General features: G+C 73.4%; 49 protein-coding genes (2 of these 49 cut by a window edge). 18 read left to right on the top strand and 31 right to left on the bottom strand.

The features are described from left to right. The 4 genes from ACIP5K_RS32095 to ACIP5K_RS32080 all read right to left on the bottom strand — a co-directional run. On the bottom strand, positions 1-1160 hold the 5' portion of the coding sequence (locus ACIP5K_RS32095) for a phosphatidylglycerol lysyltransferase domain-containing protein (RefSeq protein WP_401415232.1). Its footprint begins 595 nt before the window's first position; 1160 of the gene's 1755 nt are visible here — the first part of the coding sequence; the start codon lies at positions 1158-1160; the stop codon falls past the left edge of the window. 380 nt (positions 1161-1540) lie between these two features. Further along, positions 1541-2314 (bottom strand): NAD(P)-binding domain-containing protein, encoded by a 774-nt coding sequence (locus ACIP5K_RS32090; protein WP_401415230.1) that lies wholly within the window; start codon positions 2312-2314, stop codon positions 1541-1543. A gap of 13 nt (positions 2315-2327) precedes the next feature. After that, a complete protein-coding gene (locus tag ACIP5K_RS32085) occupies positions 2328-3359 on the bottom strand; it encodes an NlpC/P60 family protein (protein ID WP_401415228.1) in 1032 nt (343 codons plus the stop codon). Positions 3360-3551: 192 nt separating this feature from the next. Then, entirely contained in the window at positions 3552-4289 is a 738-nt protein-coding gene (locus tag ACIP5K_RS32080; protein WP_401415226.1) for a class I SAM-dependent methyltransferase, read from the bottom strand. A gap of 388 nt (positions 4290-4677) precedes the next feature. Here ACIP5K_RS32080 and rho point away from each other — a divergent pair, with 388 nt between their 5' ends. The 5 genes from rho to ACIP5K_RS32055 all read left to right on the top strand — a co-directional run bounded on the left by rho (position 4678) and on the right by ACIP5K_RS32055 (position 9294). Beyond that, a complete protein-coding gene (gene rho, locus ACIP5K_RS32075; protein WP_401415224.1) occupies positions 4678-5841 on the top strand; it encodes a transcription termination factor Rho in 1164 nt (387 codons plus the stop codon). 34 nt (positions 5842-5875) lie between these two features. Next, a complete protein-coding gene (locus ACIP5K_RS32070) occupies positions 5876-6391 on the top strand; it encodes a GNAT family N-acetyltransferase (protein WP_401415222.1) in 516 nt (171 codons plus the stop codon). 76 nt (positions 6392-6467) lie between these two features. Continuing rightward, positions 6468-6983 (top strand): inorganic diphosphatase, encoded by a 516-nt coding sequence (locus ACIP5K_RS32065; protein ID WP_401415220.1) that lies wholly within the window; start codon positions 6468-6470, stop codon positions 6981-6983. A 120-nt stretch (positions 6984-7103) separates the two neighbouring features. After that, positions 7104-8375 carry a hypothetical protein gene (locus ACIP5K_RS32060; protein WP_401415218.1) on the top strand — a complete coding sequence of 424 codons (1272 nt, stop codon included), beginning with the start codon at positions 7104-7106 and terminating at the stop codon, positions 8373-8375. A 208-nt stretch (positions 8376-8583) separates the two neighbouring features. Then, positions 8584-9294, top strand: coding sequence for a dienelactone hydrolase family protein (locus ACIP5K_RS32055; RefSeq protein ID WP_401415216.1), 711 nt, complete (start codon positions 8584-8586; stop codon positions 9292-9294). A 101-nt stretch (positions 9295-9395) separates the two neighbouring features. On the opposite strand, the gene ACIP5K_RS32050 is transcribed toward ACIP5K_RS32055, so the two are convergent. Continuing rightward, positions 9396-11360, bottom strand: coding sequence for a M13 family metallopeptidase (locus ACIP5K_RS32050; RefSeq protein WP_401415214.1), 1965 nt, complete (start codon positions 11358-11360; stop codon positions 9396-9398). A gap of 114 nt (positions 11361-11474) precedes the next feature. Beyond that, a complete protein-coding gene (locus ACIP5K_RS32045) occupies positions 11475-13694 on the bottom strand; it encodes an NADP-dependent isocitrate dehydrogenase (RefSeq protein ID WP_401415213.1) in 2220 nt (739 codons plus the stop codon). Between the two features lie 239 nt (positions 13695-13933). Here ACIP5K_RS32045 and ACIP5K_RS32040 point away from each other — a divergent pair, with 239 nt between their 5' ends. Together ACIP5K_RS32040 and ACIP5K_RS32035 are read left to right on the top strand one after the other, a co-directional pair. Beyond that, positions 13934-14347, top strand: coding sequence for a rodlin (locus ACIP5K_RS32040; RefSeq protein WP_401415211.1), 414 nt, complete (start codon positions 13934-13936; stop codon positions 14345-14347). A 98-nt stretch (positions 14348-14445) separates the two neighbouring features. After that, entirely contained in the window at positions 14446-15135 is a 690-nt protein-coding gene (locus ACIP5K_RS32035) for a TetR/AcrR family transcriptional regulator (RefSeq protein ID WP_401415209.1), read from the top strand. A gap of 23 nt (positions 15136-15158) precedes the next feature. On the opposite strand, the gene ACIP5K_RS32030 is transcribed toward ACIP5K_RS32035, so the two are convergent. The 11 genes from ACIP5K_RS32030 to ACIP5K_RS31980 form a co-directional block, all read right to left on the bottom strand. Further along, complete coding sequence (locus ACIP5K_RS32030) at positions 15159-16766, bottom strand: FAD-dependent oxidoreductase (protein WP_401415207.1); 1608 nt, start codon at positions 16764-16766, stop codon at positions 15159-15161. 47 nt (positions 16767-16813) lie between these two features. Next, entirely contained in the window at positions 16814-17782 is a 969-nt protein-coding gene (locus ACIP5K_RS32025; protein ID WP_401415205.1) for a diiron oxygenase, read from the bottom strand. Between the two features lie 88 nt (positions 17783-17870). After that, positions 17871-19373: a flavin-containing monooxygenase gene (locus ACIP5K_RS32020; RefSeq protein WP_401415203.1), complete on the bottom strand. Its 1503-nt coding sequence runs from the start codon at positions 19371-19373 to the stop codon at positions 17871-17873. 259 nt (positions 19374-19632) lie between these two features. Next, entirely contained in the window at positions 19633-21705 is a 2073-nt protein-coding gene (locus ACIP5K_RS32015) for an iron ABC transporter permease (RefSeq protein WP_401415201.1), read from the bottom strand. A gap of 4 nt (positions 21706-21709) precedes the next feature. Next, the gene (locus ACIP5K_RS32010) at positions 21710-22693 is read right to left on the bottom strand and encodes an iron-siderophore ABC transporter substrate-binding protein (protein WP_401415199.1); all 984 of its coding nucleotides are present in this window, start codon (positions 22691-22693) and stop codon (positions 21710-21712) included. After that, entirely contained in the window at positions 22690-23553 is an 864-nt protein-coding gene (locus ACIP5K_RS32005; RefSeq protein WP_401415198.1) for an ABC transporter ATP-binding protein, read from the bottom strand. Before ACIP5K_RS32005 ends, ACIP5K_RS32010 begins: the two co-directional genes overlap by 4 nt. 151 nt (positions 23554-23704) lie before the next feature. Beyond that, positions 23705-26848: a discoidin domain-containing protein gene (locus ACIP5K_RS32000; protein WP_401415197.1), complete on the bottom strand. Its 3144-nt coding sequence runs from the start codon at positions 26846-26848 to the stop codon at positions 23705-23707. 377 nt (positions 26849-27225) lie between these two features. Further along, positions 27226-27732, bottom strand: coding sequence for a hypothetical protein (locus ACIP5K_RS31995; protein WP_401415195.1), 507 nt, complete (start codon positions 27730-27732; stop codon positions 27226-27228). A 253-nt stretch (positions 27733-27985) separates the two neighbouring features. Further along, entirely contained in the window at positions 27986-28714 is a 729-nt protein-coding gene (locus tag ACIP5K_RS31990; protein WP_401415194.1) for a cupin domain-containing protein, read from the bottom strand. Further along, positions 28708-29631: a PmoA family protein gene (locus ACIP5K_RS31985; protein WP_401415192.1), complete on the bottom strand. Its 924-nt coding sequence runs from the start codon at positions 29629-29631 to the stop codon at positions 28708-28710. The genes ACIP5K_RS31990 and ACIP5K_RS31985 overlap by 7 nt, the downstream gene beginning before the upstream one ends. Further along, entirely contained in the window at positions 29628-30785 is a 1158-nt protein-coding gene (locus ACIP5K_RS31980; protein ID WP_401415190.1) for a Gfo/Idh/MocA family protein, read from the bottom strand. Before ACIP5K_RS31980 ends, ACIP5K_RS31985 begins: the two co-directional genes overlap by 4 nt. Positions 30786-31055: 270 nt before the next feature. Here ACIP5K_RS31980 and ACIP5K_RS31975 point away from each other — a divergent pair, with 270 nt between their 5' ends. The 3 genes from ACIP5K_RS31975 (at position 31056) to ACIP5K_RS31965 (ending at position 34107) form a co-directional block, all read left to right on the top strand. Next, positions 31056-32111 carry a LacI family DNA-binding transcriptional regulator gene (locus ACIP5K_RS31975; RefSeq protein ID WP_401415188.1) on the top strand — a complete coding sequence of 352 codons (1056 nt, stop codon included), beginning with the start codon at positions 31056-31058 and terminating at the stop codon, positions 32109-32111. A gap of 89 nt (positions 32112-32200) precedes the next feature. After that, positions 32201-33211 (top strand): SPFH domain-containing protein, encoded by a 1011-nt coding sequence (locus ACIP5K_RS31970; protein WP_401415186.1) that lies wholly within the window; start codon positions 32201-32203, stop codon positions 33209-33211. Continuing rightward, a complete protein-coding gene (locus tag ACIP5K_RS31965; protein ID WP_401415184.1) occupies positions 33208-34107 on the top strand; it encodes a hypothetical protein in 900 nt (299 codons plus the stop codon). Before ACIP5K_RS31970 ends, ACIP5K_RS31965 begins: the two co-directional genes overlap by 4 nt. A gap of 223 nt (positions 34108-34330) precedes the next feature. Here the strand turns inward: ACIP5K_RS31965 and ACIP5K_RS31960 are convergent, their stop codons facing one another. Beyond that, on the bottom strand, positions 34331-35083 hold the full coding sequence (locus ACIP5K_RS31960; RefSeq protein WP_401415183.1) for a S1 family peptidase: 753 nt from the start codon (positions 35081-35083) through the stop codon (positions 34331-34333). 402 nt (positions 35084-35485) lie between these two features. Between ACIP5K_RS31960 and proP the strand changes: the two genes are divergently transcribed. Beyond that, the gene (gene proP / locus ACIP5K_RS31955; protein ID WP_401415335.1) at positions 35486-36952 is read left to right on the top strand and encodes a glycine betaine/L-proline transporter ProP; all 1467 of its coding nucleotides are present in this window, start codon (positions 35486-35488) and stop codon (positions 36950-36952) included. 79 nt (positions 36953-37031) lie between these two features. On the opposite strand, the gene ACIP5K_RS31950 is transcribed toward proP, so the two are convergent. Together ACIP5K_RS31950 and ACIP5K_RS31945 are read right to left on the bottom strand one after the other, a co-directional pair. Further along, positions 37032-37637 (bottom strand): GPP34 family phosphoprotein, encoded by a 606-nt coding sequence (locus tag ACIP5K_RS31950; RefSeq protein ID WP_401415181.1) that lies wholly within the window; start codon positions 37635-37637, stop codon positions 37032-37034. A gap of 91 nt (positions 37638-37728) precedes the next feature. Continuing rightward, entirely contained in the window at positions 37729-37848 is a 120-nt protein-coding gene (locus ACIP5K_RS31945) for a hypothetical protein (RefSeq protein WP_401415179.1), read from the bottom strand. Between the two features lie 177 nt (positions 37849-38025). On the opposite strand from ACIP5K_RS31945, the gene ACIP5K_RS31940 reads away from it, so the two are divergent. Beyond that, positions 38026-38931: a S41 family peptidase gene (locus ACIP5K_RS31940; RefSeq protein WP_401415177.1), complete on the top strand. Its 906-nt coding sequence runs from the start codon at positions 38026-38028 to the stop codon at positions 38929-38931. Positions 38932-39004: 73 nt separating this feature from the next. On the opposite strand, the gene ACIP5K_RS31935 is transcribed toward ACIP5K_RS31940, so the two are convergent. Next, positions 39005-39499: a GNAT family N-acetyltransferase gene (locus ACIP5K_RS31935; RefSeq protein WP_401415175.1), complete on the bottom strand. Its 495-nt coding sequence runs from the start codon at positions 39497-39499 to the stop codon at positions 39005-39007. Positions 39500-39683: 184 nt separating this feature from the next. Here ACIP5K_RS31935 and ACIP5K_RS31930 point away from each other — a divergent pair, with 184 nt between their 5' ends. Then, the gene (locus ACIP5K_RS31930) at positions 39684-41039 is read left to right on the top strand and encodes a GAF domain-containing SpoIIE family protein phosphatase (RefSeq protein WP_401415173.1); all 1356 of its coding nucleotides are present in this window, start codon (positions 39684-39686) and stop codon (positions 41037-41039) included. Positions 41040-41302: 263 nt separating this feature from the next. Next, the gene (locus tag ACIP5K_RS31925) at positions 41303-43684 is read left to right on the top strand and encodes a phosphoketolase (RefSeq protein WP_401415171.1); all 2382 of its coding nucleotides are present in this window, start codon (positions 41303-41305) and stop codon (positions 43682-43684) included. A gap of 39 nt (positions 43685-43723) precedes the next feature. Here the strand turns inward: ACIP5K_RS31925 and ACIP5K_RS31920 are convergent, their stop codons facing one another. The 5 genes from ACIP5K_RS31920 to ACIP5K_RS31900 form a co-directional block, all read right to left on the bottom strand. Continuing rightward, positions 43724-44263 (bottom strand): hypothetical protein, encoded by a 540-nt coding sequence (locus ACIP5K_RS31920; RefSeq protein ID WP_401415169.1) that lies wholly within the window; start codon positions 44261-44263, stop codon positions 43724-43726. A 103-nt stretch (positions 44264-44366) separates the two neighbouring features. After that, positions 44367-44669, bottom strand: a complete 303-nt coding sequence (locus ACIP5K_RS31915; RefSeq protein ID WP_401415167.1) for a hypothetical protein — start codon at positions 44667-44669, stop codon at positions 44367-44369. Positions 44670-44728: 59 nt separating this feature from the next. After that, on the bottom strand, positions 44729-45460 hold the full coding sequence (locus ACIP5K_RS31910; RefSeq protein ID WP_401415166.1) for a hypothetical protein: 732 nt from the start codon (positions 45458-45460) through the stop codon (positions 44729-44731). Continuing rightward, on the bottom strand, positions 45457-46089 hold the full coding sequence (locus tag ACIP5K_RS31905; protein WP_401415164.1) for a SigE family RNA polymerase sigma factor: 633 nt from the start codon (positions 46087-46089) through the stop codon (positions 45457-45459). Before ACIP5K_RS31905 ends, ACIP5K_RS31910 begins: the two co-directional genes overlap by 4 nt. A gap of 187 nt (positions 46090-46276) precedes the next feature. Beyond that, on the bottom strand, positions 46277-47428 hold the full coding sequence (locus ACIP5K_RS31900; protein WP_401415163.1) for a winged helix DNA-binding domain-containing protein: 1152 nt from the start codon (positions 47426-47428) through the stop codon (positions 46277-46279). A gap of 395 nt (positions 47429-47823) precedes the next feature. Between ACIP5K_RS31900 and ACIP5K_RS31895 the strand changes: the two genes are divergently transcribed. Continuing rightward, positions 47824-49218, top strand: coding sequence for an MFS transporter (locus tag ACIP5K_RS31895; RefSeq protein WP_401415161.1), 1395 nt, complete (start codon positions 47824-47826; stop codon positions 49216-49218). A gap of 50 nt (positions 49219-49268) precedes the next feature. Here the strand turns inward: ACIP5K_RS31895 and ACIP5K_RS31890 are convergent, their stop codons facing one another. From ACIP5K_RS31890 to lnt, 4 genes are all read right to left on the bottom strand, one after another. After that, complete coding sequence (locus tag ACIP5K_RS31890) at positions 49269-51230, bottom strand: helix-turn-helix domain-containing protein (RefSeq protein ID WP_401415159.1); 1962 nt, start codon at positions 51228-51230, stop codon at positions 49269-49271. A 149-nt stretch (positions 51231-51379) separates the two neighbouring features. Next, positions 51380-52204 (bottom strand): 3-hydroxybutyrate dehydrogenase, encoded by an 825-nt coding sequence (locus ACIP5K_RS31885; protein WP_401415157.1) that lies wholly within the window; start codon positions 52202-52204, stop codon positions 51380-51382. Between the two features lie 59 nt (positions 52205-52263). Beyond that, positions 52264-52743: an NUDIX hydrolase gene (locus tag ACIP5K_RS31880; protein ID WP_401415155.1), complete on the bottom strand. Its 480-nt coding sequence runs from the start codon at positions 52741-52743 to the stop codon at positions 52264-52266. A 10-nt stretch (positions 52744-52753) separates the two neighbouring features. Then, the gene (gene lnt / locus ACIP5K_RS31875) at positions 52754-54448 is read right to left on the bottom strand and encodes an apolipoprotein N-acyltransferase (RefSeq protein ID WP_401415153.1); all 1695 of its coding nucleotides are present in this window, start codon (positions 54446-54448) and stop codon (positions 52754-52756) included. A 144-nt stretch (positions 54449-54592) separates the two neighbouring features. Between lnt and ACIP5K_RS31870 the strand changes: the two genes are divergently transcribed. The 3 genes from ACIP5K_RS31870 to ACIP5K_RS31860 all read left to right on the top strand — a co-directional run bounded on the left by ACIP5K_RS31870 (position 54593) and on the right by ACIP5K_RS31860 (position 57560). Then, positions 54593-55099, top strand: coding sequence for a MaoC/PaaZ C-terminal domain-containing protein (locus ACIP5K_RS31870; protein WP_401415151.1), 507 nt, complete (start codon positions 54593-54595; stop codon positions 55097-55099). Positions 55100-55995: 896 nt separating this feature from the next. Then, a complete protein-coding gene (locus tag ACIP5K_RS31865; RefSeq protein ID WP_401415149.1) occupies positions 55996-56844 on the top strand; it encodes a hypothetical protein in 849 nt (282 codons plus the stop codon). 392 nt (positions 56845-57236) lie between these two features. After that, the gene (locus ACIP5K_RS31860; RefSeq protein WP_401415147.1) at positions 57237-57560 is read left to right on the top strand and encodes a hypothetical protein; all 324 of its coding nucleotides are present in this window, start codon (positions 57237-57239) and stop codon (positions 57558-57560) included. On the opposite strand, the gene ACIP5K_RS31855 is transcribed toward ACIP5K_RS31860, so the two are convergent. Then, on the bottom strand, positions 57557-57671 hold the 3' end of the coding sequence (locus tag ACIP5K_RS31855) for a helix-turn-helix domain-containing protein (protein WP_401415145.1). 728 nt of this gene lie beyond the right edge of the window; only the last 115 of its 843 coding nucleotides appear in the window; the start codon falls outside the window, past its right edge; its stop codon occupies positions 57557-57559. The genes ACIP5K_RS31860 and ACIP5K_RS31855 overlap by 4 nt on opposite strands.

Below are 57671 nucleotides of genomic sequence, written 5' to 3'. Positions count from 1 at the left end.
CCGAGCGCCATGGAGAACCCGCGCTCGGTGGCGCTCCCCCGCCAGGCCGCGGCGGCCTCGCGCAGGTGCTGCCGCTCGGCGGGGTCGAGGTCCCGCACGTGGCGGGTGCGGCAGGAGTATCCGGCGCGTTCGATGCGGTGCACCATCTGGCGCACGTTGCGCAGGGGGCGTCCGGCGAGGCTGAAGGCGGCGCAGTCGACGACGGCCTCGTCGCCGAGTTCCAGGGCCCGCAGGCCCCCCTCACGGACCCACACCTGCCCGCCGAGTTCGCTGCATCCCATGACCGCGGGGGTCCAGGCGTGCCGGGCGCACTGGTCGAGGAACTCCCTGATGGCGCCGGGCCAGGCCTCGGGGTCGCCGATCGGGTCCCCGCCGGCCAGGGCGACGCCGGAGACGACGCGGTAGCCGATGGCGGCCTTGCCCGTCGGGGAGAACAGGACGGACTTGTCGCCGCGCAGCGCGAAGTAGCCGAGCGAGTCGCGCCGCCCCTCCCGGTCGAGGAGGGCACGCAGGCGCGCCGAGCCGTCGGCGGGCGGCAGCCGGACCGGGCGCAGGGCGAGGTAGGCGGTGGTGGCGCCGGTGACCAGGCCGAGCGCGAGCAGCGACAGGTGCACGGCGTCGCCGACGCGGTCGGAGGCGTACGTGAGGGGGCCGCCCGTTCCGACGAGCCCGTACGCGACCTGCTGGACGCGGTCGGTGAACGAGATGCCGTGCCCCTCCTCGTCGCCGGCGCGCACCCCGACGATCAGCAGGCCGATGCCGAAGCTGAGAGCGAGCAGCACGAGCAGATTGCTCAGGGCGCGGATGCGGCCGCGCGGATCGCTGCGGGCCCGGAACTCCCCGCGGAACACGACGAGTCCGGCGCACAGCAGTGCGGAGACGGCGGCGGCGACGAGCGCGTGATGGCGCAGTCCCTGGACGACGGCGCTCGCCGCGAGCAGGACCACGGCGGCCTCCCAGGCACGCCGTTTGCGGCGGCGCAACCCGCGGGCGAGCAGTACGAGGAGCAGTCCGGCGGCGAGCGCGGCGGCGCGGGCGATGGAGTCGGCGAGCCCCGGTACATAGGGCGCGATGCGCTCGATGCGGGTGACGCGGACGTGCGGGAAGACGGCCGTCGCGATGTCGAGGAGCCCGATGAACAGGCACGTGTGACCGGCCACGGCGGCAGGGCGAGGTTTCACAGGCGCCGAGCGTAGGGACGCCGGGCACCGGTGGAGTAAGAGCCGGTGAGGAGGAGGGTAAGAAGCCGCGCCGTGCCCGACCCGCCCGCCCCGCGCGGTCTCTTCACGGGAGGGGGCCGCGGGTCCGGCGGTGCGCCGCCCCGGACGGGAGGAGATGCGGAGGGGCCGGACGAGCCGGGCGTTGCTGTACGTGGCTGTCCTGGGAGCACTGGGCCGCGTGGTTCTGACGGTGTGGGTGTGGCCGCGTGTCGCGCGCCGGGGCCCGCTGCCGGTGCCGGGCCGGCTGGGCGCGCTCGCGGCGACCCGGTCGCAGGACACGGCCCCGGCTCCGCACCCGCCGCGCGGGACGGCGCGGGCCGCTAGCCCAGATCGGCGAGCAGGTCGTCGAGGGCGCGGCTCAGGGCGTCGCTGTTGGCGTCGTCGAACCAGGTGGTGCGGATGCGCTCGTTGTTGCCCCGCGGCGTCTCGTGGTCGGCGGCAAGCCGGCGCAGGCTGCGGCTCTCGTCGCCCAGGGCGCGGCCGAGACCCTGGAACAGTCCGCGCACGTAGCGTTCGGCGTCGGCGGCGGGGATGTCGTGGCCGGCCGCCCAGTCGGAGAGCACGGTGAGGTAGGCGAGATGGGTGGTCAGCGTCCCCGTCAGCGCGGAGAACACGTCGAAGGCGGCCTCGTCCGCGACCGGCAGCACGCCGCCCAGGTGGTCGAAGAGGGCGTCCGCCGCCGGGTGCGAGGGGTACGTCACGGTCACCGAGCGGCGTTCGCGGACGGTGGGCAGCGGGATCGCCCTGATCACCGGGGCGTCGGTGGCGAGGAGCGCGCGCAGGTCGTCGGTGCGCACCCCCGCCATGGCGTTGACCACGACCTTGTCGTCGGGGACGCGCAGCCCGGCGAGGGCCGCTTCCCGGTCCGCGCGCCGCACGGCGACGATCACGAGCCCGGCGCGGTCCACGACGTCCTGGTTGTCGGCGCAGACCTCGACCCGGGCGTACCGCTCGGCGAGGGCGGCGGCGGTGCGGGCGCCGCGCGGGGAGAGGAACACCTCGGGAGCCGTCCCGCTGCCGCCGCACAGCCCCTCCACGAGGGCCTGCCCCAGCTCCCCGACCCCGATGACGCCGATCCGGCGCGTCCCGTCCACGGTGGCCGTCCGCTCAGCCCGCGACGCGGACGCCGAACTGGAAGCTGCCGATGGTGCTCATCGATTCGTAGCGGACCACGGCCCCCGGGTACGGGGCGTGGATCACCTGGCCGCCGCCCGCGTAGAGGCCGACGTGCTCGGTGTTGTTGAAGAAGACCAGGTCGCCGGGCTTGAGGGCGCTCATGCCGACCCGGACTCCGTCGTTGACCTGGGTATAGGTGACACGGGAGATCTGCACGCCGGCCTGCGCGTACGCCCACTGGGTCAGGCCCGAGCAGTCGTACGAGTTGGGGCCGGTGCCGCCGCGGACGTACGGCTTGCCGAGCTGGCCGGCGGCGGCGCTCAGGGCGGCGGCGCCGAACTTGGAGGCGGCGGCCTCATGGCCGAGGTCGACGCGGCTCGCGGCCGAGCGGCTGGCGCGCGTCTCCGCGTCGGCCATCTCCTTGCGTTCGGCGGCGGTCAGGGAGTTCAGCAGCTTCTGCGCCTCGCCGAGCTTGCCCTGGATCTCCCGCTTCTTCCGGCCCAGTTCGGTGCGGGTGTCGGCGAGGTCCTTCAGTTTCTCGGCGGCCTCCGCGCGCTCCTGGGCGAGCGTGCGCTGCTTCGCCTGGACCTTCTTCAGCGACTCCAGCTGCTGCGCGGACAGCGAGTCGAGGGTGGAGGCCCTGTCGAGGTAGTCGTCCGGGTCCGCGGAGAGGAAGAGCTGGACGGAGGGGTCGATGCCGCCGGAGCGGTACTGCTCGCCGGCCATCGCGCCGAGCGCGGTGCGCAGCTCGTTCAGCTCGTCCTGCTCGCGGGCGACCCTGTCCTGGAGCCGGTCGATCTGCCGCTCCAGCCTCCGCTGGTCCTCCTTGGCGCCGTCGTACTGGTTGGTGGCCCGCTCCGCCTCTTCGTAGAGCGTGTCGACCTTGGCCTTGACCTCGTGCTTCGTGGGCTTGGGGGCGGCGTCGGCCGCCTGCGAGGTGAGGGCCACGGCAGCGGCGGCGGTCGCGGTGAGCACGGTCACGCGGGTGCGGCTCGGCTGCTTGGATCGACGGTGGGACGCCACGGAAGGCGGTCTCCTTCTTCCTCAGGCCACCCACGGAAGAGCCCATGGACGGTGCCCTCCCACCGTCGCGCACCTGATGTGCGGGATCGCCCGAGTGGAAGGTCGAAGCCCTGACACTAGTGACCTTCCTGTGACCATTTCAAAGCCTGTTGTGAAAAAACTCGTCCCACACCTGCATTCTTTGCACACAATTCACGTGCGGTGATGTTCTTTTGACGGTGCGTCGCGGGTGGCGACGACGAGCCCGCACCGCGGGCTGCCGTCGGGGCGCTCCCCCAGTTCGGGCAGGTCGCGCAGTTCCACTCCGAACCCGACGCGCTCCAACTCCCGGCGCACGTCCCCGTACCGGAACACCCGGTAGTACATGACGAACGGCGGCCGCCACACGGCGTTGCGCACCCGCATCGCCGCGTCGAAGCCGAGCATGGCCCAGTAGCCGCGCGAGCCCGGCCGCGCGGGCGCGGGGATCGGGAACACGAACTGCCCTCCCGGGCGCAGCACCTGGTGCACCTGGGCGAACAAGTCGGCGTGCTGGCGCGGGAGGAAGTGCCCGAACGCCCCGAAGCTGACCACCAGGTCGAAGACGGGCCCGAACGGCAGGGCGAGGGCGTCCGCGCGCACGTACGACGCCGTGGGCCCGCCGCGCCGCGCGACGTCCAGCATCCCGGCGCTGAAGTCGACCCCGACGGCCCGCCCGGTGCACACCTCGCGCAGGACACCGAGGCCCGCTCCGGTGCCGCAGCACAGATCGAGCCCGGTGCCGTAGGGGCCCGTCCCGCGCAGGACGCGCGTGACCGGGTCGAGGACGGCGTCGGGGGTCCGGAACGGGGTGTGGTCGAACTTCGGCGCGAGCAGGTCGTAGCCGTGCTCGACCGACGACATCGCCTGCACGGCCAGCTCGCGGAGGGTGGGGCCCTGAGGGGTGAACATGGCCGCTCAGCTTAGGTGGGCGGCCCCGGGAAATCCGGGCTTGCCACGCACCGGGGGTGGCGTGCTACTCTCCGAGCGGTACTTGTGTACGTCTCCTCTTCGTCACATCTTTCCCCATCGGGTTTCCCCATCGGGATCATCGAGGCGCCGGTACCGTTCCTCTCTTTTCCAGCGCACGAGCGCTCAGCATCGTCCTGTGTCGACGCACGGTCGCTTCGCGCGCATTTTCCTGGTCAACGGGTTCTGACGGGTGACGTCCCGCCCCGTTCCAGGTCTTCCCCGGCCCCGGCCGGGCGTGACATGTCCGCCCGCCCCTGGTTCCGCCGGATCCCCCACCCGCTTTCTCTGCCGCGTACGACCTCAGTCCGCGAAAGGACCCTGATCGACCATGACCACCACCACACTCCGCGCGCCGCGACAGCCCGGCGCCCCCACGTCCACCGACGTTCCCGTCAGCGCGGTCGGTGTCCTCGACATCGCCGGGAACGGGGGCGGCCACCTGCGCTCCCCCGGCCTGATCCCCACGCCGGACGACGTCCAGGTACCCGCCCAGCTGATCCGCCGGCACGGCCTGCGCACGGGCGACTTCGTCACCGGGGTGTGCGGCAGGCCGCGCGCCCTCGCCCGGGTCGAGACCGTCGAGGGCCTCGGCGTCGAGACGGCGCGCAGCCGTCCGCGGTTCGCCGACCTGACCCCGCTCCACCCGAACCGCCGGCTGCGGTTCGACAGCCCCGCGGGCGGCCTCGCCGGACGGGTCGTCGACCTGGTCGCGCCCGTCGGCAAGGGCCAGCGCGGCCTGATCGTCGCACCGCCCAAGACCGGCAAGACCGTCCTGCTGCAACAGCTCGCCGCGGCGATCGCCGACCGCCACCCCGAGGCCCACCTGATGGTCGTGCTCCTCGACGAGCGGCCCGAGGAGGTCACCGACATGCGCCGTTCGGTGCGCGGCGAGGTCTTCGCCTCGACGTTCGACCGGCCCGCCACGACCCACGTCGCGCTCGCCGAACTCGCCGTGGAACGCGCCAAGCGCCTCGTCGAACGCGGCGTCGACGTGATCATCCTGCTCGACTCCCTCACCCGGCTGTGCCGGGCCCACAACAACGCCACGGCGTCGTCCAAGGGCGGCCGCACACTGTCGGGCGGGGTCGACGCGGCCGCGCTGCACGGCCCCAAGCGGCTGTTCGGGGCGGCCCGCAACACCGAGGAGGCCGGTTCGCTGACCATCCTCGCCACGGCGCTGGTCGACACCGGCTCCCGCGCCGACGACTACTACTTCGAGGAGCTGAAGGGCACCGGCAACATGGAGCTGCGGCTGGACCGCACCCTCGCCGACGCCCGCGTCTTCCCCGCCGTCGACATCACCCCGTCCGGCACCCGCCGCGAGGAGCTGCTGCTCCCCGCCGCCGAGCTGGCGGCCGTCAGCGGACTGCGCCGGGCCCTCCAGGGCCGCGACGGGCGCTCCGGCTACGAGGCCCTGCTGGACAGGCTCCGCAAGACGCCCGACAACGCCGCGTTCCTGCGCCAGGTCCACGGGACCGTCCCCACCGCGTGACCGGCCCTCCCCCATCCTCCGTACCCTTCGTCCTATGACTGCGAGCAGAACGCGCCCGGGACGCTGCCCGTCCGTGACGGTCCGCCGGGCCACCGCGCGGGACGCCAAGCGCCTCACCCGGCTCGTGCGCGGCTCCAGCGCCTACGAGGGGCAGTACGCGGACATGGTCGCGGGCTACCGCGTCAGCGCCGCCTACATCGACACCCACCGGGTCTTCGCCGCGGTGGACGACAGCGGCACCGCCCAGGACCCCGGAGCGCGCGGCCCGGTCCTCGGCTTCTACGCACTGCTGATCGACCCGGCCGAGCTGGACCTGATGTTCGTCGCCGACGCGGCGCAGGGCCGCGGCATCGGCCGGCTGCTGGTCGCCCACATGCGCGACGAGGCCCGCGCCGCCGGGCTCGACCGCGTACGGGTGGTCTCCCATCCGCCCGCCGAGGGCTTCTACCGCAGCATGGGGGCCCGCCGCACCGGGACCGCCGCGGCCGCGCCGCCCGCCGTCGGCTGGGACCGACCGGAACTCGAGTTCGCCCTTCCCTGCGGCGCCTGAGGGGTTCCGCCCCGGGCGCCCACGGCGCACACTCGGGGGCACCCGAAGCGGGCGACCATGGGGCAAGGAGGCCACATTGGGCGGCACCGAGGCACGCGCCGAGGCGTTCGACGTGATCGTGGAGATCCCGCAGGGCTCCCGCAACAAGTACGAGATGGACCACGACCTGGGCCGCATCCGCCTGGACCGGATGCTGTTCACCTCGACCCAGTACCCGGCGGACTACGGCTACGTCGAGGGCACCCTCGGCGGGGACGGCGACCCGCTGGACGCGCTGGTGCTGACCGCCGACGCGACGTTCCCCGGCTGCGTCGTCGAGTGCCGGGCGATCGGCATGTTCGTGATGAGCGACGAGAAGGGCCCGGACGAGAAGCTCCTCTGCGTCCCCGCCCACGACCCGCGCCACGCCTCCGTCCAGGACATCGAGGACATCCCGGAGTTCGACCGGCTGGAGATCACCCACTTCTTCGAGGTCTACAAGGACCTGGAACCCGGCAAGTCGGTCGACGGCTCCCACTGGGAGGGCCGCGACCGGGCCTACGAGGAGATCGCCCGGGCCCGCGCGGCCCTGCGCGACCGCGACGCCGTGTGACGGAGGGCACGTCCCGGGCGTCGGGACGCGCGACGCGGCAACTGGCGCGCAAATCAGCCCAATCGGAGCGATAAAGTGGCCCGTCAACCCACACGCGCCCGATCACCCAGGAGCATCTACGTGACCGTAGCCATCGACGCGTCCGAAGCAGCGGCCCCGACCGGCGGCGACGCCGTACCGCCGCAGGCCGCGGAGTCCACGCCCGCGGTCGACGCGCAGGGGAGCACGACGGACGGCGAGGCGGGCAACTTCTGGCAGCCCCCGGCGGACACCCCCGCCGACGCGCCGCAGGAGACCGCACACCCCGCCCCCGCGGAGGACGCCGAGGACACCGACGACGCCGAGGACACGGCGGACACCGAGGACACCGAGGACACGGCGGACGCCGACGCCGAGGTCCCGGAGCCGATCGCCCGCGACGCGCACGAGTTCGGCGTGTACGCGCGCACCGGCGGCTGGGCGTTCGCCCTGAAGGTGGCGCGCAGCGTGCGCCCCGGCGGACAGCCGGCCGGGGAGACGTCCAAGGTCTCGGCGCGCCGGTTCGCCGGGCTCGCCGGCTGCTCGGCCGACCGGGTCATGCGCTTCTACAAGGCGTGGGACCGCGCGGCGGACGACGGCATCGTGCCGCAGTTCGAGTCGCTGGCGCCGGGCGCGGACATCGAGCTGCCCGAGGCCGACGTCTGGCTGTCGTACTACGTCTCCCGCTCCAGCGGCACCTCCGTGCGCGGCCAGGCGATCACCGAGGCCGCCGAGGCGGAGGGCATCCGGCCGACGAAGGCCCTGGAGGTCGCGGAGAACCCGACGGCGCTGCGGGCCGCGATCCTCGCCGACCCGGGCACCGCCGAGGCCGCCCGCAAGGCCCTGATGGACCGGCTCGGCGAGGACCCGGTGCTGCGCACGGGGATGGCCCGGGACATCGTGCGCACCGACGACCTGAAGAAGGCGGTCGCCGAGGAGAGCAAGACCGGCGGCCAGCTCGAATACGTACGGAAGATCGTCGAGGAGGGGCAGGTCAAGACGCCCGCGGGGCAGAAGATCGAGGCTCCGCGCTCGCTGCGCGAGGAGGCCGAGCGCCACCTGTCCCTCATCGACGAGCTCGACGAGGACGAGGAGACCGGCGAGTGGGCCCAGGAGGCCTACGACAGTGTGCGCACGCTGGTCGCCGAGACCGTCGAGAAGGATCCGGAGCTGCGGGTCCAGGAGCGGCGCGCGAAGTTCTACAGCAGCCTGCAGAAGGCGACGAAGGCGTTCGAGGAGCTGACCTTCGACGACGTCGACGGCGAGGAGATGGACACCATCGTCGAGGACGACATGCTTCAGCGCCTGGAGGAGTTGCAGGAGGCGATCTCGACCTGCATCTCGGCCCTCCAGAAGGCCAAGGGCGCCAGCTGACCTCCTCGCCCCGCGCCCGCCGGTGCCCGGCGCTCCCCCACGGGAGGGCCGGGCACCGGCGCGTTTCGGGGGTGCGTCCTCGGCCACCCGGCGGAACGTTGTCGTCTCGTTCACGCAATCTCGGCGGCCCTCGCCCGGACCGGGCCGCCGCTCCCCCGCGGGCGGGGTGGCATCGTGGCATCGAGAACCGGACAACACAGGAGAATCCATGTCGGAAACCCCCCGCCCCACCGGAGAGCCGGCCCGCCAGAACGTGACGCTCGACAGCGCCGGCAACCCGGCGCACGGCTATCTGGCCCTGCCGCCCGCGGGCCGCGGCCCCGGTGTCATCGTCATCCAGGAGTGGTGGGGCCTGACCGGCCACATCGCCGACGTCACCGACCGGCTCGCCGCCGAGGGCTTCGTGGCGCTCGCGCCCGACCTGTACGGCGGCAGCGTCGCGCACGACTCCGGGGAGGCGTTCCGGATGATGCAGGAGCTGCCGGTGGAGCGCGGCGTCGACCTGCTGTCGGGAGCGGTGGACCACCTGCTCGGACGGCCCGAGGTCACCTCGGCCACGGTCGGCGCGGTCGGCTTCTGCATGGGCGGCGGCTTCGTGCTGTACCTGGCCGCGAAGGACCCGCGGGTCGGCGCGGCCGTCCCGTTCTACGGGGTCGTCCAGGGCGAGATCCCCGACTTCTCCGGGCTGCGGGCCGAGGTCCTCGGCCACTACGGCGAACGCGACGAGACCGTCCCCGTGGCGACCCTGGACGGCCTGCGCCGCACGATCCGCGAGCAGTCCGGCATCGAGGCGGACTTCCGCCTCTACCCGGCGGACCACGCCTTCTTCAACGACGGCCGCCCGGAGGTCTACGACGCGGCGTCGGCGGCGCAGGCGTGGGCGGCGACGACGGACTTCCTGCGCTCGACCGTCGTGTAGCGCCCGCCCGCACCGGGTCCCTCCCGGCGTGGGGGGGGGGGGGGGGGGGGGGGGGGGGGCCCCCCCCCCCCCCCCCCCCCCCCCCCCCCCGCCGGCTCAGGTCACCAGATCCGCACCCGGTCGGCCGGGTCCAGCCACAGACCGTCCCCGGCCTCCGTCTCGAACGCCTGGTGGAACTCGTCGAGGTTGCGCACGATGTTCGCCCGGAACTCCGGCGGCGAGTGCGGGTCGATGGTCAGATACTGCTGCTCCTGCTCCTTGCGCCGCTTGGTGCGCCAGCAGAACGCCCAGTTGAGGAACAGCCGCTGCGAGCCGCTGACGCCCTCCTCGTCGACCGGTACGTCCCCGCCCTCCAGGGAGATCAGGTAGGCGGTGTGGCCGATGGTCAGGCCGCCGAGGTCGCCGATGTTCTCGCCGACGGTCAGCGCTCCGTTGACCCGCTCACCGGGCAGGTTGCGCGGCTCGAACGCGTCGTACTGGGTGATGAGCGCCTTGGACTTGGTCTCGAAGGCCGCCTTGTCGTCGGCGGTCCACCAGTCGTTGAGGTTGCCCCGGCCGTCGTACTGCGCGCCCTGGTCGTCGAAGCCGTGGCCGATCTCGTGGCCGATGACCGCGCCGATCCCGCCGTAGTTCTCGGCCGGGTCCGCGTCCGGGGAGAAGAACGGCTTCTGAAGGATGCCGGCCGGGAAGCAGATCTCGTTGGTGCCCGGGTTGTAGTACGCGTTCACCGTCTGCGGCAGCATGAACCACTCGTCGCGGTCGACCGGCGCGCCGATCTTCGCCAGCTGCCGGTCGTGCTCGAAGGCGTCGGCGGCGTAGGCGTTGGCGACCAGGTCGCCCTCGACGACTGCCAGCGCGGAGTAGTCGCGGAAGGAGTCCGGGTAGCCGATCTTCGGCCGGAAGGTGGCGAGCTTCTCGTAGGCCCGCTCCTTGGTCTCGTCGGTCATCCAGTCGAGCGCGCCGATGGACTGCCGGTAGGCCTCCAGGAGGTTGGCGACCAGGTCGTCCATGAGGGCCTTGGACGCCGGCGGGAAGTGCCGGGCGACGTACTCCTTGCCGACGGCCTCGCCCATGGCGCCCTCGACGAACTGCACGGCGCGCTTCCAGCGGGCCCGCAGCTCCGGGGTGCCGTTGAGCGTGCGCCCGTAGAACTCGAAGTTGTTGTTCACGAACGCCGACGACAGGTAGGGGGCGCTGGTGCGCAGCACCCGCGCGAGCAGCCAGTCGCGCCACTGCTCGACGGGCGTCTCGGACAGGACGGCCGACAGGTGCGCGAGGTAGGACGGCTGGCGCACGCAGGACTGGGCCAGCGTGGCGTCGCCGCCGCCGAGCGCGTCCACGTAGGCGCGCCAGTCGAACGCCGGGGCCAGGGCGGTCAGCTCGTCGAACGTCGTCAGGTTGTACGTCTTCTGCACGTCCCGCGTCGCGGCGCGCTCCCAGTGGCCCTCGGCGAGCCGGGTCTCCAGGGCGAGGACCGTGCGCGCTGCGGCGGCCGGGTCGGCGTGCTCGCCCAGCCGGAACAGCTCGGTGAGGTACGCCGCGTACTTCTCCCGCGTCCCGGCGAACTTCTCCTCGCGGTAGTACGACTCGTCGGGCAGGCCGAGGCCGCCCTGGAGGATGTTGTACAGGTAGCGGTCGGAGTCGCGGTCGTCGGAGTCGATGTACGAGCCGAACAGGCCGGAGCCGCCGGAGCGCTCGAAACGGCCGATGAAGGCGGCCAGCTGCGACACGTCGGTGAGCGCGGCGGCCTCGTCGAGGAGCGGCCGGATCGGGTCGAGGCCGCGGGCCTCCACGGCCTCCTCGTCCATGAACGACGCGTACAGCTCGGCGATCTTGCGGGCCTCGTCCGGGTCGAGGCTGGTGGGGCCGCCCGCGGCGATCTCCTGGATGATCTCCTTGACCTGCTGCTCGGCGACGTCCACGAGCTGCACGAAGGGGCCCCAGCTGGAGCGGTCGTCGGGGATCGGCTCGGTCGCGAGCCAGTGGCCGTTGACATGGCCGAAGAGGTCGTCCTGCGGTCGGATCGCCGGGTCCATGCCCGCGCGTGCGTCATCCAGAGTGCTCATCGACGCAGCCTACCCAGGTCAGCGCGGGTGAACAGCACCTGTCGGGCGGCTTTGGCGCAGCGTGGACAGCGCGCTGCCCCGCCCGGCGCGGGGCCGGGCGGGGCAGGGCGGCGATCAGGCGAGGGTGGCGAGCGCCTGGTTCAGGGTCTGCGACGGGCGCATGACCTTGTCGGCCTTGGCCGGGTCGGGCTGGAAGTAGCCGCCGATGTCGGCCGGCGAGCCCTGGACGGCGATCAGCTCGTCGACGATCTTCTGCTCGTTCGCGGCCAGCGTCTCGGCGAGCGGCGCGAAGGCCTTGGCGAGCTCGGCGTCGTCGGTCTGCCGGGCCAGCTCCTGGGCCCAGTACAGGGCGACGTAGAAGTGGCTGCCGCGGTTGTCGATGCCGCCGAGGCGACGGGTCGGCGACTTGTCCTCGTTGAGGAAGGTGCCGGTGGCGCGGTCGAGGGTCTCACCGAGGACCTTGGCCCGGGCGTTGTCCGTGGTGGTGGCGAGGTGCTCGAAGGAGACCGCCAGGGCCAGGAACTCACCGAGCGAGTCCCAGCGCAGGTAGTTCTCCTTGACCAGCTGCTGGACGTGCTTCGGGGCGGAGCCGCCGGCGCCCGTCTCGAAGAGGCCGCCGCCGTTCATCAGCGGGACGACCGACAGCATCTTGGCGCTGGTGCCCAGCTCCAGGATGGGGAAGAGGTCGGTCAGGTAGTCGCGCAGCACGTTGCCCGTCACCGAGATGGTGTTCAGGCCCTCGCGGATGCGCTCGACCGACAGCTTGGTGGCGTCCTCCGGGTTGAGGATCCGGATGTCCAGGCCCTCGGTGTCGAACTCGGGCAGGTACGCCTCGACCTTCTTGATCAGCTGGGCGTCGTGGGCGCGGCCCTCGTCCAGCCAGAAGACGGCCGGGTCGCCGGTGGCGCGGGCGCGCGTGGCGGCGAGCTTGACCCAGTCCTTGATCGGGGCGTCCTTGGTCTGGCAGGCGCGGAAGATGTCGCCCTCGGAGACCGCCTGCTCCAGGACGACGTCGCCGTTCTGGTCGACCACGCGGACGGTGCCGGTGGTGGGGATCTCGAAGGTCTTGTCGTGGGAGCCGTACTCCTCGGCCTTCTGCGCCATGAGGCCGACGTTCGGGACGGAGCCCATGGTCGACGGGTCGTAGGCGCCGTGGGCGCGGCAGTCGTCGATGACGGCCTGGTACACGCCGGCGTAGGAGGAGTCCGGGATGACGGCGAGGGTGTCGGCCTCGTTGCCGTCCTTGTCCCACATGTGGCCCGAGGTGCGGATCATGGCGGGCATCGAGGCGTCGATGATGACGTCCGACGGCACGTGCAGGTTGGTGATGCCGCGGTCGGAGTCGACCATGGCCAGCTCGGGACCGGCGGCCAGCTCGGCCTCGAAGGACGCCTTGATGTCGGCGCCGTTCGCGAGCGACTCCAGGCCCTTGTAGATGCCGCCGAGGCCGTCGTTCGGGGACAGGCCGGCGGCGGCCAGGTCGGCGCCGAAGCGGGCGAAGGTCTCCGGGAAGAAGGCACGCACGACGTGGCCGAAGATGATCGGGTCGGAGACCTTCATCATGGTGGCCTTGAGGTGCGCGGAGAAGAGGACGCCCTCCTCCTTGGCGCGGGCGACCTGGGCGGTCAGGAACTCGCGCAGGGCGGCGACGCGCAGCACGGAGGCGTCGACGACCTCGCCGGCGAGGACCGGAACGGACTCGCGCAGCACGGTGGTGGTGCCGTTGTCACCGACCAGCTCGATGCGCAGGGCGCCGTCGGCGGCGATGGTGGTGGACTTCTCCGTCGAGCGGAAGTCGTTCTCCCCCATGGTGGCCACGTTGGTCTTGGACTCGCCGGTCCAGGCGCCCATGCGGTGCGGGTGGGCCTTGGCGTAGTTCTTCACCGAGGCGGGGGCGCGGCGGTCGGAGTTGCCCTCGCGCAGGACCGGGTTCACGGCGGAACCCTTGATCTTGTCGTAGCGGGCGCGGACCTCGCGCTCCTCGTCGGTCTTCGGCTCGTCCGGGTAGGCGGGCAGCGCGTAGCCCTGCTCCTGGAGCTCGGCGACGGCGGCCTTGAGCTGCGGGATGGACGCCGAGATGTTCGGCAGCTTGATGATGTTGGCCTGCGGCGTCTTCGCCAGCTCGCCCAGCTCGGCGAGGGCGTCGGCGATGCGCTGCTCCTCGGTCAGGTGCTCCGGGAACGAGGCGATGATGCGGCCGGCCAGGGAGATGTCACGGGTCTCGACGCGGACACCGGCGGTGGACGCGTAGGCCTCGATGACCGGCAGGAAGGAATACGTCGCGAGGGCCGGGGCCTCGTCTGTGTGCGTGTAAATGATGGTCGAGTCAGTCACCGGGTGCTCCGCTCCACGTCTTCCATGTCATCGGCAGTTTTTCTCACTCTGCTCAATATTGCTCGACATCAAGATATCTCGTGGCCGGGTCATGTTCGAAAGGGGTCCGGTCGAGGGTCGCCCGGCGTCAGCGCGATCGTCGCGATGCGTCGATGGAGTGGATCGGCGCAACCTCCGGGCCCGGGTCCGCGTTCTTCACGCGCAGTGATCCATCGGTGACAACCAAGGAAAAAGACACCATGCTGAAGAAGGTCATGGCCTCGGCCGCCCTCGCCACCTCCGTCGCCGGCCTCGCCGCCGCCACCGCCGGACAGGCCGTCGCGCTCGGGGACGACCAGGGCACCACCTCGGCCAGCGGCAACGCCTCGCAGTCGGCGGTCGGCAACTCCGTCACGGAGGGCTCGCAGAGCCCGCAGGTCGGCGCGGTCCAGGGTTCGCTGAACAAGCTCTGTGTCGGCCTGCCCGTCAAGGCCAACGCCGGTTCGCTCGTCGGCGTGCTCGTGCCCGTCGCCGCGCAGGACATCCCGGTCCTGTCCGCCCCGCAGAACCAGCAGTGCGCCGACGGTTCCACGCAGGCCAAGGGCGACGAGCCGGCGTCGCACATCCTGGACGACGTCCCGGTCCTCTCGGGCAACGGCGCCCACAACGGCTGACCGGCCACACCACGCGGACAGCAGCGGACAGCAGCGGACGGCCGCGGACCTCCTCCGGTCCGCGGCCGTCCGCACACCTGTCCCGATATCCTGACCGGATGGCGGACAGAACCGGCGGCGAGCCGCAGATCGACGGGCGCTCCACCCGGTGGGACGAGCACAAGGCGCAGCGCCAGGTCGAGTTGGTGGACGCGGCGGTCGCCCTCATCGAGGAGGAGGGCGCCCGTTTCCGGGTGCAGCGGCTGGCGGAGCGCGTCGGGCTGCCGAGGTCGGTGCTCTACCGGCACTTCAAGGACCGGGCGACGCTGGACGAGCTGATCCGCCGACGGGTGGTGGAGTCCTTCATGCGGCGGATGGAGCCGACCCTCACCTTCGACGGGACGATCGAGGAGTCCGTGGAGCGGGTGGTGGGCGCCCATCTGGACTGGGTGGCGCAGCATCCGCGCCTGTACGCCTACATGGGCGTCGGGGACCACGCGATGGGCGACGGGTCGCTGGTGGCGGACACGAAGACGGCCATCGCGCTGATGCTGAGCGAGCGGTTCGGGGACGTGCTGAAGGGCCTCGGGGTGCCGCGGGCGCCGATCCGGTCGGTCGCCGTGGGCATCGTCGGGTTCGTGGACACCGCGGTCAACCAGTGGGTGCGCGACACCGAACCGGAGGTCTCCGAGGAGGAGTTGCGGGCGATGCTGTGCCGTTCGGTCTGGGCGGTGCTGGACGCGACGCTGCGCGACCTCGGTGTGGAGGTGTCGCCGCGGCACCGGGTGGCCGACCTGGAGGGGCCGTGAGCGGCGGTCCGGCGCCCCGGTCCTCAGGCCGGTAGCGCGGGAGCGGTGCGGGCGGCCCCGTGCAGGGACGCGGTGTCGGTGAACTTGACCCGGGGACGGCCCTGCGCCTCGCCCGCCGCCCGTTCCGCGCGGTCGATCGCGTGCCACGCGTCCAGGCCCAGCGCCGTCCGGACGGCGCCCGTGCCCTGCTCCGGCGGTGTGAGGCGGCCCGCGGCGGCGTCGCCCAGCAGGGTCTCGACCGTCTCCTGGGCGCAGGTCTTGTTGGTGCCGATGAAGCCGGTCGGCCCGCGCTTGATCCATCCCGCGACATAGACGCCGGGCCCGACCCGGCCGCCCTCGTGGGGCACGGTCGCGGTGTCCTCGTCGAAGGGCAGGCCGGGGACGGGCCGGGCGCGGTAGCCGACGGCGCGCAGCACGAGGCCGGTCTCCAGGGTCCGCGTCTCCCCGGTGGGGCGGGCGCGGACGGTGCCGTCCGCGTCGGTGTGCAGGGCCGTGGCGGCGACCCGCAGGGCGCGCACGGAGGTCTCGCCGGTGAGCCGGACCGGGCTGGTCAGGAAGCGCAGCACGATGCGGCGGCGGCCCTCGACCGGGGTGCGGGCGGCGAGCCGGGCCAGCAGCCGGGTCCTGTCGTCGGTGTCGGGCGGGAGGTCGTCGGGCCAGCCCTCGACGCGCACGTCCACGTCCTCAAGGGCGGCCAGCGCGACGAGTTCGGGGACGGTGAACGCCGCCTGGGCGGGGCCGCGCCGGCCCAGCAGCACGACCTCGCGGACCTCGCTGGTGCGGAGCGCGGCGAGGGCGCGGTCGGAGATGTCGGTCCGGGCGAGGGTGTCGGGGTCGGCGGTGAGGATCCGGGCGACGTCGAGGGCGACGTTGCCGTTGCCGACGACGACGGCGCGTTCGGTGGCCAGGTCGTAGTGGTCGTCGGCGTGGTCGGGGTGGCCGTTGTACCAGGCGACGAAGTCCGTCGCCGAGACGCTGCCCGGCAGGTCCTCGCCGTCGATGCCGAGGCGCCGGTCGGTCGCGGCACCGACCGCGTAGATCACCGCGTGGTGGGTGCGCAGGAGTTCCTCGTGCGTCACGGTGGTGCCGACCTCGACGCCGAGGCGGTAGGCGAAGCCCGGCTGGGACTCGATGGTCCGGAACAGCTCGGTGACCTGCTTGGTGTCCTGGTGGTCCGGGGCGACACCGGCCCGGGCGAGGCCGTACGGGGTCGGGAGCCGGTCGTAAACGGTGACGCGCTTGCCCGGGTGGCGCAGCAGTTCGTCCGCGGCGAAGAGGCCGGCGGGTCCGGCGCCGACGACGGCGACGGACAGGTCGCCCGGGGCGACGGCGCGCTGTTTGGGCAGGACGTACATGGGGGTGCGGTCGTCGTGCGGGTGCCGCTTGTAGTAGTCGGCGTTCAGCTCCAGGAACGGCAGCTCCGCCGCGCCGAGCGCGGTGTGCGGCTTCAGCGCGTCGACCGGGCAGGCGGTGGTGCACGCGCCGCAGTCGACGCAGGTGCGCGGATCGACGTACAGCATCTCGGCCGTCCCGAACCCGGGCTCCCCCGGTGCGGGGTGGATGCAGTTGACCGGGCAGGCCAGCACGCAGGAGGCGTCGGCGCAGCAGGATCGGGTGACGACGTACGGCACGGCGGGCTGGTCTCCGTTCGGGGAAAGGGCGGTGCGGGGCGGGGAGCTCAGTCGGTGTGCAGGACCGGCTCGCCGCGGAAGCGCGCCGGGCGGCCGTCGATGCGCAGGGCCTTCCACAGCGGGCGGGACACCTTGTTCATCAGCCCGATGTCCTGGGCGAGCATCCGCACGTCGGAGAAGAGCTCGTGGAGCATCGCGCGCCCGGCCTCGGACTTCCAGAAGACGTCCTTGACCACCCAGTCGGGGATGCCGACCTGCGCGGCGGACCTGCGGTCGGGGATCATGATGACGTCGCACAGGATGCGCATGATCAGCGGGAAGAGGACGGACAGCGCGCCCCGGCGGGCCTTGCCGAACCCGGGCACCCGCAGGCGCAGGAACTCGTGGGCGAAGGAGATGTGCCGGGCCTCCTCGGCGATGTGGATCTGCATGATCCGCTGCGGCAGCGGGTGGACCGGCTCCCCGCTGCGCAGGGCGCTCTTCTGGAGGTGGTCGATGGGCTCCTCGCCGGCCAGGATGCCGGTGAAGAACGCCTCCGGGTAGAGCGAGCCGAACAGCGGCAGGAACCGGCTGACCCGGCGGAACCAGCGCTTGCCGCCCGCGGTGTCCACACCGGTGCGGTTGACCAGTTCCTGGAACATCTGGGTGTGGTGGGTCTCCTCGGTGATCTCGTGCGTGAGGTACCTGAACTCCTGGTTCTGGTTGCCCAGTTGGTAGACGTAGTCCAGGGCGCCGCGCATGAGGATGTTCTCGAACTGCATGCCCACCTTGGCGATCACGGCCCAGCGCCAGATGCCGATGCGGATCCGTGTCTCCAGGGACTGCTCCTGGTACCAGGGGTGGGCGCCGAGGGCGTCCGCGCTGGTGAGCACCCAGCGCGGGTCGTCGAGGTCCACGGCGAACTCGGGATCGTCCCACTTGATGTCGATGAAGGCGTTGAAGTTGACGTTCACGGAGCCCTCGGACAGGGTCCGCAGGCGCTCGTCGTAGAGCTTCCTGGTCAGATTCGCGGTCATCTTCGTCCTCGGTTGTCTGCTCGGCCGCCGGAGGGGGAGGCGGGTGCGCGGGCCGGTACGGGTGGGGGGCGGGGTGCGGGCCGGGCGGTCAGGCGGCGTCGGCCGTCTCCTGGGCGGCGCTCGCGGTGCCCGCCTTGTCGAAGCGCAGGAGGCTGTCGTCGAGGGGCGCGTCCCGCAGGAGGGCGCGGTCGCGGTAGTAGTTGTTCCACAGCCGCCACGGGTCGCGGGTGCCCTGGCGCGGCATGACCTCGTCGGCCCGGGCGATGTACCCGGAGGTCAGGGCCTCGCCCATGACGGAGAACTCCGAGCGGTCGCCGTCCTGGGCGACCGGGGTGGCGATCTCGTGCCCGTGGCGCCGCATGTGGGCGAGCAGGCGCGCGGTGTACGCGGCGGCCAGGTCGGCCTTCAGGGTCCAGGAGGCGTTGGTGTAGCCGATGACGAGGGACATGTTGGGCACGCCTTCGAGGAGGACGGCCTTGTAGAGCACGCGGTTCCTGACGTCGACGGGGCTGCCGTCGACGGTGAGGTCCATGCCGCCCATGAGGCGGACGCTCAGTCCGGTGGCGGTGACGACGATGTCGGCCTTCAGCTCCTCGCCGGACTTCAGGCGCAGACCGTCGGCGGTGAACGTGTCGATCGTGTCGGTGGCGACCGACGCCCGCCCGCTCCTGAGCACCTTGAACAGGTCGCCGCCGGGGACGACACAGAGGCGCTGGTCCCAGGGCTTGTACCGGGGGCTGAAGTGCCGCATGTCGACACTCTTGCCGGCCCGGGCGCGCACCAGGCCGAGGAGCACCCGGCGGGCGAGCCGGGGGTACTTGCGGCAGAACGCGTAACTCCCCCGCTGCAAGGCGATGTTGCGGGCGCGGACCAGCCGGTACGTCAGCCGGGCCGGGGCCCGCAGCTTCCGCAGGGCGGCGGTGAGCGGGTCGACCTCGGGCAGCGCGAGGACGTACGTGGGCGAGCGCTGCACCATGGTGACGTGCGCGGCGTCGCCGGCCAGGGCGGGCAGCAGGGTGATGGCGGTGGCCCCGGAGCCGATGACGACGACCCGCTTGCCGGTGTGGTCCAGGTCCTCGGGCCAGTGCTGGGGGTGGACCAGGGTCCCCTGGTAGTCCGCCTCGCCGGGGAACCGCGGGCGGTAGGGGGTGTCGTAGTCGTAGTAGCCGGTCGCGCCGACGAGGTAGCCCGCGCTGTACGACTCGCGCTCGCCGGTGTTCTCGTCCTCGACCTCGACGGTCCACCGGCCGGTGGCGTGGCTGAAGTCGGCGCGGGTGGCGCGGCGGCCGAAGCGCGTGCGTTCCAGGACGCCCTCGTCGGCGGCGGCGTCCTCGACGTACTGCCGGATCCGGGCGCCGTCGGCGAGGATGCGCGCGTCGCGCCAGGGACGGAAGCCGAAGCCGAAGGTGGACATGTCGGAGTCGGAGCGGATCCCGGGATACCGGAAGAGGTCCCAGGTGCCGCCGACGCGGGCGCGGCGTTCGAGTACGACGAGGGAGGCGCCGGGGTTGTCACGCAGGACGTGCCGGGCGGCGCTGACGCCGGAGATTCCGGCGCCGATGACCAGGACGTCGACGTGCTGCTGCTCCATCACGGAGGTTCCTCACTCTCGCTCGCGGGGCCCGGAGAGGCAGGGGCGCGGGGCCGGCGTCCCTTCCCGGGCGACGGCGGTCCTCGGACGCGCGGATCCACTTCTGCGTGTGCACCGCAATTTACCTGCGACACCGTGTTTCAGATACCGCCAGTAACATGACGTAGGTCACACGGGGGTGCGGGTGTGGACGGCGGAATCCGGTGCGGGCCCAGGTCGGCGAGGGTGCGCAGGCCCCGCGGAGGGGCCTGCGCGGCGGTCACGTGGCTCCGCGGCCCCGCGCCAGCAGGTACATGAAGTACGGCGTGCCGATCACGGCCGTCATGAGTCCGGCGCCCAGCTGGGCCGGGGCGATCACGGTGCGGCCGACGAGGTCCGCCGTGCAGACGAGGAGGGCACCCAGGAGGAGGGCGACCGGGACCACGCGGACGTGGCGGCGGCCGACCAGGGCGCGGGCCGCGTGGGGGGCGACGAGGCCGACGAAGCCGATCGTGCCGGCGGCGGCCACGGCGGTGGCGCTGAGCAGGACCGCCAGGACGAGGAAGCCGAGGCGGGCGCGGCCGAGGCCGAGGCCGAGCAGGCGCGGGGTGTCCTCGTCGAGCGACACGAGGTCGAGTTCGGTGCGGCGGCTCAGGGCGACGGCGACGCCCACGACGAGGACGAGTGCGAGGGGCAGCGAGTCGGTGTAGGTGCGGCCGTACGTCGATCCGGAGAGCCAGGTCAGCGCCTTGGTGGCGTTGAACGGGTCGGTGAGGATGATGAGCAGGCTCGTCAGGGCGGCCGCGCCGGTGGCGACGCCGAAACCGACGAGGACGAGGCGGTTCTGCTGGAATCCGCCCCGCGCGGCGAGCCCGAAGACGAGGACGGCACTGAGTGCGGCGCCGGCGAAGGCGCCGCCCGCCACGGCCCAGGTGCCGGCGGCCGAGAGGGTGGTGACCACGATGACGGCGCCCGCCGCGGCGCCGTTGGTGACGCCGAGGACGCCGGGCTCGGCCAGCGGGTTGCGGGTCACGGCCTGCACGATGGTGCCGGCCAGTGCGAGGGCGGTGCCGGCGAGCAGTGCGGCGAGGACGCGGGGCACGCGCGTCTCCAGGACGAAGGAGACGGTCCGGCCCGCGTTGCCCTGGGCCCAGTTGACGACGTCGCCGAGCAGCAGCTTGCTGTCGCCGAGGAGGACGCCGGCGATGCTCACGCCGACCAGGGCGACGACCAGGACGGCCGTGGTGGCGAGGACGACGGTCCGGCTGCGCAGCCGGAGCCGGTCCGCGGGGGCCGAGCCGCCCGCGTCCCGCACCCGCGCGGCCAGGACGACGAGGAACGCGGCGCCGACCAGGCTGGTGACGACGCCGGTGGGCACGGCCACCGCGGTGTCCGCGGGGACGAGGGCGCGCAGCAGCACGTCGGAGCCGAGCACGAGGGCCGCGCCGATGAGCGCCGTGAAGGGAAGCGCGGTCCGGAACCTGGTGACGGCGTGGAACCGGCGGGTGAGCAGGCGCACCAGCGCGGGCGCGCACAGGCCGACGAAGCCGACGGGTCCGGCGAGGGTGACGGCCGCCGTGGAGAGCAGGGCGGACAGCACGACGGCGCCGATCCGGGTGCTGCGGACGGGGACGCCGACGCCGCGCGCCGCGTCGTCGCCGAGGGCGAGGGCGTCGACGCGGCGGGCGAGCAGCAGCAGGCCGGCCAGTCCGACGAGTCCGACGGGCGCCATCTGGAGGACGCCGTCGAAGCCGTTCTGTCCGATGCTGCCCTGGTTCCAGGCGTACAGGCCCTCGGTCCGCTCGGGGAAGAGCAGGATCAGGGCCTCGGTGACGGCGCTCAGGCCCAGGGTGAGGGCGCTGCCCGCGAGGATGAGCCGGACGGTGCCGGCGCCGAGGCCGGACAGGCCGAGGACCACGGCCGCGGCGGCGAGGCCGCCGGCGAACGCGATGCCGGACGAGGCGAGCAGCGGCAGCGAGAGGCCGGTGGCCGCGGCGATGCCGAGCGCGAGGTAGGAGCCCGCGTTGACGGCCAGGGTGTCCGGCGAGGCGATGGCGTTACGGCTGACGCGTTGCAGGGCGGCGCCCGCCGCGCCGAGGAGGGCGCCGACGAGCAGTCCGGCGCACATCCTCGGCAGCCGGGAGGCGATGACGACGGACGCGTCGCCGTCGCCGGCCCGGCCGGTGAGCGCCTTCCACACCTCGGGCGCGCCGACGGAGGCGGTGCCCTGGGTGATGTCGACGACGGCGAGGACGGCGACGAGGACGAGCAGTGCGGCCGTCACCACGGCCGCGCCCGTACGGGACGCGGCCGCCGTGGGACGGGTGGCGGGAGCGGTGGTGGTGACGGCCATGGCGTTACTTGGTCAGCGCTTCGACGACGGAGTCGGCGTACTGGCTCATCGACGCGGTCCCGCCGAACATCCAGACGCCGTCGGGCAGCCGGTGCACGTCGCCCTTCTCGACGAACGGCAGCGAGGTCCAGACCTTGTCCTTCGCCAGGACGCCATCGTACGGGGTGGCGTTCTTGTCGTCCTTGTTGCCGATGAAGGCGAACTGCACGTCGGCGGGGAGCTTGGTGAGTCCTTCGACGTCGGTGGTGCCGAGGCCGTAGGCCTTGTCGCCCTTGACGGTCCAGGCGTTCTTCAGGCCGAGCTTCTCGTTGACGCCGCCGATCAGCGAACCGCTGGTGTAGGGGCGCACGGAGACCTGGTTGGAGGCGACGTAGCCGTCGGCGAAGGCGAAGGGGGCGCCGGCGAGACCGGCGGCGGCGAGCGCCTTCCTGCCCTGGGCGAGCTTGGCCTCGAAGTCCTTCTTCAGCTGGGCGGACTTCTTGGTGGTGCCGGTGGCCTCGGCGATCAGGTCGAGGTTCTCCGTCATCTGGCCGACCGGGTCGGAGGCGTCGGCGGAGCGGACCGTCAGCACCGGCGCGATCTTGCGCAGTTGCTTGACGGCGGCGGCCGTGAGGTCGGTCGTGGCGATGATCAGGTCGGGCTTGATCGCGGCGACGGTGTCCATGCTGGGCTCGCCGCGGGTGCCGATGTCCTTGGCGTCGTTGGTGAGCGGGGCCGCGGTGTCCCACGTCTTGTAGCCCTTGACGTCGGCGACGCCCGCCGGGTCGACGCCGAGGGATATCAGGCTCTCGACGACGTTCCACTCGGTGCCGACGACCGTCTTCGCGGGGCCGTCGAGCTTCACCTTCGCGCCGGAGGCGTCGGTCAGGGTGAGGGGCTCGGCGCCCTTCTTCGCGTCGGCGTCGGCGGCGGGCTCGGTGGTGCCGCAGGCGGCCAGGGTGAGGGCGGCGACGGTGGCGGTTGCCGCGGCGATCAGGGAGCGTCTCATGAGGTGGTGCGCAGCCTTTCGGTTCGTTCGTGGTGGCGGCCGATGGCGCGGGTGCGCAGCCGGCCGGTGAGAGGGTCGGTGTCGACCTCGATGCGGATGCCGTACGTGGTGGTGAGCCGGTCGCCGGTGAGGACGTCCTCGGGGGCGCCGGAGGCGACGACCCGGCCGGCGTCGAGCAGGAGGATCCGGTCGGCCACGGCGGCGGCCTGGTCGAGGTCGTGCAGGACGGCGCCGACGGCGATGCCGTGGTGGTCGGCCAGGTCCCGCATGAGATCGAGGAGTTCGACCTGGTAGCGCAGGTCGAGGTAGGTCGTGGGTTCGTCCAGCAGGAGGACGCCGGTCTCCTGGGCGAGGCAGCCGGCGAGCCAGACGCGCTGGAGCTGGCCGCCGGAGAGGTGTTCGGCTCCCCGGTCGGCGAGTTCGGCGGCGCCGGTGAGGGCGAGCGCGCGGTCCACCGCCGCCGCGCCGCCGGGGTCCGATCCGCCCCACCGTCCGCGGTGGGGGTAGCGGCCGAACTCGACGACGTCGCGCACGGTCAGTCCGCCGGGCGTGGGCCGTCCCTGGGTGAGCAGGGCGACGTGGCGGGAGAAGTCGCGGGGGCTCAGCGCGAGTCCGTCGATCTCGCCGTCGAGCACGAGGGCGGCGGCCCTGGGGCGTTGCAGCCGCGCGAGGGTGCGCAGCAGCGTCGACTTGCCGCTGCCGTTCGGCCCCACCAGGACCGTCACCTCGCCGGGGCGCAGCGTCATGGCGGCGCCGTGGACGACGTCGACGCCCTCGTAGGCCACGGTGACGTCGGTGGCCGACAGTTCGTGGCCATGGCGGCGCGCGGCCGCGCTGGTGGTCTCTTCAGCTCCATGCACGCGGCAAAGGTTAGCCTAACCTAAACGCGCTGTCCGTCCGGGGGGCAGCCGGTCGCACGGCCGTCACCGCAGGCCACAGCGGGGGTACCGGTCCCCGGCCCCCCGCCGCACATCGGCCCCTCACCTCACCGGGTTCGGCGCCCGCTCGTCCTCACCGCACCGAGAGGCGGACCAGCCGGGCGTGGGCGCCCGGCTCGCCCTCCACCTGGAAGGAGACGTAGCGCGCCGACCCCGTGGTGGTGACCCGGCGCACGGGCCCGCGGCCGCCGGTCCGGCCCGCGTCCCGGTAGTCGATGCCGTCGTCGCTGAACCGGACCCGGCCGGCCGGTGCGCCGCCGCCGGTCCAGCGCGCCTCCACGGTGCCGATCCGCCGGACGGCGCCGAGGTCCACGACGAGGCGCCCGTCGCGTCCGGGGCGCCAGGAGGTGGCGTCGTCGCCGTCGACTGCCGCCGCCGGGTCGGACATCCCCTCGGGCAGCGGGCTGTTGGGGAAGACCCGCCGTCCCAGGGCCAGGTCGTCGTGCGGGTAGGCGGCGGCCCCGCGCAGGTCGACGACGGTCTCCCGGCGCCCGCGCACCGTGACGGTGGTGCTGTGGCCCTGGCCCTCGACCCGTATCCGCGCGTCGGCGCCGGAGAGGCGCAGCCGGGCCCCGTCGTCCACCGTGACGCGCAGGCCCCGCGGCAGGGCGCGGCCGTCCGCCGGGGTGAGCGTGAAGCGGGTCGGCAGCAGCCGTGCGTCCGCCGCGTCGAGGCGGGCCTCGAAGACCGTGCCCTCGGCGGTCACCGTCTGCGTGCCCTCGAAGACCGCGGTGCGACGGCCCGGGTGCGGGACGGCGACGTCGGTCGTGACGGGGTCGGAGGAGAGGTTGAAGAGGCTGAGGTGGCCGTCGGTCAGGGCGGCGCGGACGGCCCGGTGCCCCGTCGTCGGCGCGGCCTCGCGGGCGAGCGCCCGCAGCCGCGTCGCGGACGTCGCGGTGAAGCCCTCCACGAGGACGGGTGCCGCGGGGCCGTCGGCCAGCACGACGGTGTCGCCGTAGACGGACAGCGGCAGGTCCGCGCCGCGGATCACGAGCCCGGCCCGGCCGTCCACGTCCAGCCAGCCGCCCCGGCTGCTCGCGTCGGGGGCCGGCCAGGCGGCGAGGTCCTGCCAGTCGTCGCCGTCGGCCGAGCCCTGCACCCGGTAGGCGCGGCCGGCGGCGGCCTCCCAGCGCAGGGTGACCTCGGTGACCTCGTGCGGCGAGCCGAGGTCGACGGCCAACCAGCTGTCGGCGCGCGGCCGTTCGGCCTTCGACACGGCCCAGCGGGTCGCGCCGTCGCCGTCCACGGCGAGGCCCGCCCCCTTGCCCGCGTCGGCGGAGGAGGCCGTCGCGGTCGCGCCGCGCGCCAGGTCCGCGGCGTCGGCGCCGGTCCGCGCCTCGAACGCGTAGAGCGAGTATCCGTACGCGGGGTCGGGACGCACGCCGAGCATGCGCAGGTGCCGGACGGTGGCGCGCGGGAAGGTCAGCCGGTCCACGCGGCCGTCGGCGCCCGGTGCCGGGGAGGCGTCCGCGGCGGCGACGGACGCCGTGCCCTCCTCGAAGCGGTAGGTGCGGCTGCCGTCGAGCCCCGCGATACCGGGCAGGGTGAGGTTGTGGAGCTCCAGGTGCCCCTCCCCCGCCGCCGTCCCGCTGCTCGCATAGACGACGGAGCCGGTGGGCAGGGTGGTGAACCCGGCGTGTCCGCCGTCCAGCCGGAGCAGGGTGGCGCTGCCGTCGAAGCCGTCGCGCACCTTCTCGTACACCCGCGTGGTGCGGCCGGCGACCTTGCCGGTGGTGGCCGGCAGGAACATGGGGGTGGCCCCGCTGATCCTGAACAGCCAGTCGTCGTGAGCCGGTTGCCAGGCGAACTTCACGAAGCCCGCCTTCGACACGGCGCCCGCCCAGGCGGCGGGCGACTGGTGGGAGACGAGCCCGGGTCCGTCGCCGAAGTCGCTCACCCCCGCGGCGTGCGCGAACAGTTCGGCACGGGAGTACGGGGTCACCTGCCGCCGCTGCCCCGCCGCCCACACGTGCAGCAGATAGCTGATGGCGATCTCGGCGCGCGCCTCGGGCTCGTACTTGGGCTCGCCGGAGAACTTCGCGAGACGGTACTCGGGCGGGTACTTCTGGTAGGCCTCCAGGCGTCCCGCCAGCTCCAGTTCGGCGCGCGCGGCGGCGCGGTCGCCGAGGACCTGGGAGAGGAACGCGAGGGGGATCACGTCCCGGCCGTAGAGGTGTTCGCGGTCGTTGACCATCGGCATCAGCGGTTCGCCCGCGTCGCTCATGACGCCGAGCAGGGTCCGCCACAGCTCGGGCCCGCTGGGCTGGTGCGTGAGCACCTCGGGCAGGGGGCGGCCCGCGGTGAGGAAGTGGGCGGAGTTGCGCCCCGAGGTCCGCCACAGCTCCTCCTGGTAGTGGGGGCCGAACGAGCCGTGGTTCTCGACGATGAACGTGTCGTAGAGGTTGCGGGCGGTGTTGCGCGCGACCGGCACGCCGTCGACGAGCGCCGGGTTGGCGAGGTCGGCGGGCGGCAGCCCGGTCTCGTTGCGCGACCACCGGCCGTACGTGTCCGCCCAGTCGGCCGCGCGGTCGTCGTCGGGCGCCCAGGCCAGGGCCGGGGCGAGGGACTGGGCGTATACGCCCATCTCCTCCAGCTTGGTGTCGCCGACGTGGCCGCCGTCGAGGCCGTCCGGCGTCCACGACCCCGAGGCCGGGTCGTCGCCGGTGCCCAACGCCTGCGTGTAGGCGGCCTGTTCGCGGGTGATCCGGTCGACGTTCGCGCGCGTGGCGGCGTCCAGGTCGTCCCAGAGGAGCCGGGCGGCGAGGACGAAGTACAGCTGGAAGGTGGTGTCGAAGAAGAGGGTGCGGCCCCATTCGGTGCCGCCGGTGAGCCGGTTGGAGGCGGCGAAGTGGCGCAGGGTGGCCAGGGTGCGCCGGGCCAGTTCGGCGCGGTCGATCCCGGCGAGGTCCGCGTCGTAGGTGCCGTGGGTGAGCAGCAGGGCGTTGCCGAGGACGACGGCGAATCCGAAGTCCTTGGCCGTGTAGTACCCCTTGGCCGCGTCCCACTGGGTCTCCGACCAGCGGGTGTGCTGGAGCAGGACGCGGTGGTACACGGCGGCGATGTCGTCCGGCGGGGTCGCGGCGCCGGCCCGCGGGCCGGCGCCCGCCGCCCGGGCGCCGGCCGCGCCGAACGCGGGCGGCAGGACGGTCGCCGCTCCGGTGAGGCCGATGAGCTGGAGCAGGCGCCTGCGGTCGAGCGGGGTGTTCAGGGGCGGCACGGGGTGGATCCTCTCGGCAGGACAACGTTGTCAACAGGGAGTCGCCCCATGCTCGGTGGCCACAGGGGCGTACGTCAACGGGTGGGACGGGAGTGACGTCCGATGCGCGGTGCGGGCCGTGGAGCGCGGTCGGCGACGGGGAGTACGGGTGCGCGCTGACGCCCCGCCGTGGCCGAACCACTCCTCCCCCGCGAGTTCGGGGACGACGCTTGCGAACCGGCGGCGGGGCCCGGTGGCGTCGTACCCGGGTCGGGGCGGGCGTCCGTGGCCCGCGCGGCCCGGTTCAGCCCTCCGCGTCGGGGGCGCGCAGGTCGACGACGGTGGCGGCGAGGGCCAAAGGCCCGGCAGCAGCGGGATCACCAGCGGTGTCGACCACATCAGCAGCGCGGCGAGCAGCACGGCGGCGAGCAGCAGGGCGCTGCCCCGGAGGTCGGCGAGGCCCGCGGGGACAGCCGGCCGTCCTCGGGCAGGGCGGTGGTGCGCAGGGCGACGACCGCGCCGCCGAGGGTGAGCAGGAGCAGCGCGGGGGCCATGAGCCCGGCGCCGGGGAGACCGCCGCGGAGCACGGCCGTGTCGACGAGGAGGACCGCGGCGACGAACGGCAGCAGCAGGCCCGCGCCGAGGGACCCCACGGTCGTACGGGCCCGCAGGCGGCGCAGGAACGCCCCCACGTCGGCCGGGGTGCCCGTCCCGGCGGCCCGGCGCAGGGTCGCCGACGCGGCGGCGAACGCGGCCGGCGCGGCGACGACCGGCAGGCAGGCGACCGTGGTGAGCAGCCCCATCAGGAGCATGTCGGCGAACAGGGCGAATCCGGCGCCGAAGACCTCGCCGGGCTCCCGGCGCCGGCCTTCACCGTGCGGGCGGCCCGGTCGTCGTTGCCCCACCAGGTGAAGGTGAGCGGGACGCCGTGCGACGCCTCGCCGCTCGCGGGCGAGCAGGCGGCGAGCGTGCCGGTCAGTACGGTGCTGAGCGCGACGGCGGCCGTGGCGAGAACGGCCCGCCACGGCGGGCGACGGCTCGGGGGCTCGGGCATGGGGCCCTCCTGGGGGGGGAGGTGGGTCGTGGGGGGGAGCGTGGGGGTGGAGCGCGGATGGCCTAGGCGGTCGGGACGCCTCGGATGCCGGGATGCGGGACGCCTCAGATGCCGGGATAGATGTCGAGCCGCCCGCACATGCCGAACCGGCCGCGCGCGGTGGGGCCGGTGGCCGTGACGGCGGCCCGTGCCAGATGGCCGGCGTGTCCCGCGCGCAGCGCGCTCAACTGGGCGCCGGTCGCGGCGGACGCGGCCCGCGCGCCGTCGCGCCAGCGCCGCTCGAAGGCGTCCAGGCGCGGGCGGACCAGCACCGCGGCGGCCCGCTGGAACGCCTCCAGGGGCGCGGGGTCGCCCTGTTCGGTGGCGGCGCGCAGTTCCAGGAAGCGGCGGGTGGCCAGGTCCCGGCGGGCCCGCGCGACCGCCTCCTGTGCGGCCTCGGGCACGTCGTCGGGGATGCGGACGGCGTCCGCGTAGGTGCCGGGGTCGCCGAGCAGGTCCTGCGGCAGGGTGAGGACGGCGTCGCCCGCCTCGGGCAGCCCGCCGTTCTGCATCACCACCGTGATCTCCAACTCGCCGTCGTTGACGAGCCGGTGGACCGTGCCGGGCGTGAACCAGGCGACGGTCCCGGCCTCCAGCGGCGTCTCCCCGTACCCGGACGGGGTCAGCGTCTGCACCCGCCCGCGCCCGCCGGTCACCACGTATCCCTCGCTGCACGCGAGGTGGAGGTGCGGGGTGCCGCCGCCGGGCAGGCCCTCGACGGTCGGCCAGTCGTAGACCCGCAGCCGGGAGACGCCGACCGCTCCGGGGAACCCGTCGTAGGCCGCGCTCACCACGCGGTCGCCGCGATGTGTGCGGCGACCCGGTCGCGGTCCCAGGCACCGTCGGCGACGGTGACCCGGTAGGAGCGGGTGAGCGTGTCGCCGGGAGCGAGCACCAGCTCGTCGTGGAACGCCCAGGACGGGGCGACCGCGGCGAACGGGGCGCTGCGCACGAACCAGTGCGCCGGGTGCGTCCCCTGCTCCCCCGCATGGTCGTTGGCCGCCGCGTGCTCGAAGAGCAGCGTCGCGTGTCCGTCGCGGCCGTCGTGCTCGCCGACGTACGCGAGCCAGGGCGCCTGGGTGCCCATCAGGTCGCCGCCGTCCGTGTCGGCGCTGAACACCCGGCCGTCGCGGAAGGCCCGCGGACCGCGCCAGAACAGGCCGGTGTACCCGGCGGCGGGGCGGCCGTGGGTGGTGGGGCTGCCGAAGCGCAGCGGTTCGGCACGGCGGTTGGTGACGGCGGACGTCCAGGTCAGCGACCAGGAACCCGCGTCGGTGTCGAGGTGGGAAACGGTCAGGCGGCGCTCCTCGTCGGCCCACAGCTCTCCGTCGTACGGGTGCCAGGTGAGCCGTTCCGCGATCACCGCACGGTCGCCGTCGGCGGTGATCTCGTCGAAGGCGACGTGCCCCATGGAGCCGATCCTCTCGTGCAGCGGGAGGTACCCCTCGCCGTGCACGTAGGTGTTGCCGCCCCACAGGTTCTGGCCCGAGAGGTGGGAGGCGGTGAGTTGCAGGCCCTTGTGCCAGCGGTGGTCGTGGGGCCGGTAGTCGGTGACCGTCGCGCCGGACAGGGTGCGGACCGGGTGGAGGTACGGCTTGGGCGCCTCCCACGCCGCTTCCGGGCGGTACACGTAGGCGAACAGCTCGGTGCCGGTGGGCTCGTGGGCGACGGTGACGCGGTCGCCGTGGGCGTGGGTCAGTGCGAGCGTCATGCCGGGGCCCCCTCCCCGGGAGCGGCGTCGTGCGCGGCGGGCGCCCAGCCGGGGGCGCCGCCGTGCAGCACGGTGTAGTAGGGGTCGCCGGGCCCGATGTCACCGGCCCGGACCGTGGTGTCGGTGAACGCGGACTTGTACAGGGCGGTGATGAACTCCAGCGTGCGGCGCCCGCCCTCGCCGCTGGTCGGGTGGCGCCGGCCGGCCCGGATGTCGGCCACCAGGGCGCGCAGTTGGGCCAGGTGGGAGCTGGGCTCGTCGGCGCCGAAGTCCCGCCAGGCGGCGGCCTCCTCCTCGGCGACGCCGGGGGCGGGCGTGATGCGCCAGTCGGCGTTGCCGTGGCCGTACAGGTGGGTGAGTTCGATCGTGGCGCGCTCGCAGTCGATCCGGATGCGGCTGACCTCGTCCGGGCTGAGGACGCTGTTGACGACCGTGGCGACGGCGCCGTCGGCGAACCGGACCTGGGCGGTGGAGACGTCCTCGGTCTCCACGTCGTGCACGAGCCGCGCCGCCATCGCGCGCACCTCGGACCAGGGCCCCATCAGGTCGAGCAGCAGGTCGCTCTGGTGGATGCCGTGCCCCATCGCGGGGCCGCCGCCCTCGGTGGCCCACCGGCCGCGCCAGGGCACCGCGTAGTAGGCGGTGTCGCGGTACCAGGTGGTCTGGCAGTGCGCGACGAGCGGCCGCCCGAAGGCCCCCTCGCGCAGCAGTCGCCGCACGTGCCGGGCGCCGGAGCCGAAGCGGTGCTGGAAGACGATGGAGGCGTAGGGGGCGGTGTCGTCGCCCTGTTCGGCCGAGCCGACGGCGTCGTAGTCCGCCAGCGAGGGGCACGGCGGCTTCTCGCACCACACCCACGCCCCGGCCGCGAGTGCGGCGACGGACTGCGCTCGGTGCACGGAGGGCGGGGTGCACAGCACCACCAGGTCGGGGCGGACCTCGGCGAGCATCGCGTCGAGGTCCGTCGACGCGTGGGGGATCCCGAACTCCCCGGCCAGGGCCCGCACCGCCGCGTCGTCGACGTCGACGAGGGCCACGACCTCCGCCGCGCCCTCGGCGGCGAGGGTGCGCAGGGCGGGCAGATGGCTGGAGCGGGCGATGCCGCCGGCCCCGACCACGGCCGTGCGCAGCGGAGTCTTCGGACCTTGCGGGGACATGACGGACCCTCTCGTCGGACGGGCGGACGGATCGGCGCTCGGACGGCTGGCACTCGGACGGCTGACACTCGGACGGCCGGCGCGCGGAGGACGGCACGAGGGAGCGCCGCCGACAGCAAGCGCTTGCTATGAGTGCGTTCCCACGTTGTAACCGCCATGTCTGCGCAGGGTCAACCCTCCTGACGCCCTCAGCTTCCGCACGACTCCCGACCCTCACAACTCCCCGCTGAGCATGCATAATCTGGAAAACTCCAGAGAGGGGACGGGTTCGTGCGAGCAGCGACACTCAAGGACGTGGCGGAACTCGCGGGGGTCTCCATCAAGACTGCTTCCAACGTTGTACGCGAGGCGCCCAAGGTGGCTCCGGCGACCCGCGAACGGGTGCTGCGGGCCGTCCGGGACCTCGGCTACCGCCCCAATCCCTCGGCCCGGCGACTGCGCACGGGCCGCAGCGGCCTGATCGCGCTCGCCGTGCCGCAGCTGACGACGCCCTACTTCGCGGAGCTCGCCCACCACGTGCGCACCGAGGCGACGGCGCTCGGCCTGACCGTCCTCATCGAGGAGACCCTCGGAGACCCGGCGGAGGAGCTGCGACTCGCCACCGGGGTGGGCGCGTCGCTGCTCGACGGGGTGATCCTGTCACCGCTGCACGTCTCGGCGACCGAACTGACTCCGGTCGCCAGCGAGTTGCCGCTGGTCCTGCTCGGCGAGCGCACTTACGAGGACCAGCGCGTCGGCGCGGACCACGTCCTGATCGACAACGCGGGCGCGGCACGGGACGCCACGGCGCATCTGGTTGGCCTGGGCCGCACCCGGATCGGCGTGATCGGAGCGGACCGCAAGGGCTCCGCGACGAGCCGTCAGCGCCTGGCCGGGTACCAGACGGCGCTGCACGCGGGCGGGCTGCGCTTCGACCCCCGACTGGCGCCCGCGATCGGGGAGTTCGACCGCCCCAACGGCCTGGCCGCGATGCGCGCCCTGCTCGCGCTGCCCCCCGCCGATCGGCCCGACGCCGTCTTCTGCTTCAGCGACACCCTGGCGATCGGCGCCCTGCGCGGCGCTTTCGAGGCCGGACTGAGCGTCCCGGAGGACATCGCGCTGGTCGGCGTCGACGGGTCGCAGGAGGCGGCCTACGCCACTCCGTCGCTGACGTCCGTGGTGCCCGACAAGGCCGCGATCGCCTCCTCGGCCGTGCGCTGCCTCGCCGCCCGGATCACGGCGCGGGAGCCGCTCCCCTTCGAGGTCCACACCGCCCCGCACGCGCTCCTGGCGCGGGAGTCGACGCTCGGCGTCCGGGCGGGGGTGGCGCTCGGGGAGAACCCCTGAGCGGGGCCTCGCGTTCCGCTTTCTCGTCCGCTTGACGACAAGCGCACTCCCATTTAAAGTCAACATGACTCTAACGGGAGGGATTCGTCATGGCAGACATCACCAAGCGGTTCGGCTGGCGCCACCTGCGCGCCGCGCCCACCGCCCACGTACGCCACCACCGCTCGGGCCAGCTGGCCCACGACGGTGCCGGCCTGAGCTTCTGGTTCCGTCCGCTGTCCGCGGCTCTCTCCGAAGTCCCGGTGGACGACCGGGAGTTGGCGATGACGTTCCACGCCAGGACCGCGGACTTCCAGGACGTCGCCGTGCAGGCCACGGTGACGTACCGGATCGGGGACCCCGCCGTCGCGGCCGAGCACCTGGACTTCTCCGTCGACCCGGACTCGGGCATCTGGCGCGGCGCCCCGCTGGAGCAGCTCGCGACGCTGCTGACGGAGACCGCGCAGCAGCACGCGCTGGAGGTGCTGACCCGCACCACGCTGGCGTCCGCCCTCGTCGACGGGGTGCCGGCGGTCCGCGACGCCGTCGCGACGGGGCTGGCCGAGGAGCCGCGGCTGCCCGCCACCGGCATCGCGGTGGTCGCCGTGCGGGTGATGGCGCTGCGCCCCGAGCCCGAGGTGGAGCGCGCACTGCGCACCCCGGCGCGCGAGCGCATCCAGCAGGAGGCGGACAGGGCGACGTACGAGCGGCGCGCGGTCGCCGTCGAGCGCGAGCGCACCATCGCGGAGAACGAGCTGGCCAGCCAGATCGAACTGGCCCGCAGGGAAGAGCAGTTGGTCGAGCAGCGCGGTGCGAACACCCGGCGCGAGGCCGAGGAGCAGGCGGCGGCCGACGCCGTGCGCGTACGGGCCGAGGCCGACCGCAAGGTGCGGTTGGCCCGTGCGGAGGCGGAAGCCGCCCGCGAGGCCGGCGAGGCGCGGGCCCAGGCGCAGGCCGCCTGGCTGCGGGTGCACGGCGAGACCGACGTCGCGACACTGAACGCGCTCACCGGCACCCGGCTCGCCGAGAACCTGCCGCGCATCGAGAGCGTGACCGTCTCCCCCGACGTCCTCACCGGGCTCCTGGCGCGGCTGGGCACGGACGGCGGGCGACCGGAATGAGCCTCGCGCCCCGCGCCGTCCTGGTCCATCGCACCACCGAGTACGAGGAGTTGGTGGCGCATCACGGCACGCACGGGCAGGCGGCGTTCTTCCTCTCGTCCCGGGGCCGGGACATCGCGGAGGTCGCCGAGCGGCACCGGCGGGCGCAGCGCGCGCTGACCGAGGCGGCCGCCGCGGTGCCGTTGAGCTGGCGGCGGGCGCAGGTCGAGCGCGCCGACCTGGACCGGTTCCTGTTCGCCCCGCAGGACGTGGTGATCGCGGTCGGGCAGGACGGGCTGGTGGCCAACGTCGCGCAGTACGTCGGCGCCCAGCCGGTGATCGGCGTCGACGCGGACCCGGGGCGCAATCCGGGGGTGCTGGTGCGCCACCGGTCGGCGGACGTCGCCCGGTTGCTGCCCGCCGCGCTGGACGGGGGCCCGGGGGTCGACGAGCTGACGATGGTGGAGGCGGTCACCGACGACGCGCAGCGGCTGGTGGCGCTCAACGAGATCTATGTCGGTGCGGCCGGTCACCGCACCGCCCGCTACCGCCTGGGCCTCGACGACGACAGGGGTGTCGTCGAGGCCCAGGCCTCCTCGGGCGTCCTGATCGGTACGGGGACGGGCGCGACCGGGTGGATCCGGTCGGTGTGGCAGGAGCGCGGCGGGGGCGGGCCGCTGCCCGGCCCGACGGACGACCGGCTGCTGTGGTTCGTCCGCGAGGCGTGGCCCTCACCGGTCACCGGCACCCGGCTCAGCGCCGGGGAACTGACGGCACGGGCCCGGCTGTCCCTGACCGTCGAGTCGGAGCGACTGGTGGCGTTCGGCGACGGGATGGAGGCCGACGCGGTCGAGCTGACCTGGGGGCAGACGGTACGGGTCGGGGTCTGCGCGGAGCGGCTGCGCCTCGTCGGCTGAGCCTGTGCGCGGGGGCGCGGGTGGATCGGCGCGGGGGGCTCGGTACGGGGGGCTCGGTACGGGTGCCGGGTGTTCGGCGTTCGGCGTTCGGCGCAGGTGCCGGATGGCTCGCCGCGGGGTGCCGGATGGTTGCTGCGTGCCCGACAGGCCCGGAACCCGACAGCCCGGAACCCGACGGGCGGAACCCGCCACCTCGGCGCCCCAGGCATCGGAGGCCGCGGGCTCAGTGGCGGATCACGGAGTGGATCCAGGACAGTTGCCGGGAGATGTCACCGGCGCCGGCCGTCGTCTCGCGGTCGGTGCCGAAGAACACCCCGAGCAGGGTCTCCGTGCCGCGCGGCCCGACGGACATCACCGGGCCGCCCGAGTCGCCGCCTGCGGGGATGCCCCTGACCCTGCCCATGCAGAAGTCCGAGCCGCCGGGCACGGTGTAGCCCTCGCACTGCGGGGCGTCGGGATCGAGCACGCGCAGCGTGGCCTGCCTGAGCACGGGCGACTGACAGCTGTTCTCGTCATCGGTACAGGTGGCACCCCAGCCCAGTTGCCGCACCACCGTCCCCGGGCGTGGCGCCGCCGTGGCCAGCCGCGCGACCCGGACGTCCATCGGTTCGACCTCGACCAGCATCATGTCGGCGTCCGCGCTGCCCACCCGCTTGCCCGGCACCGGACGCACCACGGTCCCCTCGCGCACGTCGAGCGCACCGACCCGGAAGGTGATCCGCCGGTCGGCGACGGGCTCCGCCTGCTCGTAGAAGCAGTGCGACGCGCTGATGACCCACCGCCGGGCGATCGCCGTCCCGGTGCACTCGGGCTTGCCGTCCACGAACATGCGAACCGCCCATGGCCCGTACGCACTTCGCTCCCCGCCGATCACCGCGCCGGCCGGGCCCGCCGTGGCCACGGCACCGCTCACCAGCACCAGAGCGGCCGCGGCCGCCGCCCCGATCCGACGCATCCACGCTGTGGTTGTCCTCATCGGACCGACTCTGGCATGGGGGACGGCCTTCCCCCGCGGCACCCGCGCCGAGTCGGCGCGCGGGCCCGCACAACGGACGCCCGCGGCCGCCGCCGAACGGCGCAACGGATCCACCCGCGGGCCCCCACGACGGCCTCACCGTCGGTGCGCGCACGTACGCCTTCCGACGTGGTATTCGCGGCATTCGAGTGCCTTGGGCGAGGAAGAGCACCGAGGCGGGGCGTGCGGGTGCAAATGTCGGGAAGGCAGTCTCAGAGTGCGCCGGGTGATCAGTACGGCAGAGACTCGACCCTGGCGAAAAGTAGAGAGATCTGGGAAAGGCGGCGTCGGCACGTGGCCCACACACCACACGATGGCCCGAGCGACGGAGGCCGCAGGCGCGTGCCGGAGTCGATCACGGACATGCCCCGGCACGTACGAGAAGAGCTGGTCCGCAGGTTGCGGCGGACCAAGCGGGCGTTCCGCAAGCAGGACGTCCAAGTCGTCGAGAAGCCGCTCCTCAAGCGGGCCGTCAGCGCCTCGGCGCTCGGCAACTGCATGGAATGGTTCGACTTCGGCGTCTACAGCTACCTCGCCGCGACCATCGGCAAGGTCTTCTTCCCCGGGGCGTCGCCGGGCGCCCAGCTGATCTCGTCCTTCGCGACCTTTGCTGCCGCATTCGTGGTGCGCCCGCTGGGCGGCCTGGTGTTCGGTCCGCTCGGCGACCGGGTCGGGCGGCAGAAGGTACTCGCCACCACCATGATCATGATGGCGGCCGGCACATTCTCCATCGGCCTCATCCCGAGCTACGCGACGATCGGCATCGCCGCGCCCATCCTGCTGCTGCTCGCCCGCATGGTGCAGGGCTTCTCGACCGGCGGCGAGTACGGCGGCGCGACCACCTTCGTGGCCGAGTACTCGCCGGACCGGCGGCGCGGCTTCCTCTCCAGCTGGCTCGACTTCGGCACCTTCGTCGGCTACGCGCTGGGATCCGCGCTGGTGACCGTCCTGAACATGGCGCTCAGCGACGACCAGATGCTGTCCTGGGGATGGCGTCTGCCGTTCCTCATCGCGGGACCGCTGGGCGTCATGGGCCTGTACATGCGGCTGAAGCTGGAGGAGTCCCCGGCCTTCCAGCAGCAGCTCGACGAGCACGAGAAGACCCTGGCCCAGGACTCGGTCGGCAGCGAGTTCAAGACCATCGTCCGCGAGCACTGGCGGCCGCTGCTGATCTGCATGGGCCTGGTGCTGCTCTACAACGTCACGAACTACATGGTCACCGGCTACCTGCCGACCTATCAGACGGAGACGCTCGACCGGTCCAGCAATTCGGCCGACGTCCTCGTGCTCATCGGCATGGTCTGGATCGTCATCCTCATCACCTTCCTCGGCCGCCTCAGCGACCACATCGGCCGGCGCCCGCTGTACGCGGGTTCGGCGGCGGCCATGATCGTCCTCGCCATTCCGGCCTTCCTGCTCATCAAGGCGCACGGGACCTGGCCCCCGGTCTTCGGGGTCCTGATCCTGTCCACGCTCCTCGCGTGCTTCGCGGCGCCGAGCGCGGCCACGCTGCCCGCCCTGTTCCCGACCGCGGTGCGGTACGCGGCCATGGGCATCGGCTTCAACTTCGCCGTGGCGGCGTTCGGCGGCACCACGCCGCTGGTGACGGAGGCGCTGGTCAACGTGACGGGCGACAAGCTGATGCCCGCCTACTACCTCATGCTGGCCGGAGTCATCGGCCTGGTCACCGTCAAGTTCCTGCCGGAGAGCGCGCAGCTGCCCCTGAACGGCTCCCAGCCCATGGTCGCCTCGACCGAGGAGCAGAAGGAGCTGATCGACACGTCCCAGGACCTGTACCAGTACGCCAAGGAGCACCCCCCGACACGGTGAAGGCCTCGGCGCCGGCCCCCGGACGTCTCAGGCGCCTGGCGTCCCAGCAGCCTCAGTGCCCTCAGTGCCCTCAGTGCCCTCAGAATCCTCGCCAGATGTTGTCGAAGGCGGCGTCCTCGATCGCGCGGCGCTGCCGTACGGCTTCGAGTTCCATCACCGCGTCGCCGACGGCGGCCAGCACTGTGCTCACCGTGTCGTCGGTGATGTCCCGGCCCGCGTCCGGCTTCTCGTCCGCCGCTCCGGCCGCTGCCGCGAGAACGGCCAGGACGGGTTCGCCGGACGCCCTGCGTCCCTCGGCGCGGTCGCGGGCCACGGGGTCCGCGGCCTTCCCCCGCCCGGACAGCAGCGGGGTGCGGCGCCGCCGTCCCCGGCTTCCCGGCTCGACGCCCTCCGCCTCGTCGACGTAGGTGGCGGCCAGCTCCCGGCCGCGCCGCCACAGCCAGTCCTCGACCGTCTCGAAGGGTTCCTCCCGGACGAGCGCCGCGGCGGCCTCGTCGAGCAGCCTGTCCCCCGTCCGCGCCGGCGGGCCGGGCACGATCCGGTCGCCGTCGAGGGTGAGCGCGCCGGCGCCGCCCAGATCGATCACCTCGGCGCCCGCGAGCGCGAGCGACAGGTCGCCCTGCTCCACGGTGCGGCCGGGCGCCGCGTCGAGCGCGACAAGGGTGAGGTCCCGTGCGGTGGTCATCGGCACTCCAGATCGCTCGTCGGCCCCGTCCGGACCAAGGTTCCCACGCCGGACCGGTGATCCGCCCGCCGGTCGGCACCGATGCGCCGGGTCAGAGGCCGAAGATGCTCTTGTCGTAGCGCGACTTGCACTTCGAGCACTGCATCTTGTTGGTGCTCGTCCGCTGCACCGTGTTCGTCCCGCACACCGGGCACTTGTGTCCTTTGGACATCGACGCCCTCCCCCGTTCGCCGTCGGCGCGACCCTCGCCGCGCATTAGCCCGGACAGTAGCTTCTGAGCTGCGCACACGGCGTGGGAATCGGCTAATGATTAACGGCGGGGCCGCTCGCGGATACCGAAAGGGTCAAGGGCGTACGCCTGCGCGAGGACGGTGCTCTACTCGCCGCCATGACAACCTCTACGAACCTTGTACCCTCCCGTATCGTCGAAGAGACGGCACAACTCCTCGTCGACCACTACGCGTTCCCCGAGATCGGCGAGCGGCTGGCGGGCCTGTTGCGCGGACGGCTCGCCGACGGCGCGTACGACGTCGGCGGCGCCGCGGAGCTGGCCCGGCTGGTCACCGCGGACCTCCAGTCGGTCAACGGCGACCAGCACCTCGGCCTGAAGCACCACACCGACCCGGTCCCCGCCCGCAAGGGGGCGGCCGCCCTGGACTCCATACGCCGGGACTTCGACACCTCGCTGGGCGGTGCGCCCCGGGTGGAGCTGCTCGACGCGGGCGTCGCCGTGCTGGAGCTGGCGCCGATGCTGTTTCCGCTGGACTGGACCGCCGACGCGCTGAGCGCCGCGCTGACCCTCGTCTCCCGTGCCGAGGCACTGATCGTGGACCTGCGCGCCAACCGGGGCGGCGACCCGGACACGGTCGCCTTCGTGTGCAGCCACTTCCTGGACGAGCGCACCCACCTGAACACCATGTACTGGCGCGACGGCGACCGCACCGAGCAGTCCTGGAGCCTGCCGCACGTGCCCGGCGCGCGCTTCGGCGGCAGCAAGCCGCTGTACCTGCTGTCCAGCGGTCAGACGTTCTCCGCCGCCGAAGAGCTGGCGTACGACCTCCAGCAGCTCGGCCGCGCCGTCGTCGTCGGCGAGGCCACGCGCGGCGGCGCGCACCCGCGGGAGGGGTGGACGGTGCACCCGCACCTGGAGGCGAGCATCCCGACGGGCCGGGCCATCAACCCGGTCTCCGGCACCAATTGGGAGGGCCACGGCGTGCAGCCGGACGTGCCGTGCACGGCCGCGGACGCCCTCGACCGCGCGCACGCGCTGGCCCGCACGCGGCTCGCGGGCTGAGGCCCCGGACCCCCTGCCACCCGCCGGGCGCGACGTCAGCCACCCGGCGTGACGTCAGCCACCCGGCATGACGTCAGCCACCCGGCGCGATGTCGGCGACCTCGCGGACGAAGAGCGTGACCGTCGCGCCCGCCTCGAAGCCGCTGCGGCGCATCAGGCCCGCGGAGGCTTCGTTCCGGGACTCCACGTCGGTGACGACGGCGCGGACGCCGGCCGTCTCCAGACCCCGGCAGCAGGCGGTCACCAGCCGCGCGGCGATCCCCTGCCCCCGGAAGGCGGGGTCGGTGGCGATCCACTCCAGGTTGCCCCAGTCCCGGCGCTGGTCGAAGCCGACCGAGCCCAGGACGAATCCGGCCAGCCGGCCGTCCGCGGCCCGGGCCACCCAGCAGGAGGCGCCCTCGCCGTCCAGGTGGGTGGCCACCGCCGTGAGTGACCAGGAGGTGTACGGCTTGACCGTCAGGTCGTAGACCCGCTGTCCGAGTTTGAGCACGTCGCCGACGTCGTCGACGTCGAGCGGCCTGATGGCGATGGCGGCCATCTCTGTTGTCGTCACGTCTGAGGTCGTCACGCGCGCACTGTATGTCGATGTGGCGTTATGGCGGTTCATGCGACGCACGTGGCGGAACGAGTCCCTCCGCCTGCCCGCCCGGCCCGTCCCCGGCGGTCCTCGTGGCCGTCGGGGGGCCGTGGCCATGTGCTCGGCTGATCCGCGAGATCATGGGGTGGTGAACAGGGAGGGGAAGAGGGAGTCCATGAGCGGGTTGGAGTACCCCGGCGGGGTGCGGGAGGACGGACTGCCCGCGGTGCTGTCGGACCCGGAACGGCTGGCCGCCCTGGAGGCCAGCGGCATGGTCGGCAGCGGCCCGGAGTCGGTCTTCGACGACCTCACGCGCCTGGCGGTGTCGGTGACGGGCGCCTCGATCTCGGCGATCACGTTCGTCGGAGAGACGCGCACCTACTGGAAGTCGGTGCCGCACCTGCCCTACGGAGGGCTGGAGGCATGGCAGAACGCGGTGGGCGACAGCTTCTGCTACTTCGCCGTCGGGGCGGACGGCCCCTTCGTCGTGGAGGACGCGGAGAAGGACCCGCGCACCGCCGGACACGTCGCGATCGGCCCGTGGGGCGTGGGTGCCTGGGCCGGGTTCCCCATCGTCAGCTCCGACGGGCAGGCGATCGGCACCATGTGCGTCATCGACCCCCGTCCCCGCCAGTGGCGACCGCAGGACCTGGAGACGCTGGCGGTCCTGGCGCGCGCGGTGTCCAGCGAGATCAGCCTGCGGGTGTCCCTGGGCACCGCGCGGACCGCGCTACAGAGCGCGGAGACGGCCCTGAAGACCGCGGAGAGCGCCCTGTCGACGTCGCGGGAGCTGGCCCGCAGCCTCCAGGACAGCCTCCTGCCGCCGGTCCTGCGTCCCGTCCCCGCCATGGACGCCGCGGCCCAGTACCTGCCGGCCAGCGGTGACGTGGAGGTCGTGGGCGACTTCTACGATCTCTTCCACGCGCGCGGGCCGTGGTGGACCGCCGTCATGGGCGACGTGTGCGGCAAGGGCACCGAGGCCGCGAAGGTCACCGCCCTGGCCCGCTACACGCTGCGGGCCGACGCCGGCGACCACCTCTCGCCCGCGGTGGTCCTGGACCGGCTGAACACGGCGATGCGCGCGCAGCGGGCGCCGCGTTTCCTGACCGCCGTCCAGGCCACCTTCCGCACCACCGCCACCGGCGCGTCGGGGCGGCTGTGCCTGGCGGGCCACCCGCCGGCCCTGGTGCGCCGCGCCGACGGCCGCGTGCGGCGGATCGGCGCCCGCGGCACCCTGCTCGGGGTCATGGACCAGGTCCGGCTGACCGACGTCCGCTTCCGCCTCGCCCCCGGCGACCTGCTGTTCCTGTACACCGACGGGGCGTGCGAGGCCCGGCCCGCCCCGGACGGCCCCGCGCCCTCGCGGCCGATCTTCGACGAGGAGGCCCTCGCGCAGGCCCTCGCCGACACCCACGGCATGTCCGCGGCCGCCACCAACGCGCACGTCGCGGGCGCCCTGGCGGAGTACCACGGCGGGTGGGCCAGCGACGACACGGCGCTGCTCTCCCTGCGCGTCCCTCCGCGTCCCTGACCGCCGCGCCGGCCGGACCGGCGTACGCACCAACCGTGGCCGCCCGCGGTCCGACCCCTCCGGTCCGACCCCTCCCCCGCCGCCCGCCGCACCACCTGCGCCGGCGGCCGGTGTGCGTCAGGCTGGGAGGCGGTCCGGGATCCGGTGCGTGGCCCGGAGCCGCGCGGGAACCCGCGCACGAGCGGGGTCCCGCGGTCCGAGTACCGCCGCCGGACCCGTCCGTACGCGCGTGAGACGCCCACCGACCCGTTCTGGAGCAGCGAATGACCCCGTCCGACGCCCCTGTCGCCCGCGCTCTCGGCGACGACGAACTGCGTACCCTGGACGCCCACTGGCGCGCGGCGAACTTCCTGGCCGCGGGGCAGATCTACCTGATGGCCGACCCGCTGCTGCGCGAGCCGCTGCGCCCCGAGCACATCAAGCCCCGGCTGCTCGGCCACTGGGGGACCTCGCCCGGCCTCAACCTCGTGTACACCCACCTCAACCGGGTGATCAAGCAGCGTGACCTGGACGCCCTGTGCGTGTGGGGTCCCGGTCACGGCGGCCCCTCGGTCCTGGCCAACGCCTGGCTGGAGGGCAGCTACAGCGACATCTATCCGGACGTGAGCCGCGACGAGGCGGGGATGACCCGCCTGTTCAAGCAGTTCTCGTTCCCCGGCGGCGTGCCCAGCCACGTGGCACCGGAGGTCCCGGGGTCCATCCACGAGGGCGGCGAGCTGGGGTACTCGCTGGCGCACGCCTACGGGGCCGCCTTCGACCACCCCGACCTGCTGGTCGCCTGTGTCGTCGGCGACGGCGAGGCCGAGACGGGGCCGCTGGCCGCGTCCTGGCACTCCGGCCGGTTCCTCGACCCCGTGCACGACGGCGCGGTCCTCCCCGTCCTGCACCTCAACGGCTACAAGATCGCCAACCCGACGGTGCTGTCCCGCATCCCGCACGACGAGCTCGACGCCCTGCTGCGCGGCTACGGCCACGTACCCCTGTACGTCGAGGGCGACGACCCGGCTCAGGTGCACCGGGCCATGGCGGGCGCCCTCGACCGGGCCCTCGACCTGATCGCGGACCACCAGCGGGCGGCCAGGACCGGCGGGGCGACGGCGCCCGTGCGGTGGCCCATGATCGTGCTGCGGACGCCCAAGGGATGGACCGGGCCCGACGAGGTCGACGGGCTGCCCGTCGAGGACACCTGGCGGGCCCACCAGGTGCCGCTGCCCGAGGTCCGCGAGAACCCGGAGCACCTGGCCCAGCTGGAGCGGTGGCTGCGCTCGTACCGGCCGGAGGAGCTGTTCGACGCGGACGGACGCCCCACGGCCGACGTCCTCGCCTGGGTGCCGGACGGTCCGAAGCGGCTGGGCTCGTCGCCGTACGCCAACGGCGGTGTCCGCCTGCGCGCCCTGCCCCTGCCGCCCCTGGAGGACTTCGCGGTGCCGGTCGACAAGCCCGGCGCGACCCTGCACTCCCCCACCGGGACCCTGGGCGAACTGCTCGCCCGCGTGATGGCGGACACGGCGCAGGAGCGCAACTTCCGCCTGGTCGGCCCGGACGAGACCGCCTCCAACAAGCTCCAGGCGGTGTACCGGGCCACCGGCAAGGCCTGGCAGGAGCGGCTGCTGCCCGTCGACGAGAACCTCGACCGGCACGGCCGCGTGATGGAGGTGCTGTCCGAGCACCTGTGCCAGGGCTGGCTGGAGGGGTACCTGCTGACCGGGCGGCACGGCCTGTTCTCCTGCTACGAGGCGTTCGTGCACATCGTCGACTCGATGGTCAACCAGCACATCAAGTGGCTGAAGACCTCGCGGGAACTGCCGTGGCGGGCTCCCGTCGCCTCGCTCAACTACCTGCTCACCTCGCACGTGTGGCGCCAGGACCACAACGGGTTCTCGCACCAGGACCCCGGTTTCGTCGACCACGTCCTGAACAAGAGCCCGCACATCGTCCGGGTGTACCTGCCGCCGGACGCCAACACGCTGCTGGCCGTCGCCGACCAGGTGCTGCGCAGCCGCGACCACGTCAATGTCGTCGTCGCCGGCAAGAACCCCAGCCCCGACTGGCTCTCCCTGGACGACGCCCGCGCCCACTGCGCGCGGGGGGCCGGCGTGTGGGAGTGGGCCGGGAGCGAACGCGGCGGGGAGCCCGACGTGGTGCTCGCCTGCGCCGGTGACGTGCCCACCCAGGAGGTGCTGGCGGCGGCCGGCCTGCTGCGCCGGCATCTGCCGCAGCTCGCGGTGCGCGTCGTCAACGTCGTCGACATGACGACACTGCTGCCCTCCGACGAGCACCCGTACGGCATGGCGGACGCCGAGTACGACGGCCTGTTCACCCCCGACAAGCCGGTCATCTTCGGCTATCACGGCTATCCCTGGCTGATCCACCGCCTGGCGTACCGTCGTGCCGGGCACGCGAATCTGCACGTGCGCGGCTACAAGGAGTCGGGGACCACGACGACGCCGTTCGACATGGTCGTGCGCAACGATCTCGACCGGTTCCGGCTCGTCATGGACGTCATCGACCGAGTTCCCGGCCTCCCGGTCGCCGCGGCGGCGGTGCGCCAGCGCATGGCGGACGCCCGTACCCGGCACCACCGCTGGATCCGCGAGCACGGCACCGACCTGCCGGAGATCGCGGAGTGGCGGTGGACGGACTGAGGCGGGTTTCCTCGCGGCGGACGGACCGAGGCGGGTTTCCTAGCCGCCTCCGGCCGCGGGTGACTGGGGCGCGGGCGGTCGTCCTACAGTGAACGCGCGGGTGAGCGGGTCGACCCGGGCCGGCAGCGGCGTCCCCGGGGTGACGCCGCCGAGCCGGAAGCGCGGGACGTCGCTGCCGCACTCGAAGGGTTCGAAGCCGGGCCCGCTGACCCGCATCAGGAGCCGTATCTGCGGGTGTTCGTCGTTGGTCGGCGGCGCCGGGGCGACCGTCAGGACGAGGGCGGTCGCGTCGACGCCGAGGGCGGCGAGCCGCAGCGTGGCCCGCCGTTCCTCGCGGGCGGACAGGACGGTGGACCACCCGACGGCCGCGACGTACGCCGCGGCCAGGGCGAGCCCGGCGCCGACCCACACCCACCCGCCTCCGGTCTCGCCGAGGCCGGCGATCGTACGGACGGTGACATACACGAACGCCCCTCCCGCCCCCAGGAAGAGGACCGCACCGACGGTGCACGCGATGGCGGTGATCACCGGGCCCTTGGGGTCCAGCAGGACGGGTTCGGCGGCGCGGGCGGTGGGCATGCCGGCACCCTAGGGCGCCGGCGCCCGCCGCGTGCGGGTTCCGGTCCATCTTCGGCCGTCCGCCGGGGGAACGGGTCGAGCGGGCGGGAAGGGGCACCGCCGTTCAGGCGGGGGCCCGCAGGACCAGGCCGGGGTGGACGGCCCGCGCGTCGGTCGGGACGGGGTGGTTGGCGGTCAGGAGCCTGCGACCGTCCGGGTGTCCGTAGACGCGCCGGGCCACGTCGTCGAGCGTCTCGCCTTCCTCGACGGTGACGAAGCGCGGGGTGATCCCCTCCTGCCCGGAGTGCACCCGGTCCTCGACCCCGGTCACCCCGAAGACATTGCCCAGGGCGAGGAGGATCTTCTCCTTCTGCTCCTGCACGGCCGCGTCGCCCTCCACGACGACCGTGTTCCCCTCGACGCTCACCCGGAAATGGTCGTGCGTCAGCTTCCTTACGGATCTCTGCCCCGGCGAGGCCCGAGAGATCACCGCGCCGCCGTACACCGGGGCTGGCCGGCCGTCGGCTTCGGATCCGGGGCGTCGATCGCGAAGAACCGGCTGTCGGTCCCGGTGACCGTCCGCAGCTGGGGCGTGGCCTTCCGTCCGTCGTCCCAGGTGCACTCCACCGTGTGGACCCCGGGCGCGGTCCGCCCGAAGACGAACCAGCTGGATCCGGTCGGCGAGAGTTTCCCCCAGCTGCTCTCGACCTTGCGGTCCCCGGCCGCGTTCAGGGCTCCGTCGTCCACGAACGAGCGCCGCTCACCCACCTTCAGGTTGGCGAAGAACCAGTCCTTGCGCACCAGTTCAGGCCCTCCCGCGCCACCCGCACGCTGCACGTCCGGGTACTCGACCTCCTGCATCGCGTCCCACACCCGGCCCGCCTCCCTGGCGTCGCCGGCGCGTTGCCACACGTCGACGCTGAGGGTCCAGGGCTTGCCGTCGAGCCGCCCGCTCGCGATCACCTCCGTCAAGGGCCGGGGCGCGGCCCGCTGTTCCGTCGCGGCCGGTGCGGCGCCGGAACCCTCGCCCAGCGTGGACGACGCGACGACACCGGCGGTGCACACGACGGCCAGCGCGACGACCGCTCCGGTGGCCCGGCGCCTGTTCCTGCGCCGTCGGCCGCCCACGACGATCGCGTCGACGGGCGCGTGGGTGATCTGGACGTCCTGTGCGGCTTCGGCGAGCAGTTCGGAGATGTCGGTGCCGGTGTCCGTCATGACGTCCGTCCTTCGTGCAGCACGTGAGTCGAGTCGGTGTCGGTGTCGCTGTGGGTGCCGGTGCTGGTGCCGGTGCCGGTGTCGGTGTCGACGCCGGTTCGGGGCAGCTCGATGGCGGACCGCAGTCGGCTGATCCCCCGGGCCGCGTTGCTCTTCACGGTGCCCACGGAACATCCCATCGCGGCCGCGGTCTGCGTCTCGCTCAGGTCCTCCCAGTACCGCAGCACGACGGCCTCCCGCTGCCGGGCCGGCAGCTGGGCCAGCGCGGCGACCAGGTCGGACCGGTCGTCGGCCTGCGCGATGCGGTCCCCGCTCTCCGGCAGGTCGCGCCCGAGCTCGGCGCCGTCACCGCGCGAGAGATACTCCTTGAGGCCCCTGCGGTACTTGCGCGCGTGCGTGTTGACCATGATGCGTCGCACGTAGGCGTCCGGGTCCCGGGCCTCCGACACCTTCCGCCAGGCCACGTACGTGCGCTCCAGGCACCCCTGCACAAGGTCCTCCGCCGCGTACTGCTCCCCTGTCAGGAGATACGCGGTCCGCATCAGCCGCGACCACCGCCCGATGACGAACGCGCGGAAGTCGTCCGCCCCTTCACCGGCTTCTGCCGCCGGTCCTGCCGTGTCTCTCATGGCTCACCTCCTCGCACGTCAGAGTCCACGGACGGCGGAAACCGTTGCATGATCGCCCGGCGTCAGGCCCGATACGGGTCCTGGCCCTGAGTCCTGATCCTGGGTCCTGGCCCTGGTCCCGGTCGGCATCCGGGCAGGCGCGACCAGCGGGCGGGCCAGCCGAGGGCGTGGCCGACCTCCGAGCCGGTCACAGCATGCGCACCTCGCTCTCGGGGAGCTTCGCCCACCAGTGGTGGTAGCGGCGGTAGACCTCCGCCTCACGGCCGCCGAGGAACGACCTCAGGGACCGGGCCTCGGCGGCGAGTCCGTCCCACTGGGCGGGTGAGAGGGAGTGGAAGGCCGTGGCCTCGACACCGCCGTCCACCGGGCGCCACACACCTGCGACGTAACCGTCCACCAGCAGGGTGGGCAGGACGTCCCCGTTCCTGCGGATCACCAGCGGCCGGTAGGCCGGGGGTATCACCCGGCTGCGATCGGCGTGGGCCAGCAGCACGCTGTCCCACATCGCCATCAGCCGGGGCGGCGCGGGCGTGTCCGCGGGTGGCCTGGGGGCTGCGGGGAGGTCGAACAACGTGCTGCCGTCCGGCCCCTGGAGCTGCTCCACGTCGTCGCCCAGGGCGCGCAGCGCCTCGCGGACGGGTGCCCGCTGCACCATGGCGAACTGGGCCACATCCGCCACCGAAGCGGGCCCGAAACCCGCAAGACAGCGCAGCACCAGGGTCCGCAGCGCGTGGGGATCCACCGCCCGCCCCACCGGGAGGGAACCGGTCCCCGCCGGGACGGATCCGGTCCCCGCCGCGACGAAGGACGGCCGCGGGCCGAAGGACCACGGGCCGCCTGTCGGAGCGTGGTGCATCGGCGCGTAGGCCCTCAGCCCCCACCAGGCCCCGTCCTTCTTCTCGGCGCCGACCCGCTCCTCGACCCACGCCTGCATCTCCGCCGAGGTCCGCGGCCGGCGGGCGAAGGCCAGCAGCTCCGGCACCAGCTCGTCGGCGTCCGCGGGGAGCAGCCCCGCGTCGGCGAAGCGGAAACCGAGCCGGGAGGCGTACAGGGTGGGCTGCATCGCCGCGCGCAGGACCGGATAGTCCCCGGCGTGCACGGCGTGCAGCGTGATCCGCATGAGGGTCGCCTTGACGACCGTACGCCCGGCGAAGGCGGCGTCGAGTTCGGCCGGTGCGAAATCAGCGATCCGGTTCCACAGCGCGAGGTACGGCGAGGCCGGATGCTGCGCCTGGAGGGCGACCACGCGCCGCATCGCGTCGGGGAGGGGCAACGACACGCGCTCCAGCAGCAGTTGGCGAGCGAGGGTCGCCCGGTTGAGTTCGCGCGCGGTGATCATAACGGCGCAGGCTACCGCCCGGCCCCCCGTCCGCCTCGCGGTGGGGCGTCGGCGCTGGACCGCCCGGAGACGCCGACCACGAGGGTCGCGCGCCTGCCCGGTTCCGACGAACCCCGTGTCCACTTCGCTTCGGGGCGACGACTTCGATATCGAAGCCGCCGGTGTTCTCGAGGTGGAAGACGACGGCCGGGATGCGCCGGCGGGACGCCGGTGGGCGGGTGACGGTGTGGAGCGGGCGGCCCCCTCTCCACCGTCCTCCCCCAGGGCCGGCATGGCGGCCGGACGCACAGCGGACCCCCGAACTATGGTGTCCCGCCACATGTGCGGCTGACCTGCGGATTCCTACGGTGTGGCGACACGTACACGTCCCCGTCACGCCCCAGGAAGTGGTGTTGATGTCGTCCCCCGCAACCGCTCCACCAGCCCCGAGAAACCTCAGGCGCATCGTCGCCGCGTCCCTCATCGGCACCACCATCGAGTGGTACGACTTCTTTCTCTACGGCTCCGCCGCCGCGCTGGTGTTCAACAAGCTGTTCTTCCCCGGTTCCGATCCGCTCGTCGGAACCCTCCTCTCCTTCCTCACGTACGCCGTGGGGTTCGCCGCCCGGCCGCTCGGTGCGCTGGTCTTCGGACACTACGGTGACCGGCTGGGACGCAAGAAGCTGCTGGTGATCAGCCTGCTGATGATGGGCGGCGCCACCTTCGCGATCGGGCTGCTGCCCACGCACGCCACGGTCGGTTCGGCCGCGCCGGTGCTGCTCACCGCGCTCCGCCTGGTCCAGGGCTTCGCGCTCGGCGGCGAGTGGGGCGGTGCGGTCCTGCTGGTGTCCGAGCACGGGGACGCCGAACGCCGCGGCTTCTGGGCGTCCTGGCCGCAGACGGGCGCGCCGGCCGGTCAGCTCCTCGCCACCGGTGTGCTGTCGGCGCTCACCGCGCTGATGTCCGACGCCTCCTTCACGTCGTGGGGCTGGCGCATCCCGTTCCTGCTGTCCGGGGTGCTCGTCCTGGTCGGCCTGTGGGTCCGCCTCTCCGTCGACGAATCGCCGGTGTTCAAGGACGCGCTGGCCCGCGCCGAGGCCCGCAGGGCGGCCGACGCGGACACCGTGGAGAAGATGCCGCTCGTCGCGGTGCTTCGGCACCACTGGCGCGACGTCCTCGTCGCCATCGGCGCCCGGATGGCGGAGAACATCAGCTACTACGTCATCACCGCCTTCATCCTCGTGTACGCGGTGCAGGCGGCCGACGTCTCCAAGCAGACCGCGCTCAACGCCGTCCTCGTCGCCTCCGCCGTGCATTTCGCGGTGATCCCGGCCTGGGGTGCGCTCTCGGACCGGATCGGCCGTCGGCCGGTGTACCTGCTGGGGGCCGCCGGGGTCGGCCTGTGGATGTTCCCGTTCTTCTCCCTCGTCGACACGGCGAGCTTCGGCGGTCTGGTGCTCGCGGTCACCGTCGGTCTGGTGCTGCACGGGGCGATGTACGCCCCGCAGGCCGCCTTCTTCTCCGAGATGTTCGCGACCCGGATGCGGTACTCGGGGGCCTCGATCGGTGCGCAGTTCGCCTCGGTCGCGGCCGGTGCGCCGGCCCCGCTGATCGCCACGGCGCTGCTCGACAGCACCGGCGGGTCCACGATGATCTCGCTGTATGTGATCGTCGCCGTCGTCGTCACCCTGATCGCCGTCGCCGTCGCCAAGGAGACCCGGCACCGCGACCTCGCCGACGTCGGGGGGACCGGCGGCGCCGAGGCGGTCGGGGCTCCCCGGCCGCCGGCCGACGCCGCGCACCGCGTCTGAGGCGGCCGCGCCCCCGTGCGCCCCTCCTGTCACAGGAGGAACGCACGGGGTCAGCGTATGTCCGGGCCCGGGTCCGGCCCCGCGTCCGGGTCCGACAGCCGGTGCAGGCGCAGGGCGAGCCGGATCTCCAGCGACCGCTCGGGTGACTGCCAGTCGGGGCCGAGCAGATGGCCGATCCGCTCCAGGCGCTGCGCCACCGTGTTCACATGGACGTGCAGGGCGTCCTTGGTGCGGGCGGGGCTCGACCCGGCCGCGAAGTAGGCGTCGAGGGTGCGGACCAGATCGGTGCCCCTGCGGGCGTCGTAGGAGACGACCTCGCCGATCGTGCGGGTCACGAAGCCGGAGACGTCCCGGCTGTCGGCGAGCAGCAGGCCCAGGAAGCCGAAGTCCTCGGCGGCGGCGCCCTCCCCCGCCCGGCCCAGCACGCGGAGCGCGTCGAGGCAGCGCCCCGCCTCCGCGTAGGCGACGGATGCCGTCTCGGTGCGGGTGGCGAGCCGGTCGACCGGGGCGGAGGCGCCGACGGTGACCGTCCCGTGGGTCGCGGTGGACAGCCGCTTGGCGACCAGTGAGGCGAGCCCGGACGCCGTGCCGCCCGCGGCCAGCGGGAGCAGCAGCACCGTGCCGCCGTCCCGAGCGGCGGCCAACCCGTGCCGGGTCGCCGCGAGATGGCCCGCGGCGGCCCCGAGGCGGCGGCGTGCGGCCGCCTCCTCCTCGGCGTCGGCCGCGACGGTCTCCAGGCGGGCCGCGAGCACGACGTGGGTGGCGTCCAGGTCGGCGGCGAGCCGGGCGGCTCGCTCGCGCAGCAGCCGCGGGTCCCGGTCCCGGGCGTCGAGGAGGTCGTCCAACAACTCGCCGCGGACGCGCTGTTCTGCCTCGGAGGCGGAGCGCCGGGCGAGCAGGAGCAGCGAGGTGACCATGGCGGCGCGCTCCAGGGTGCGCTGGTCGACCGGGTCCAGGTCCGGCTGGCCGCGCAGCACCAGGGCGCCGAGCAGCTCGCCGCCGGCCGCGACCGCGGCGACCCAGTCCTGACCGCGGCGCACCGCGTGCCCTTCGGCGCGGGACGCCTCCAGGGCCTGCGCGGGCGCGGCGTCCGCGTCCGTGAACTCCACGGCGCCGTCCAGGACCTGGGAGACGGCGGCGGCCACGTCGTGCACGCCGCCGCCGCGCAGCACCAGCTCGGCGAGCCGGTCGTGGACGTCGGAGGCCCGCTCGATGACCTTGCTGCGGTCGCGGATGATCTCGTTGGCCCGCTCCAGGCCGGCGAGCGCCTCGCGGGTCTCCGTGAGCAGGTTCGCCGCGTCGATGGCCGCGGCGGCGAGCGCGGCGAAGGAGCCGAGCAGCGCGATCTCCTCGCGCTCGAAGACCCGGGTCCTGCGGTCGGAGGCGAACAGGACGCCGATGACCTGGGAGCCCAGCATCAGGGGCACTCCGAGGATGGCCTGGAGGCCTTCGTCCCGGACCCCGGCGTCGATGGCGCTGGTGTGCTGGAACCGTACGTCCTGGCTGTAGTTGTCGGTGACGTACGGGCGGGCGGTCTGGGCGACCAGCCCGCCGAGTCCTTCGCCCATGCCGAGCCGCAGCTGCTGGAACCGGGCGGCGACCGAGCCTTCGGTGACGCGCATGCGGGTGTCGCCCCTGAGCGGGTCGTTCAGCGTCAGGTACGCGACGTCCGTGCGCAGCAGGGAGCGGGCGCGCTGCACGATGGCCTGGAGGACGGCGTCGAGGTCGCGCAGGCCCGCCAGGTCGTGCGCGGTCTCGAACAGGGCGGACAGCTCGGCCTCGCGGCGCCGTCTGCCCTCCATCTCCTCCCGCACCCCGAGCGCGAGCCGCTTCGCCGCCTCCAGGGCGGCGATGCGGGCGGCCGGTGCGCCGTCGGCGCGTGCGAGGAGCACGGGCTGCTCGTAGGCGTCGGCGGACGCGCCCCGGGCGAGCAGCTCCAGGAACGGGGCCTGCGGGTCCCCCGCGTCCTGCGGGTCGGCGGCCGCGGCCGTGTGCGGTTGAGGGTGCGACATGCTCACCAGGATTACCCGTCGTACGGCCGGCCCCGCCAGCCCTGTGGACAACTCGAACGATCACGGAACCGCGGCCACTCGACCGAGTGACCGCAGGCGCCGGGACGTTCATGGGACGGCACGGGAAGGGACGTCAGGGGGGCGCCGCGTCAGTGGGCGGTCCAGCCGCCGTCGAGGACCAGCGACGTTCCGGTCATGAACGACGCCTGCGGCGAGCAGAGATGCGCCACCGCCTCGGCGACCTCCTCCGGTTCGATGAGCCGCTTCACGGCGCTGTCCCGCAGCATCACCCGGGCGAGCACCTCTTCCTCCGGGATGTCGTGCGCGGCGGCCTGGTCGGCGATCTGCCGCTCGACCAGCGGCGTGCGCACGTAGCTCGGGTTCACGCAGTTCGAGGTGACCCCGTGCGCGGCGCCTTCCAGGGCGACCGTCTTCGACAGCCCTTCGAGGCCGTGCTTGGCGGTGACGTACGCGGATTTGTAGGCGGAGGCGCGCAGCCCGTGCACCGACGACACGTTCACGATGCGGCCCCAGCGCTGCCCGTACATGTGCGGGAGCGCGCCGCGGATCAGCCGGAACGGCGCCTCCACCATGAGGGTCAGCACGGTGTGGAACACGTCGGGCGGGAAGTCCTCGACGGGCCGCACCAGTTGGATCCCGGCGTTGTTGACGAGGACGTCGGTGCCTGCCGCCGCGGCTTCGGCGGCGTCGAGATCGGTGAGGTCGAGGACGTACGGCTCGATGCCGGGGGCCTCGGCGGCCAGCGCGTCGAGGCCGGCGGCGTCCCGGTCCACCGCCCGCACCTCGGCGCCCGCGGCGGCGAGGCGCAGGGCGCAGGCCCGGCCGATGCCGCCGGCGGCGCCGGTGACGAGCGCGGTGCGTCCGCGGAGGTCGAGCGGGGTGGCGGCGAGGGCGGCGGGAGGGGCGGAGGGGGCTGCCGAGGGGGGTGCGGGGTCGGGCGTGAGCGGGGTCATGGTCCGCACCCTAGGCAGTCCCCCGCCGCTCTCCCGATGTGCTCAGAACCCATACTTCACTATGCGGTCATGGTCTCGAACCACGTCGGGCCGTCCTGTACGGCCTGCTTGATCCGGAGCGTGCCGTGCTCGTCCAGGGGCGGCAGCGCGTCCCGGGCGAACCAGGCGACCTCCAGCGACTCGTCGTCGTTGACGCGGGCCTCGCCGCCGGTGGCCCGGCACATGAAGGTGATGTCCATGAACTGGCACCGGTCGCCGTTGGGGTAGGTGACCGGGCTCTTCATGGCCTGGACGAGGACGACACGCTCGGCGACGCACTCGACCCCGGTCTCCTCCAGCACCTCGCGCGTGGCGACGTCGGCGGGCTGCTCGCCGGGCTCGGCGATGCCGGCCGGCACGGCCCAGCGGCCGGTGTCGGAGCGGCGGCCGAGCAGCACCCGTCCCTGGTCGTCGAAGACGACGGCGGTGACACCGGGCAGGTAGAGCAGCTGGTGGCCCGCCGCGGCGCGGACGGCTCGGATGTATTCAGGGGTTGCCATGAGCGCGACCCTAACCGTCCGTCGACCGGCCGATCGAACCCGTCGAACCCGTCGAGGCGGTCGGGTCCGTCGGCGCGGGCGCGGTGCCGCGTCCCCTGCGGGACCGGACGGCCGCCCAGGCCAGCCCGCCGACGCCGAGCAGGGTCAGCAGCGCCTCGGGCCAGGCACCCACGCGCGTGGCGAGCGTCTCGCTGGTGCGCCTGGGCACCTCGGTGAGCAGCGTGTCCGCCTCGAACATGCCGGTCTTCTGCGCGACGGACCCGTCGGGGCGGATGACGGCGCTGACGCCGCTGGTCACCGGGACCATGACGGCGCGGCCGTGCTCCACGGCGCGCACCCGGTCCATGGCGAGCTGCTGATAGGTCATCTGGCTGCGCTCGAAGGTGGCGTTGTTGCTGGGCACCGAGAGGATCTGGGCGCCCTCGACGACCTGGTCGCGCACGACGTCGTCGAACGCGGCCTCGTAACAGGTGATGTTGCCGATCCTGGTGCCCGACATGTCGAAGACGACGGGCTTGTCGCCGGGGACGAAGTTGCCGGCCCGGTCGACGTCCTTGCTGAAGATCCGGAAGAAGCTGCGGTACGGCATGTACTCGCCGAAGGGCTGGAGGTGCCGTTTGTTGTACGTGGCGCCGGGACCGGTCCTGGGGTCCCAGAGGATCAGCTGATTGCGCTCGTCGCCGTTCTTGTCGGTGACGACGGCGCCGACCGAGATCGGGGCGCCGACCGCCTCGGCGGCCTTCTGGATCTCCTCGTAGGCGTCCATGTTCACGTACGGGTCGATGTCCGAGGAGTTCTCGGGCCACAGCACGAGGTCGGGCCTGCGGACCGTGCCGGCCTCGATCCTCGCGGCGAGCTTCATGGTCTCGCGCACGTGGTAGTCGAGCACGGCCCGGCGCTGGGAGTTGAAGTCGAGGCCCATGCGGGGCACGTTTCCCTGGATGAGCGCCACGCGCGCGGTGCCCGCCTCGGCGTCGTTCGACACCAGCGGCATGGCGGCGGCACCCACGAGCACCGGCGCGACGGTGCAGACCGTCGCGGCGACGACACCCCGGTCACGCCACGGACGGGCGCCGCGCGCCGGGCCCGCGCCGTCCGCGGCGCGCCCCTTCCTCAGCCGCGGGACGCGCAGGACGAGCGCGCCCAGACCGAAGCCGCAGAGCACCACCGCGAAACCGAGGAGCGGGGTGCCGCCCAGCGAGGCGATCGGCAGGAACACGCCGCTGGGCTGCCCGAAGGCGACCTTGCCCCAGGGGAATCCGTCGAACGGGAACCGCGCGCGCAGCGCCTCGTCCGCGATCCACACCGCACTCGCCCACAGCGGCCACCACGGAAGCCGCGACACGTAGGCGATGCCCATGCCGCCGAGGGCGAGGATCAGCGCCTCGGCGGCGGCGAGCGCCAGCCACGGCAGCGGGCCGACGTCCACACCGGTCCAGGACAGCAGCGGCACCAGGTAGGCGAGGCCGAACACGAGGCCCAGGCCGAAGCCGGCCCGCAGCCGCCGCCCGTGCACGGCGATGCCGAACAGGGCGAACGCCGGCGGCGCCAGCCACGGCAGTTCGCGCGGCGGGAAGGTGGCGTACAGGAGGAGCCCGGCGATCGCCGCGAGGACGACCGGCGCGAACCGCCGCAGGCCGGAGCGGCGTGCGGGCTGCGCGTCGGGCTCGTCGGACGGGGCGACGGGAGGTGCGGTGGCGGTCACCCGGGGAGTGTACGGCGCACGCCTGTGCCGCAGGTCGGCCGGGCTTCGGCCGCTCCGGAGCCCGGTTCGCCCCCCCACCTCCGGGCAGGACGGCACCGCGCGCACCCTCCCCGCCGCACGCACCCCGTCGGCTACCGTGCGCCGATGACGACGACGCCGGCGACCTCCGCCCTCGGCCCCGACTTCCCCGTCCCCGTCGAACAGCGGTACTTCGAGGACTACGTCCCCGGCGCCGCCTACCGGTACGGCAGTATTGCCGTGACCGAGGCGGACATCCTGCGGTTCGCCGGGGAGTTCGACCCGCAGAGCATCCACACCGACCCCGTCGCCGCCGCGGCGGGGCCGTTCGACGGGCTCATCGCCAGTGGCTGGCACACCTTGGCGACGGCGCTCGGCAGCCCGCCCTTGATCTTCGACACGATGCGCGAGCCGATGTTTCCGAGCGATGAGACGATCCGGCCCGGCAGTGACGAGAAGTACGAGACAGCCGACGAGCCGAGGGCGCGTGCGGCGCCCAGGGCCGACGAGCCGGCCGCGCGGAACATGGCCGCGCCCTGCCCCGGGAGGGCAGCGAGAGCGGATCCGATCCGCTCGGGCAACGACGCGAAGAACGAGACGGCGCTGCCGACGAACGCGGAGATCGCCGAATAGGCGGTCGAGGCGGCCGAGGAGAAGGCGCCGCCGATGCTGGAGCCGAGCGAGGCCAGGGCCGCGAGGATCTGGCCGGGGAGCTGGGTGAACAGGTAGATCACTGCGGCGAGCGCGGTGAGCAGCGCGATCCCGAGGGCCGCTACGGCGTTCACGAAGAGGTCGACGAGCAGGCCGGGCAGCGCGGCCAAACCGGTCATGATCACGCATGGCAGTGCCGTGAAGAAGCCGACCAAGCCGGTGAAAGCCGTGGTCGTCCACGTGCCGATGGTGGTGACCAGGTCGGTAAAGAACGTGCCGATGAACGTGCCCAGTGCGGTCAGTCCGGTGGAGATCAGCGTCGGCAGATTGACGATGAACGAGACGGCGCCGCTCAGGCCGGTGACCAGCCCGGTCAGCACGCCCACCACGGCCTGGATGACCGGGACGACGGCGCTGATCGTCTGCCACGACAAGAACCCTGCCGCGACCTGAAGAACACGCGCCTCAACCTGGACCGCGACGACGAGCGGGGCCAGGGCCTCGACGAGCTGGGCGACGACCGGCAGGAGAGGCAGCAGCGCCTGGAGGACCGCGTCGAAGGCGGCGAGCAGCGGCGGCAGGGCCGGCAGCGGCCCCTCGGCCAGGGCCATCGCCACCGGGACGAGGGCCTGGGCGATCCGGACCAGGACGTCGGCGAGCGTCGACAGGACGGGCGCCAGCATCCCGACCACCTGAGCGAGTTGCGGGGCGAGCTGCGCGACGACCGGAGTCATCGACGTCGACAGGATCGAAAACGCCTGGCCGATCTGGGGCAGGACCGGGAGCAGGGCGTCGACCAGCGCCGCGATGATCGGCGTCAGCAGCGTCGCCAGATTCCGTAGCGCGGGCGCGAGAACCGCAGCTACAACGCTGGCGAGTTGGCCGACGAGCGGCCGGATCGGCGCGAGACCGGCGAGGGCTGCGCCGAGGGCGTCTCCGAGCGGCCCGAGGGCGGGCTCAAGGAAGCCGAGCCCTTCGGCGAGGGCGCTGCCGACGGTGGCGAGGGCCGGGGCGATCGCGGCGAGCCCGGGGCCCAGCGCGTTGACCAGGCTGGCGAGCGCGGGCCCCAGCGCGGTGAAGATCGGGGCGAGCGCGGGCGCGATGGCCCCGACCTGGGTGACCAGCGCCGCGAGGATCGGGCCGAGCTGCGCGGCGATCGTGGCGATCGTCGAGAAGATGTCCCCGACGGCCGACTGGCCTGCGGCGCTGGCGACGAACTCCCGGAGAGCCCCGGTGATCGTCTGGATGTTGTTGAGCAGGCCGCCGCCCGCTCCGTTCGCCGCCTGGAAGACGCTGGCGAGGATGTGGCCGACGTTCGACGCGATCCCGCCGAGCTCCCGGAAAGCCGTGAGCGCGCCCTCGACCCAGGCGACGGCCTGCCCCGAGTCGGAGATCCGGGTGAGGAACGCATCGACCTGGTTGGCCGCTCCGGCGATTCCCGACCCGAGCCGTGCCCCGAACGCCTCGGAGACCGCCGCGGCGACGTCGAGGAAGCCCTGGGCGAGCGGTCCAACAGTCGTGTCGAGCTGGCTGACCGCGGAGCCCTGGTGCCGCCGATGACCTGCCGGATCGCGTTGAACGCGGCCGGGGTCTGGGCGAAGCGGAGCGCGGAGTCGGCTGCCTTGCCGAACTCGGTACCGACGCCTGCCAGGTCCGTCTTCAGCGGCAGCAGAGCGGTGATCGCGCCCTTGACCTGGTCGGCGAACTGGCTGAAGAACGCCTGCTGAACGGACTGCTGAACCTCTTCGAGGGAGGGGGCCAGGTCACGGACCGCGGTGACGGCCTGGCGGGCGGCCGGGGAGAGCGCCGCCAGCGCCTCCTCGAACTTCGTGGCGTCGCCCGAGAGGGCCGCGCCCAGCGCATCGCTGACGCCGACGACGGCCAGGCGCAGGGCGCCCATCGCGACCTGCGTCCCGGCGAGAACCGCCGGGCGCGCGGCGACGATCCCGGCGGCCGGGGCGAGCGCGGCCAGGAGTCCGCCGACGCCCTGGGCAGCGCTCGCCGCCGCGATGCCGATGGCACCGAACCGCAGGAGTCCGGCCAGGGCGCCGCCGACGCGGCCCGCGATCCCGCCGAGCCCGGCAAGGGAGCGGGCCAGCCGGTCGCTGTCGACATCCGCGTGGACCGTGACGTCGGGCGGCCGGTGCGCGCGGACCCGGGCGTCGAACCCGTCGAAGTCGGGGACGACCCGGATCGGGATCTCGACGCCGGCGAGCGCGGCGTGGATCCGCTCGACGAACCCGGTCAGGTCCGGCGCGACCGGGATGTTGATGCTCTCCAGGCTGCGCAGCCCGGTGAGCAGTCGAGCGTCGAAGCGGCGCAGGTCCGGCTCGACGCGGACGGTGACCGAGGCGGCGTTCAGGCCGCGCTGGATGTTGCGGCGGATCTGGACGCCGATGTCCCGCGTGCCGCGGTTCAGCGAGTTCTGGGTCGTTCGGGCTAGTTGGCAGCTTCGGCAGCAATCTCGGCGGCCATCTCGTCCAGCGCGGCAATCACCTCGGCGGCACCGAGCGCCGGTTCCCCACGGAGCACTGCACCTACCTCAGCCTGCGCC

The organism is Streptomyces sp. NPDC088785, assembly GCF_044750685.1.
Taxonomy (GTDB): Bacteria; Actinomycetota; Actinomycetes; order Streptomycetales; family Streptomycetaceae; genus Streptomyces.
Note: the sequence above shows the minus strand (reverse complement) of the source record. Positions and strands in the feature narration are given on the sequence as shown.

Coding starts and splice junctions, on each gene's coding strand:
- ACIP5K_RS32080 (WP_401415226.1), bottom strand. CDS start 4,289: ATGTTCACCCCTCAGGGCCCCACCCTCCGCGAGCTGGCCGTGCAGGCG.
- rho (WP_401415224.1), top strand. CDS start 4,678: ATGACCACCACCACACTCCGCGCGCCGCGACAGCCCGGCGCCCCCACG.
- ACIP5K_RS32070 (WP_401415222.1), top strand. CDS start 5,876: ATGACTGCGAGCAGAACGCGCCCGGGACGCTGCCCGTCCGTGACGGTC.
- ACIP5K_RS32055 (WP_401415216.1), top strand. CDS start 8,584: ATGTCGGAAACCCCCCGCCCCACCGGAGAGCCGGCCCGCCAGAACGTG.
- ACIP5K_RS32050 (WP_401415214.1), bottom strand. CDS start 11,360: ATGAGCACTCTGGATGACGCACGCGCGGGCATGGACCCGGCGATCCGA.
- ACIP5K_RS32040 (WP_401415211.1), top strand. CDS start 13,934: ATGCTGAAGAAGGTCATGGCCTCGGCCGCCCTCGCCACCTCCGTCGCC.
- ACIP5K_RS32035 (WP_401415209.1), top strand. CDS start 14,446: ATGGCGGACAGAACCGGCGGCGAGCCGCAGATCGACGGGCGCTCCACC.
- ACIP5K_RS32025 (WP_401415205.1), bottom strand. CDS start 17,782: ATGACCGCGAATCTGACCAGGAAGCTCTACGACGAGCGCCTGCGGACC.
- ACIP5K_RS32020 (WP_401415203.1), bottom strand. CDS start 19,373: ATGGAGCAGCAGCACGTCGACGTCCTGGTCATCGGCGCCGGAATCTCC.
- ACIP5K_RS32015 (WP_401415201.1), bottom strand. CDS start 21,705: ATGGCCGTCACCACCACCGCTCCCGCCACCCGTCCCACGGCGGCCGCG.
- ACIP5K_RS32010 (WP_401415199.1), bottom strand. CDS start 22,693: ATGAGACGCTCCCTGATCGCCGCGGCAACCGCCACCGTCGCCGCCCTC.
- ACIP5K_RS31985 (WP_401415192.1), bottom strand. CDS start 29,631: ATGACGCTCGCACTGACCCACGCCCACGGCGACCGCGTCACCGTCGCC.
- ACIP5K_RS31980 (WP_401415190.1), bottom strand. CDS start 30,785: ATGTCCCCGCAAGGTCCGAAGACTCCGCTGCGCACGGCCGTGGTCGGG.
- ACIP5K_RS31970 (WP_401415186.1), top strand. CDS start 32,201: ATGGCAGACATCACCAAGCGGTTCGGCTGGCGCCACCTGCGCGCCGCG.
- ACIP5K_RS31965 (WP_401415184.1), top strand. CDS start 33,208: ATGAGCCTCGCGCCCCGCGCCGTCCTGGTCCATCGCACCACCGAGTAC.
- ACIP5K_RS31960 (WP_401415183.1), bottom strand. CDS start 35,083: ATGAGGACAACCACAGCGTGGATGCGTCGGATCGGGGCGGCGGCCGCG.
- proP (WP_401415335.1), top strand. CDS start 35,486: ATGCCCCGGCACGTACGAGAAGAGCTGGTCCGCAGGTTGCGGCGGACC.
- ACIP5K_RS31950 (WP_401415181.1), bottom strand. CDS start 37,637: ATGACCACCGCACGGGACCTCACCCTTGTCGCGCTCGACGCGGCGCCC.
- ACIP5K_RS31945 (WP_401415179.1), bottom strand. CDS start 37,848: ATGTCCAAAGGACACAAGTGCCCGGTGTGCGGGACGAACACGGTGCAG.
- ACIP5K_RS31940 (WP_401415177.1), top strand. CDS start 38,026: ATGACAACCTCTACGAACCTTGTACCCTCCCGTATCGTCGAAGAGACG.
- ACIP5K_RS31930 (WP_401415173.1), top strand. CDS start 39,684: ATGAGCGGGTTGGAGTACCCCGGCGGGGTGCGGGAGGACGGACTGCCC.
- ACIP5K_RS31925 (WP_401415171.1), top strand. CDS start 41,303: ATGACCCCGTCCGACGCCCCTGTCGCCCGCGCTCTCGGCGACGACGAA.
- ACIP5K_RS31920 (WP_401415169.1), bottom strand. CDS start 44,263: ATGCCCACCGCCCGCGCCGCCGAACCCGTCCTGCTGGACCCCAAGGGC.
- ACIP5K_RS31910 (WP_401415166.1), bottom strand. CDS start 45,460: ATGACGGACACCGGCACCGACATCTCCGAACTGCTCGCCGAAGCCGCA.
- ACIP5K_RS31905 (WP_401415164.1), bottom strand. CDS start 46,089: ATGAGAGACACGGCAGGACCGGCGGCAGAAGCCGGTGAAGGGGCGGAC.
- ACIP5K_RS31900 (WP_401415163.1), bottom strand. CDS start 47,428: ATGATCACCGCGCGCGAACTCAACCGGGCGACCCTCGCTCGCCAACTG.
- ACIP5K_RS31895 (WP_401415161.1), top strand. CDS start 47,824: ATGTCGTCCCCCGCAACCGCTCCACCAGCCCCGAGAAACCTCAGGCGC.
- ACIP5K_RS31890 (WP_401415159.1), bottom strand. CDS start 51,230: ATGTCGCACCCTCAACCGCACACGGCCGCGGCCGCCGACCCGCAGGAC.
- ACIP5K_RS31885 (WP_401415157.1), bottom strand. CDS start 52,204: ATGACCCCGCTCACGCCCGACCCCGCACCCCCCTCGGCAGCCCCCTCC.
- ACIP5K_RS31880 (WP_401415155.1), bottom strand. CDS start 52,743: ATGGCAACCCCTGAATACATCCGAGCCGTCCGCGCCGCGGCGGGCCAC.
- ACIP5K_RS31870 (WP_401415151.1), top strand. CDS start 54,593: ATGACGACGACGCCGGCGACCTCCGCCCTCGGCCCCGACTTCCCCGTC.